A 57,671-nucleotide genomic window follows, 5' to 3' on the forward strand; every position below is an offset into this window, starting at 1 on the left:
AGCATTAATTATTAATGGCATTTCGGGTCGAATATAATGCGACCATGTCACATTCAGCGCTTTAATTTTATCATCAAAGGCGAAGGCTGCATTGTTTGAAGCAGCACGCTCCGCCTGATTTACATCAACATAATACAACTTATACAAAATTCTATTTTTATTTTATATAATTCATAACCTTATTGTATATAGATAAGCCCAATTATAACTAATTGAGCTTTTTAGTTGATATTTCACGTTCCACGCTTCATTTTGGTATACTTTTAGATAAATTTATTGAGTTTAGATAATCAATTTTTTATCTTGAATTAAATTAGCTGCGCCAAAAACTTCTTAATTGCCACCTGCGCAATCTCAGCGTCCTCAAATGATTTCACACCTGATACACCCATCGCACCTACCAGTTGCCCTTGATACAGAATCGGTTCGCCACCTTCCAGCATTCCCGAGAAACTTTCCATAGTCAGAAAGCCCATCTGCCCGCCTTTGATAATATCTTCAAACAGCTTGGATGGACGACGACTCATCGCCGAGCATCTGGCTTTTTCAATGGCCAGATTTGCAGTCATCGGTGCTGCACCATCCATACGTTTCATCGCAAGCAAATTGCCCGTTTCATCGACTACGGCAATACTGACATTGAAGCTGTTCTGAATTGCATATTGATGGGTGTGATCCAATAGAAATTCCGCATCACTTAGAGTCAAATAATGTTTGGTTTGCATGAATGAATATCCATAATTTTAGCATTTAATCTCCCCTAACCCTGAGCCAGATATGGCACAAGGAAAAGATGGGAAATTTATTATTTGTACAGATAAAATTCCCTCCTTTGAAAAGTGAAAAGCACCGCTTCGCAAGAGGGAGGATTTTTAAAAAATTAAAATTTAAGCTTTCATCTCAGCAAAAGTCTCGATCGCAGCCTGAATGGTAAATTCAATATCTTCATCGCTGTGTGCAGCCGAGAAGAAGCCAGCTTCGAATGCAGAAGGTGCTAAATTCACCCCCCGATTCAACATGCCATGGAAAAATTTACGAAAAGCATCGATATCACATTTCAACATCGAATCAAAGCTGGTGATGTCTTCCTGATCGGTGAAGTACAGACCAAACATCCCACCGACCTGTTGGGTTTTAAAGGGTACGCCCGCCTCGTCTGCTGCTGCTTGTAAACCTGCAAGAAGTTTTGACAACTGCGCAGATAGGTTTTCATAGAAACCTTCAGCACGAAGATGCTTGAACATCTCAATCCCGGCACGCATTGCCAATGGATTACCCGACAATGTTCCTGCTTGATACACTTTACCCAGTGGCGCAATGCATTCCATCACTTCACGTTTACCGCCAAAGGCACCGACTGGCAGACCTGCACCAATAATTTTACCCAATGTGGTTAAATCCGGAGTTACGCCATAATGTGCCTGCGCACCGCCTAAGCCAACACGGAAACCGGTCATCACTTCATCGATGATAAAGACTGAACCATGCTCATCACAAACATCACGAATCGCTTGCAGAAAACCGTCAATTGGTTTCACCAGATTCATGTTGCCTGCCACAGGCTCCACAATCACGCCGGCAATTTCAGCACCAAACTTGGCAAAGCATTCTTTTAAAGTCGCAATGTCATTGTATGGAAGCGTGATGGTATGCTTGGCAAAATCAGCTGGAACACCCGCAGACGTTGCTTCGCCCTCACCTTTAGTTAATAAGCCCGAACCTGCTTTTACAAGAAGCGAGTCTGAGTGACCATGGTAGCAGCCTTCAAATTTTACAATCTTGTCACGGCCGGTATAACCGCGCGCTAAACGAATCGCTGTCATGGTGGCTTCCGTGCCCGAGTTGGTCATACGTACCAATTCAATCGACGGCATGATCTCGCAAATAATATCGGCAAGCGTGGTTTCATGAACTGTTGGCGCACCAAAGCTTAAACCATCTACTGCTGCCTCTTGAACGGCTTGAATAATCGCAGGATGGGCGTGACCCAGAATCATCGGTCCCCATGAACCGACATAGTCCACATAACGTTTTCCGTCTACATCATACAAATATGCGCCTTGGGCTTTTTCGATAAAGACCGGTGTACCACCGACGCCGTTAAATGCGCGTACAGGTGAATTGACGCCACCCGGAATATGTTTATTGGCTTGTTTGAACAATTGTTCTTGCTTTGGAGATAAGCTCATGAAGGCACTCGACTCAAAATTAAATCAATCAAAAAATTTTATGCTGTAGCTTGAAAAAGCGCAGACCATTCATCTAAACGTTCAGGAATGGCATTCATCGGTAAGCCCAATATATCACTAATCACGGCGCAATAATCCGCACCTGACTCAATGACTTCTTTGGAATTTTCAACCGTTAAACCGCCAATGGCACATAAAGGCACGTTCAATTTCTCTTTGGCCAGTTTTAAGGTTTCCAAGCCAATATTACCGGCTTCAGGTTTACTGTCGGTGGCATAGATGGCACCAAATGCCACATAGTTTGCACCATCGGCAATGGCCCGTTCAGCCAGCTCAAGCGAGTTATTACAGCTACGACCAATCAAGACATTTTTCGGCAAGCGTGCAACTGCCTCGACAATAGACCCGTCATCCTGACCCAAATGCACACCCACCCCGTATTTAACGGCCATTTCAAGATCATCATTAATCACAAAAAGCACACCATATTCAGCACACATGGCTTTCATATACTCGATTTCGTAAATTTGATCTTGTTTGGCGACTTTTTTACGGCGATATTGCAATACTGCAATGCCGCCATTGGCCATTGCGCCTTCCAGTTTTGCCAATAAAAGTTCTACGGGATCATCATTGGTAATTAAATATAAACCGCGCATCTTGCTCGCCACTTGCTAGGATGGCTCTATTATAGGCATAACTCGGTTTAATTGCCGCAGTCCTGCTGTTTCCGCGACCGGGTAGCAACAGATTTGCAGTTTTTTAGCGCAATTTTCCAGTTAAATCTAAAATATCACCATTTTCAGGGATATACCGACTATAAAATATGGGTTTTAATCGCTTTATAACAAAAATAATAAAGTGTTAATGCTTACGCCCTCCGACAAACGCTTTTAGGATTTTGCAGATAACTTGGTGGAGAAGTTGCAAAATTCTAAGAGCGGTTTTTTTTGCCTTTAAATTTTCAATATTGTTAAGCCTCTTTAAGATTAAACTCAAAAAGATTAAAAAATACCCAATTTCAGGGATGGCCCAATTAGCGCGAAAAGACTTAAATAGCGTTAGACACAGAAAATAACCAGAAAAATAAATACCTGTGTTGGTGACACCCGATCCTTTCTAGTTTTGAATAATACGTTTGTGGGGAGACGTTTCAAAGCTAGAAAGGATCATTTTCTTTATGTATGATCCGCATGACTTGTTCTATGAATATTTACGCAATAATGGCAACGAAGTCAGTAAATTTATTTAAAAAATAGAGATATAAAAAAAGCCCGGAGAAGGTCGCTCCAGGCTTGGAAAACTGTTTTATTCAGTAAACTATAACTTTTGATCAAATTCCATCAAACTGAATAAGCAATAACACAATTAATAGAATAATAAATGGCGACTTGCAAGTCTTTTATCGAAAGATCATGTTCCCTAGCCACACAATCCGATGAAAGTTACCTGAGTTTAACTTGAAATCTTATCGTATTTGCGATCAAGCAGACTGAGACGACCACGCAGGACATCCGCAAACATACGCCAGTCTGAAATAAAGCTATACACCGGCTGTTTAAAACTGGCCGGTTTATTGCGTTCAAAGATAAAATGGCCAATCCAGGCACAGGCATAACCCGAAAGCAAACCATAAGCAAAATATCGTGGTTTGCCTTGACGAATGGCTTGAGTAAAACAATATAGGCCGATACTGCTACCTGCGACATGTAAACGGCGACTGACCATATGCCGGTGTTCGGTCAAATAAAAGCGGTAAAACTCATGATAATTGCCAATCGGCATCTGGGGTTGATGCGCGATCACATGGGTATTCTCTGGCTGTACTTGTACATTCATTTCTCATCGTCCTGATGTTTTCTTTTACCTTAGCGTATATTTTGGCCAATTAACAGTCTCTTGATTTGCTCGAATATTCTTAGATATTTTCCAAGCAAAGCCGCAATTCCTCTCGCTTTGCAACCCTATTAACAGCTCAAAGCCAATATTTAAATTCCTGTTCAATATTTTTATATGCAGGTCAAGTCTTACATGCATTTTGATTTTGGTTACAATCTGCCACGCATACATCTAAAAATATAATTGCGGCGATTGCCCGCCGAATTTTCAGCATCTCATTAAAGCGAAAAATATCAGTACATGCTGGCGTGTACTAAACAGATAGGAAAATCATTATGGTTGAAGTTGAACTCAAGTTCCAGATTCCTGCGGCACGACGCACTGCGCTGCTCAAGGCACTTGATCCGAAAAAGTCTCAACAGATCCAGCTTCAAGCCAAATATTATGATACTGCCGACCGTCAACTGGCCCAGCACGGGGTAGCACTACGTCAGCGTCTGGAAGGTACGCGCTGGGTGCAAACCCTGAAAGCTGCCGGTAAAAGCCATATTGAACGCTTTGAACATAATCATGATCTGGGGGAATTAACTGAATCTCCTGAACTGGATTTAAGTATTTATACCCAGTTCCCAGAAGCACAGGCGATTCTGAGCCATGCGCTCGGCAATCAGTCTGATCAGCTACAACTGCAATTCGAAACCGATATTGCCCGCACCTTGCGTGTAATTGAATACCAAGACACACAAATCGAAGTCAGTCTGGATATTGGGCAGATCCGTACCCGAAATGCTGAACAAGAGGTACATGAAGTCGAGTTTGAGCTAAAAAGTGGGTTGATACACAATTTATTGGCATTCAGTTTTGAATGGGTCAAGAAATATCAGCTCTGGCTCGATGTACGCAGCAAGGCAGAAATTGGTAATTTATTGGCCACCTCACAACGCGTGAGCCCGGCCACCTTCGCCAAAGAGTTCCAGATCAGTAAAAAAGACAGCGCTGGTAAAACCCTATGCAGTCTGATTGCGCAGCAGATGCAACATTTATTGCCAAATATCGCCGCGATTTCAGCTCAGGTTGCACAGCAGGAACATATTCAGCAGGCTCAACTGGCACTGGATCAGCTATATCTCACTTTGCTGCTGTTTAAAGACTGGCATCCGCAGCTTTCGGACAAATGGGCACATCAAATGGCTGCCTTTAAGCAGCAGTTCGAGCATTTACAACATTTGCAGCATATGCAAAACAGCTTGGCCAGCTTCCTGCAAAATCCGACCACTGCGGAAAATCTGAGTAAAGATATTCTGTATGCTCAGGAAAAACTGGGCAACCTGGTCAAATCAACGCAAAATGTGCATCATTATCTGGAGTTATTAACCTTTAGTTTAACTGAAGATGAACATGCTGCTCTGGATTTAAAAACTGCGGCACAAACCACGCTGCAACAGCAGTATAAAGCGCTGCAAGAACAGATGAACCAGACTGAAATTAACAATTTTGAAAGTCTGGATCAATTGGCAAGCCGGATTCAGGAACTTAAATTCAGCTTTCCGATCTTAACCACAATCTATGACGTCAAAAACTTGCAGAAGTACAGCAAAGCGCTGAATGATGCACAACTTGCAGCCGGTGAATATCAAACTTTAGCTTCTTCGGCAGTGTATATTCAGCAAACTGAACTGGAGGCGAGTGACTGGTTTGTATTAGGCTGGCTGGCTGCTAAACAGGAAGTCTATGCCCAGAAACTGCTTGAGGCGACAGAACAGTTTCTGGTGAGCCGTAAATTCCTCAAATAAATATCTTTAAGAACATTTTAAAGCACGCTCCCTCTACGGCGTGCTTTTTTTGTTGCAGAAGCACATCACACCATGGCTAATCTTTGAGCTATATTGATCTGTATAACCTACATCGAGAAGGAATGACCCGATGGCAGAAATAGAGCTTAAATTCCAGATTCCGTCACAGTCACGTGCACAATTTGAACAGGACTTCCAGAAGCTTCAGCCGACTCGGCATCGTTTATGTGCGCGCTACTTCGATACTGAAGCACAACAACTCCAACAAAATCAAATCGCCTTGCGACAACGTCTAGAAGACCAGCAATGGATTCAAACCCTGAAAGCACCTACTGAGCAGCAATTTGAACGTTTTGAACTTGAACATACATTAAAAAGCCCACCTGAAAGCTGTGATTTTCAGTTATATCGCAAACACAAACCGGCAAAAAAAATCCTGAAACAGGCGCTTGGCGATTTGGATATACCGCTTATTCTGCAATTTGAAACAGATGTCGCGCGTTATGTGCTGACCGAAACACATCAAAATAGCCAGATTGAGATTGCCTTTGATGTAGGGGAAATTCGCCATAAGGATCAAGCCATTGATATTTATGAAGTCGAATTTGAGCTAAAATCCGGTCAATTGAGCGAATTGATTGATTTCATTCGGCCATGGATTCAACGTTATGATTTATGGCTGGATACGCGGAGTAAATCGGAACGCGGTTATGCCCTATTACAGGGTGAAGAAAGTCTGCCTGTGCAGCATCAGCTGCCATTAGAACTTGAGCAGAAAGATCAGATTGCTACTATTTTAAAGAAAATCGTAGCCAACTGTCTGGCTCATCTTTTTCCGAATGCAACTGCGATTGCCGCTGATCATTATAACAGCGATCATGTGCATCAGGCACGTGTCGCGATCCGGCGCTTACGCAGTGCCTTTAAAATTTTCCAGTCTGTGACTGAACATGTACAGCCAGAATGGCCGGAACAGCTGCGAGATATTTTTCAGCAACTGGGTTCTACCCGAGATCGCGATGCCCTTGCAGAAAGTCTGATTCCGCAACTGGAAAAAGCCGGCTCACCCTTATTAAAATTACCACCACATCGACAAAAACAGCCAGATATTAGCGCGCTGTTCAGACATTCAGCTACAGTGGACTTGATACTGCAACTACTCAGCTTTAGTCAGGAAAAAATGCATAGCAAAGCCAAATCTTCGCATAAAATTTTGTGTAAAGGTTTGAGCAAGTTACATCAGCAAATTTGTCAGGATGCCGAAAACTATCAGGAACTGGATATTGAATCGCGGCATCGCACGCGTAAACGGGTGAAACGCTTGCGCTATAACGTAGAATTTTTACAGAGCTTATTTCCTGAAAAGGATGTGAAAACTTATCTGAAAGCCCTAAAACCCTTACAGGAAAGCTTGGGGCATTATAACGACCTGTTTGTGGCAGACGAACTGTTTAGATCGTATGTCAAGCAAAATAGCAAAGCCTGGTTTGTGCTGGGTTGGATAAGCGCGGAACAGCAGCGTTTGTCGAGTGAAGCAGCCGAGCGTTTACAGCAGTTTGCTGAAAATACCAAACCCTTCTGGTAAAACCGGGCTAGCGATATTTACCAAACACTTTCCAGGTATTATTATCGGCCAGAGGGTCATTATAACTATCACTGCGTTGCTTACGTGGTTTATCACGGGCATCGATCAGCTCAAAATGTGGCTCGACACTCAGCACGATACCATTCACATAAAAACGGGTACGTGTATATTCACTTTGACCATGCTGAAACACATAAGTACGTAAGTCTACAAATTCGCGGTGTGCCACCAAAGCCGCGGTATCGTCACTGTCGAGCCAGTGTCGCATGGCTGCGATCTGTTCGGGTTCAAACTGCCCGCATTTTTCAATCAGGCTGGCCACACCACGAAAAGTTTTAGATTCTTTGGCCCGGGTTTTATTTAGCCTGATTCGGTCAACATGAAAATAAAACAGCGGCAAGTTTAAATGACTGGGAAGATGGATAGCATCTAGGGTTTCATCGTCCATGAAAGGTTGGAACAGATCCTGCGCCCTTTCAATCAGACCAAGCCACTGGGTGTAATATTCTTCGACCTGCGATTTGGTTCCATAATAAATCGGCAGACCTTCGACATTGGCCAGATTTGCCGGTGGCCAGATATTCTGGCGCAATAAGGCAATATCACTTTTCAGACTTTGTACCGCAATCGCATCCTGCATGGCATTCACTTTTATATGCTTAGGCTATTTTTAGATTAAGGCAAAGGTTTAGTTTCTGCAAGGCTTTGCCTATAATTAGCCATTAAGATTTTATGATGGTCAGGAAAAATTCATGGTTCAAAAGATTGAAGCAACCGATGTAACCGAAGAAGAAGCGTTAAATGCGGCATTCTTTGAACGTGCTGATGAATTTATTCAACAAGCCAACGAGTTTTGTCGCGTAGAAAAAGGCTCGCAGGAGAAACCGAGTGATAAGCGCGGTCAAGTCAGTGCAGCCATGTTATTTGGTACTGCCCGTTTTAATACCTGGGTGGCAGCGAATAACTTTAAAGATGGCAACGAAATGCGCGATGCCAAAGATCAGGTGATGTCTTATATTATGCAGCAATTCCAAATGATGCTGGAAGATAACTATGATGAATACTGTGAACAGTTCGAAAACTATTTACGTTTCCGTCACAATGAAGAGTTTCATGCCAACAAGCATAACCATGATCACAAGCACGATCATTGATTAAAATATGAAAAGCCCCGCGGGGCTTTTTTATTTGCCTTAATTTATCATCTTGACTTCGAACTGATTTTAGCCCCATATAAATTGAATAATAAATACACTAAAACAAGGCATAGCATGCAGCAACTTCCCTTCCCGATCATTGACCCACATATTCACCAATGGGATCCGTACAACACCCCACACGCGGCAGCATTTGCCGTAAAACTGTTTGGCAAATATCCTAAATTACTGGACAAAATGGTGCGGCTGCTCAAACCTAAAGATGTGATTGAGACCATTGGCCTGACCGAGCATCTGACCGCCCCTTATCTGCCTGCGAACTACAACAAAGATCTAGGGCATTATGAAGTCGAACAAATTGTGCATGTTGAAGCCAGCTGGCATGATCAGAAAGGTACAGGCGTGGTTGATGAAACCCGTTTTGTGGCCGGACTTCCTTTTGATCAGCATAATATCCAGCTCGGTGGCATTATCGCTACGGCGGATCCGCGGCAGAAAAACTTTAAACAGTTGATTCAATTGCATCAGGAAGCTTCTCCCAAATTTCGCGGCATCCGTAAAATGGCTGCGGTACATCCAGACAAAGGCATTCATGCCTGGACCGATGAGCCGCATCTCTATCGCAACAAAGATTTCCTGAAGGGCTTTGAGGAACTGGCCCAGCAAGACTTAAGTTTTGATGCCTGGGTCTATTCGAGCCAGATTGCTGATGTGACTGCACTGGCTAAAGCCTTTCCTAAAACACCCATCGCACTAGATCACCTCGGTACGCCTGTCGGCTTATTTGGCAAGGTGGGCAAAGCTACAGGCAAGACCGAACAAGATCGCGCCCTGATATTTTCAAGTTGGCAAGATCAACTGGCTGAACTGTCCGAGTGCAGAAATGTATCGACTAAAATGTCTGGCCTGTTTATGCCCGTTCTAGGTCATGATTTTCATCAGCAGAAACGGTTAGCCAATAAACAGGAATTATTGGAACGTGCAGCTCCCCTGATTCAGCATGCTTTAGATTGCTTTGGTTCTGAACGCCTGATGTTTGCCTCCAACTTTCCAATGGACAGTGTCAGCAGCTCACTCGTGAATATCATTGATGCTTTTAGCGATATTGTGCAGGACTATGATGAAAACGCGTTAAAGCCAGTTTTTTATGAGAATGCCAAAGCATTTTATAAATTATAAGAAGCGTCTGGATTTTTAAAGAAAGAAGGAAAATACATATGCTCTGGGAGGAAATAATCGCGAGTCCCCGATCAGATAGGCTTTTCTATACTTGCTGAGCAATCTTTTCTAGTTTAATCCCATCATATTATTACCAACATATTATTCACTTCGCTTTTAAGAAAGATATCGCTGTTGGAGCAATATTAGTATCAGCTGGGATTTTCCTGTTTCTTTTTGCCACTTTCTGGTGGAGCTTACCCAGTGTTGTGCTATCTGGCGTTTTAGGTGGAATCCTGCTTACCAGAAAAGCGACTTAAATTAGAGCTTCTAATAACAATGAGAAGTAAAAAGTCCCCCTATTAGAGGAGGACTTTTTTTAATGTAGATCAATTCTATGATTTTTTGATTTCTTTCCCATATTGATCGGCCATCACTTCGACCAACTGATCCAGCTTGATGTATTTTTTAATCACGGCATCAATGTCGGCTTTTGTCAGTTGGGCAATCGCCTGATCACGTTTTTCACGGTAAATCAGCTTACGATCTTTTTCCAGTTGAGGAACCAACATACTGTGAATACGGCGATCATCTTCCAGTGCATTGACACGTTTTTTCAAAATGCTGGCTTTGGCCGCTTCCACTTCCTGTTCAGTTACGCCACGTGTTAGCAGCTCATTGAGTACCTGATGCACCGTTTGAGAAACCTGTGCAGATTTACCTGCGGTATAATTGGCACCCAGTGCCAAAGCACCTGAATCGGCCCATTCATTAAACTGAACATGGGCACTAAAACCGTAGACCAGCGCATTTTTTTCACGTAATTCCTGAGCCAAACGGGAAGACAGTTGAGAGTCACCCAGAATATGACGGAAGACTTGTAAAGCAGGTACATCTGCATGGTCTGCCCCCACCGGGAAGGTTAGCAATGCCTGATAACTACCGAACTCACGTTGTTCAGACAAGGTATGAATTTTTTGGGCTGGATAGCTTCGATATTCTGATTTCAGGCGTTCATAAGGCTGTGCCGCTTTCCAGTCCGCGAAACTATTTTTCAGCATTTTCTGTATAGATTTTGGCTGAAATTCCCCAGTCACTGCAATGTGTGCATGATGCGTTTTAAAGAATTGCTGATACAAAGCGACCACTTGCTCACGAGTGGCTGCTTTAAACTGCCTGGTGGCCAGTTCAGGTTCAAAATGGAAACGAATGTCACCGGGTTGATAAACTTCAATGGTTCGCGCCATAGTCAGGCTCGACACTGTATCTGGCTCGGTATAAGGACGATCCAGACTGGATAAGGTCTGACCCTTGATCAAATCAAACTGGCTTTGCTCAAATGCAGGGTTTTTTAGTACATCAACCACATATTGGAAAAACTCTGCAAACTTCTCTTTTTTGGCACTGATCTGTATGTTCAGGCCATTACTCGATGGGCTGGCAGTCGCTGAACCGCCTACTTCGATAATTTTGTCAGCAATCTGCTGCAAGCTCTGGCTTTCCGATGAGCGCAGCATTAAATACGCGGTCAGATCCAGAATCTCGCCTTTATTCATCAGGCTTTGCGCAGTCCCAAAATCCAGAGAAATTGTGGCATACACCTTGTCATCGCGAATATTGGTTGGGAACAGCGCGTATTTAATGCCATTTTTTAACTTACCACGCTGAATCTGCTTGTCCTTGGCAGATAAATACTGCTTGGATTGCGCTACATACTGCTTCACTTCCGCCTGATAAACACTGACATCCTTTAAAGGCCCTTCTGTCTCAGCCTGTTGGTCCAGTGTTTTTTTCGGTGCTTCCGTCTGTGTCACTTCCTGCGCTTTTTTCTGATCTTCAGGTGTTGGCAGGATATTGCCAGAAATACGATATTCAGGTTTTAGAAAGCCTTTATAAACCTGATTGACCTGACTCACATTCAGGTTTTCAATCGCATTCAGATCTTTAAAATACTGGCTCCAGTCACCCGAATAAGCCACGGCATAATCACTTAAACGTGAACCTAAAGCAGTCGCGCTATTTTTAATATTATCAGCCTGATTGCGGGTCAGGTTTTTAACTCGGTTTAATTCGGCCTCGGTAAATGGCTGGCTTTGCTCTACGCCTTGAATCAAGCTCTGTTCCACAGTTTTTGGCTGATGATTGGGTGCATAGATCGCGCCCATAAACACCAGATTAAAGTCTTTATCTAACCAGGTACTGGATTGCACCATGGTCGACTTTCCACTTTCCACCATGCTCTGATATAAATGCCCGCTCGGTTGCAAGGTATAGAGCGTCGGTGAAACAGCCAAAGCAGTCTTGATCTTTTCATCCGGGCCATTCAGGTAAATATTGAATTTGGCCAGATCACTGCCCTTTTGCACAGTAAATTCACGCTGTTGAATCTGCTCAGGTTTTAAAGCCGGAACTTTCACTTGCGCCGGTACACTTCGCGATTGAATCGGACTGAAATGGCTATCAATCTGCTTTAATACTTCTGCCTTATCAAACTTGCCTGAAATCACCATAAAGGCATTATTCGGTGCATACCAGCTCCGGTAAAACTGGTTCAATTCCTGCATATTGATGGATTGCAGCTCATTCAGATCACCAATCGGTAAACGGCCCAAATACTGATTGCCATAAGCCGACTTAAACACCTGATCCATGAGTACTGAAAATGGCTGATCCAGACGAATTTCGCGTTCGCGCTTTACAATATCAATTTCGGTCGGTACATATTTTTCCTGAAGAACCAGCTGATCCATACGCTCGGCTTCAAGGAAAATTACTTCACTTAGCGCCGTTTTTTCAGGACGAATGACATTGGTATATTTGGTTGAATAATAATCGGTACTGGCATTGGTCATTAAGGTATATTGATCGAGCCGACGCTGAAATTCATCACCTTTGACATTTTTAGTGCCTTTAAAAGCCAAGTGTTCCAGCAGATGCGCCAGACCACCTTTTCCTTTAGGATCATTCAGTGAACCGGTCAAATACACCGTATTCATAAAAATTTTATTTTCTTTATCATTCGGTGCCAGGATAATTCGTAAACCATTATCAAGACGATATTCCTCCACATTCTGTTCAGTTTTCACCAAAACAGGTTGTGCAAAACTCAGCGCACTACAACCCGACAACAAAATCGCCAAGCTTAAATTCTTATAACGTACCAACATTATTCATCCAGATTTTCAATGTAAATTTTTATTCGCGCTCATTTTAGAGAATGATTCTTATTCTGAATAGTCTTTTCTAAATTGAATCATTAAAATAACATGCCGCCTTGCCTGACGACATGCATATCTATGTAATCAGAGATTAAAGATAAAGTTCAGCCTGCATATATAATTTGCCATAACCCGAAATTTCAATTCGTTCCTGATCTTGCAAAGCACAATAAAGTACACCACCGCGCGCTGATGCCTGATAAGCGACCAGTTCATTTTTACCCAGTTTGTCTGCCCAAAGTGGCGCAATTCCGGTGTGAATAGACCCTGTGACCGGGTCTTCATTGATTCCGTTACTCGGTGCAAAATAACGTGAAATACAATCATATTGTGTATCTTGCGAGGTAATCGCGACATCTAAAAAGCTATTCTGAGCAGTAATCGCGGTACGCTTGCCATTTAATTGTTTTAATAATTCAAAATCAGGTGATTCATCTAGCACATCCTGTACTGACTCATATTCGACAATATAACCTTGTGCATTCAGATAAACCTGCTTAAACGGTTTGCTCAATGCCTGTCTTAAGGCTTCAGGATATTCTGTGACGGCTACTGCGCGGCGAATTGGAAAGTTCATTCTGATCTTGCCATCTGTATCCTGATCAACCACAAAGATCCCCAGATCTTTCACATGAAACTGGATCGTTTTTGCCGTACCAAATTGATTGAATAATACAAAGCTGCTGGCCAAGGTTGCATGACCACAAAAATCCACCTCCTTGGTCGGGGTAAACCAGCGAATAGCATAATTTTCTGCATCAATTATTTTCACAAAAGCTGTTTCAGACAGATTATTTTCCAAGGCGATATTTTGCATCAGTTCATCTTCGAGCCAGTCCTCCAGCACAATCACCGCAGCTGGATTTCCTTTAAACAGTTCCGTGGTAAACGCATCGACCTGGTACATTTTCATTTTCTGAAGTCCTCAATATCACAATCTCTAGTTTAAAAGCTTTTTGCAAGAGTGAACTTGAATATGCTAATAATCTAACTAATCTAGCCACTTAAATACACCAATATAGTGAATGATGCGGTATGACCAACCCCCATCTTCAAAGTGTTCTCCTAGAAAAATCCTATCGGCTGGGTAGGCTGAGCCTGCATGATGTACCTGAAAAATTAGCACCATCTGGCCTAAGGTTATTTAAATTCTTTGGTTTTGATATTTCTCTGGGCAAGGCTGTGCTGCATAAATACTCTGCGAGCTGATTCCCGGGCCGTATAACCAGCAAATGCATGATCTGTTTATTGGCAAGCTGATTGCAGCCGATGCCAATGATCAGTCTTCCGCGACAGTCACTGACATTATCATGTAGTGAGTGAAGAATGGAAAAGTACTCATCATGTGACTGGTGGACAATTTTATAGCATTGGCAAGGCGGTAAGCGTTGATGATTCGGACGTATAATTTTTTAAATGGGACATAAACAAAAATTATCCCGGATGAGCAGATAATATCTGCAAGCCCAGAGCATCTGAAATTATGCTACTTTATTCTCAATCTTCATTTGGTTTGATGCGCTATGATGCCTTTTAAAATTCACTGTATTGATGTCCAGAACTCGCTGCAAAATTATATCTGGTTGCTGGAACATACGGCTTCTCATCAGGTCGCAGTCATTGACCCGACCGAAGCAGGATTGGTGCAAGATTATTGTGCCGAACACGGTTTAACCTTAAGTCAAATCTGGTTAACGCACTGGCATAAAGACCATATTGGCGGTGTGCCCGGCTTAATTCAGGGACAAAATCTGCCTGTTTATGGCCCGCGTGCAGAACTCAGTAAAATTCCGTTTATCACGCATCCACTTGAGCATGAAGAACAGTTCAGCTTTCATGGGGCAGATGTTCAAGTGATCGCAGTACCAGGCCATACATTAGGCCATATCGTTTACTTCATTGATGCGATTGATGTGCTGTTCTGTGGCGATACTTTATTTGCCATGGGCTGTGGCCGGGTTTTTGAAGGTACTTATTCACAGATGTATCATTCACTGTCACGTCTGGCAGCCTTACCGCCGCGTACGCAGGTCTATTGCACGCATGAATATACCCTGTCGAATGCCCAGTTTGCCAAACACGTCGAACCGGACAATCAGGCAATTCTGGAACGCTTCGAGCATATCGAACGCTTGCGTATGTTAGGCCAGTGCACGCTGCCAAGCAGCATTGAAGATGAATTACAAACCAATCCTTTCCTGCGTGCGGATAGTGTGGAAGAGTTTCAGCGCTTGAGAACCCTGAAAGATCAGTTCTAGAGTTAAAGATCCATGTTAAAGAATCTGGTGACTTTGCGCATAAGCATCCAGTTCGTCTTGAGTGACGACACGCACTGCCTGCATTTCGTCAACACGTACCAGCAGCAAACCAGCTAAGGCCGGTTGATAACGACGTGCACTACCAAACGGCGTATAGGCTACTTTCGATTGCACTGTAAAATTCAACCAGTCCTCATGTCCCAGCATCACAGCAACCGGATCTAAGCCCTGTTGCTGCATCCATTCAATTTGCTGATTCACATTGTGTTCAATCGTCAGTTCAGTCATGGCAATCGTATTTAATTCAAGAATTACATTTTTGATAGTATAGCGTATGCATCTCAAACGATAGCTCAGAAAACCAGCAGCTGCTAATGATCCGATTAAATAATCAATGCAACTTTAATATGCCGATGCTTCGGCATTCCCTATTCTTACATTTTATGGTGTTGATAAAGTTCAAATTTAGATCAATAGCAAAATAAGCCTTTGAAATTAAACTATAATTAAATTTATTTACATGCTATAAAAACTTAATATTTAGTTACAACCTATTCAATATTATAAAAATCATTTACTTAAGTCATAAACTGCTTCTTTAGCGAGCATACGATGTTCACTAAACATTCAAATTAGATTAAATTAATTAAATATGGGAATTTGCCCTTTAAAACAAAATTTCTCACCCTTATTTAAGATAGAACAATGATGAAGGAGTGATCTCGTGAAAAAAGTGGTTAAAGCTAAAAATCTGATTGCATTTCGACTATGGTTAGAAAAATTAGGATATTCCGTTCGCACCCTGGCTGATGATCGTGGTTTCAGTTTCAGTTTCAAAAAAGAATACGGTCTGGTCACCTGTGATCTGGCCGGCAATGCACTCGCGATCCAGCTGGGTGAGGAATTTGAAGATCATTTAAAAGCCTGATGCAGGTTATTTTCAATCAAAAAAATAAATAAATTATTCCACTGATTCAGCAACTCTATTCTCCAATCTTTAGTCCGTTTCGACGGGCTTTTCTTTTTATCTTGATTAAATAAATTTCAGGCAATAAAAAAGCAAGGCATCAGCCTTGCTTTAATATAATGGTGGGGACGGAGAGACTCGAACTCTCACACCTCGCGGCGCTGGAACCTAAATCCAGTGCGTCTACCAATTTCGCCACGTCCCCATCGGGGTACCAACTTAGCGTTGGATTTTTTCAAACTTTGGCAGAGGATCAAGGACTCGAACCTTGACGAACGGTTTTGGAGACCGTCATGCTACCATTACACCAATCCTCTACTCGGCCAGTTTACTCAATTGCTCAAGTAAATTGGTGGGGACGGAGAGACTCGAACTCTCACACCTCGCGGCGCTGGAACCTAAATCCAGTGCGTCTACCAATTTCGCCACGTCCCCGATGGCTGTGTATATTATAGAGATAGACCGTCATTGACAAGCGATTTTACAAGCAATCACATTCTATTCCGCTAGAAATTAAACAGTTAATTATATTTTTTTACTTTTGATAAAATTTATCAAGACAATTTGACTCTTTGAAGACGAAACCACAAATTCAGTATTTTAAAAGGTCTCAGCTTTATTTTGTGTCATAAAACCAAAATGTATAAAAAACAAACTACAGATCAAGCCTTATATTTTATGGCCTCGGCATTCAAAATAATGCAACCATGCTTTTTATATAACTTCCGTCACACACGTTCTATCAAGCAAAATAAGGATTTAAGAATAAGATCAATGAAAATTGCTGTATAAAATTTCAGGCAATAAAAAAGCAAGGCATTAGCCTTGCTTCAATATAATGGTGGGGATAGAGAGACTCGAACTCTCACGCCCAGAAGGCGCTGCGACCTGAACACAGTGCGTCTACCAATTCCGCCATATCCCCATGGCTGTGTATATTATAGCGATCAGACCCGATTCACAAGCAATTCTGTAGCAGGAAAATACTTTTATATCAAAATTTAAGCAATTAATTCAGTATTGCGCAAATACTGACCTATTTGCACTGTTGTCGCCTAGTTTCATCGAGACAGATCAAATCAATACGCACCACAGGAGAATCACATATTCAAATTTAGACTTTAGCTGACTTGGATAATATCAATTATTGCATCTAATAAAACAAAGTTTCCTAAAGTTCTGCCCTTTCCTGAGCATTGACCCGTTTTCTAACGTTCTTTAACAGACTAAACCTATGCGTAAAAGACAGCAAAATTTTACAGCTTAAAAAAGCTGGTATAAATTTCAGGCAATAAAAAAGCAAGGCACCAGCCTTGCTTTAATATGATGGTGGGGACGGAGAGACTCGAACTCTCACACCTCGCGGCGCTGGAACCTAAATCCAGTGCGTCTACCAATTTCGCCACGTCCCCATCGGGGTACCAACTTAGCGTTGGATTTTTCAAACTTTGGCAGAGGATCAAGGACTCGAACCTTGACGAACGGTTTTGGAGACCGTCATGCTACCATTACACCAATCCTCTACTCGGCCAGTTTACTCAATTACTCAAGTAAATTGGTGGGGACGGAGAGACTCGAACTCTCACACCTCGCGGCGCTGGAACCTAAATCCAGTGCGTCTACCAATTTCGCCACGTCCCCAATGGCTGTGTATAATATAGAGATCATTTCCAGCTGACAAGCCGTTTATAAGAAAAAAACACTCGTTTGATTAAATAAGAAACAATCCCGATTTTATTGTATTTTTCTCATTCGATTTCAGTCACTAAGTAGTGTTTAACCGCTTTAAAATCTGCCAACCGATGCTGTTTTTGCTTGCCTAGCATCAGCGCTAACAACTTTTCAAAAATCTGAATTTGTTCAGGCAACTCAACTTTTAGGCGCTGACAATGTAAAAACGCCCAATCCAGATAGTCAGTTGCCTGCAAGCGCTGTCCACTCAGCCATTCATAAAAAATCACGCCCAAAGCATAAACTTCGCTCTGCAAGCTTTTGGCTTTTCCTTGGAATAATTCCGGTGCCATATAACGTGGTGTGGCATTCAGCTCATCCACTTTCTGATCCAGAGCTTGCACTTGTTCAAAATCAAGCAGACATACCCTGCCCTGAGCATCAACAAAATGCTCCCGCTTTAAATCCGCATGTAAATAGCCCAGCTGTTGCAGGCAGAGTAAAGGTTCTACCGCTTGCAGCAAATGTTGTCGAATCTGCGTTACAGAAAGTTGATCTGGCATGATCTGAAAATGTGCTGGTGCATCGACCAGAATCAAAGCCTGTTCAAATTGTTCATGTTGAATGGTGAATGGCTGTTGAATAATTTGATGGGGAAGGAAAAAATTCAGATCACTCGAACGGCTATGCGTTTGATAAAAATTCAGCTCCTGCTGCCAGCCCAGCTCTGCATGCGGAGATGATATTGAGCTGTCAGATTTAGTCGACACTTGAGTTTTTAGCCAGAATGCGGGCTGACCCGCAGCATAATACAGGCGTCGGCCAAAACCCAGACTGCGGGTTTTGGTTCTTGGTTGAAAATCGAAAGTATCAAGATGATCTAAATTAAGTGGTTGCAATATATTCAGGCTTTGGATCAGCAGTATATTGATAATTTAGCAGTTCCAGACAATGCTGAATAGTTTTCCCCACCCGTTCCTGAGTCTCGATTAAGGAAATTTTTGGCCAAGTGGCCCGTTCGCCTTCGCGCTGCAAGATTTTAAAGAGATAGGGCCGTGGATTTTGCAGCATATAGCTATAGTGGCGCAGGCTATATTTACCGACAATATTCACATCGCCATAATAACGCTGATCGACCACCCCATAGCCGTGATCGAGTATGCGGCGTACAGGTGGCAAGCTTCCGGCATGTTCCCGGGCAAAATCCATTACCCCTTTGGTAATCACTGCGCCCTGCCGGCGTACAATGCGTTGTGGCCAGCTTAAAGTACCTTTACGGAAACGTGAAATATCATCTTGCATAAAGGGCACGATGTGCGGATTTACCTGACTGGCGATGGTGTAATTGATATTGTACAGCCGGGACATTTTCTCCTGAGGAAAATCACTGCGCACACTGCCATCCACCCAGCGGGTTGCCCCCATATAAGGGGTATATTGACCATCATAACGTTTACTGGTCAGACGTACCGGTGGAAATAAAATAGGAACGGCACAGGAAGCCAATACCGCACTCCAGACCAATACATCTGGAGAGGTATAGGCATTTAAAATACGGGCATCCTGTGCTGAATCATAAGGTGCAACCGCAATATTGATATGCAGACCCGAGGTTTTTAGTGCTTCTTCAAAAGTTAGATCGCCTAAATTTTCGACCAGAAACTTTTTCAGGTATTTGACATCTGCCAGACCGCCATTACCTTTCAGCAATTCACCCATGGTCCGGAAATGAAAGGCCTCATGAAAGAAATTATGCCCTTTCAAGAGATCGACATACTGCGAAGGCTTGGATACACCCAGCATGGCAGTCATGATGGCACCAGCACTGGAGCCCGACATCACCTTCGGCAACAAATCCTGCTCCATGAGGGCCTTGCAGACGCCAGTATGAAACAATCCCAAGGTCGAGCCACCTGAAAACATCAGGGCTGGCTGACCATAAGCACGCTGACAGCCTTTAAAAAATTCGATTTTTTCTTCAATATTCAAACAAACACAATCTGTCGAAGCAATATGGGCCAAACCTTGGCTCACTTGCTCCACATAATCTTCAATAATTGTTTTGGTACCAACATAGGCTTCGGTGAACAATAAAGGATGGGCAATATTGGCAATATCGTAACTCAAGCCTTCACGCAGGATATACATCAGGTCGCGGGTACGTTTTTGTTGTCTGTAGCGTCTTAATTTACCCAAACGATGCGCAATCACCTCTGCATCAAAATAAGGAGAGCTATTGTCGAATTTCCACTCCTGTGCCCCGGATTCCTCATCTATTTTTAGCGCAATATATTTCCATTCCTCATAAGATTCAGCCTGTTGCAGCTGCTGCTTGAGCTTTTTAATACGATAGGCCTGATGTGGATTAATGTCCTGAGTAAAATCTTTAAACAGCATCTGCCTTCTTCCCTATATTGTATTTTTCATTCATCTTGCACGGAGTAGAAAATATGCACCGATCTGTTCTTGACAACAATAGCGAAAATTCTCTGCTTTAAGCAAATTATCACACTTTTCAGGCTTTGACTGTGAATTTTAGGGTGATAGTATTCTAGACATAATTTTAAATCTGTAATGCTGAGATCATGGCGAAAATTGAGTTAGCTGACAATATCTTGAATACCCTTTCGACTGTTCTGTTGCAACTTCAGCAAAGTCTGCCCGAGCTAAAACATGCTCCTGATTTTTCTGCCCATGCCTATAAATGGCAAAATGGCGAACTCAAACCGATTCATCAGCTTAGACAGATGGAACTGGCCGATTTAAAAGGGATTGAGCGACAAAAAGAAAAAGTCATCCAGAATACTTTGCAGTTCTTAAATGGCTTGCCTGCCAATGATGTCTTGCTGACTGGTTCGCGTGGCACCGGTAAATCCTCTATCGTTCGTGCCCTGCTGACCGAATACGCAGCGCAAGGTTTACGCCTGATTGAGATTGAACGCGATGACTTGTCAGAACTTCCGGAAATTCAAAAACTGATTGCAGACCGTCCTGAAAAGTTTATTGTCTATTGTGATGATCTGGCCTTTAATGCAGAAGATGAAAATTATCGCAGTTTAAAAAGTGTATTAGATGGTTCATTGCAATCGGGTTCGAGTAATTTTGTGATTTATGCGACCAGTAACCGCCGCCATTTACTGCCAGAATTTATGCATGAAAATACGCCTGTCACCCGGGTCGATGTTCCGCAATATACTGAGCTACATCCTCAGGAAGCAATTGAAGAGAAGATTTCGCTATCTGACCGTTTCGGCTTATGGCTGTCTTTTTATCCAATGGATCAGAATTTATATCTGGAAATTGTAGAGCATTATCTTAAAAAGGCTGAGATGGAATTGACCCCGGAAACCCGAGCCGAAGCCTTGCGCTGGTGTCAGGCACGCGGTCAACGTTCGGGACGTGCCGCGTATCAGTTTTCCAAGCACTGGATTGGGTCGCAGCAGTTAAAAATCCTATAATCCCGTACAATTTCGCTATCAATTCACAACTATTGATAGCGTCTTTTCTTATTCTTAAAACAACTAAAACGATGACAACAATGTTCAATAAAATATTTATAAGCCTATTTTCTGATTTCAACTACCGCAATCTATGCGCAAACGAATGGGTCGGTTCAAAAAGCATCCGACTGTCAATCCGATCTTTTTAATGGAAACTTTTGCTCAAAAACAAATATTGCCCAATATCGACATGCTTTAAAAACATCAAAAGCAAATTTTAATTATCAATATATTCTATTAAATGGTGGCATTAGACACTCGAACAGGTCTTGCATATCCACTCACTTATCAGTTTACTGGCTGGGACGATGATAAAGACAATATCATCAAAAAGCCTAGTTACACTTACTCATTGAAAGATTCAAAAGTATGTATCATGGGTTCACAGTACGATGGTGATGTTGGCACACATGAAACTTATAGCAATATACGTAATTGCTTCCATCTGATCAAAGAAGGCAAACACACCTCTTTCCAATCAACCTATATAAATAAAGTTCAGTATAAATATGATGTCAAAACAAAAACATGGCAGCCTGATCAACTCTGACCTCATCCGTAACTAAGCAAATAAAAAAAGAGGCCTAAGCCTCTTTCTGTCAAGCTGAATTTATACTTCCGCAGGATTGGTTAATTCCGTCATTGGCCAACGTGGTGTCGTCGTCACCGCCAAGCCATCCTGTTGCCCTGCTTTTAAACGCTGATAACCGGCAAAGGCAATCATCGCGCCATTATCAGTACAGAGTGCCGGTTCTGCATAATAAACAGTCGCTTTAATTTTGGCTAAATCTGCTTCTAAACGCTCACGTAAGCGTTTGTTGGCACTGACACCACCGGCAATCACTAAGCGCTTCAAGCCCGTCTGTTTCAATGCTTTGACTGACTTTTTCACCAAGGTATCGACAATGGCTTCCTGAAAACTTGCTGCAATATCTGCATCACGGTTTTCATCACCCAGTTTTTTCATTTGTACAGATACAGCAGTTTTTAAACCGCTAAATGAGAATTCCAGCCCTTGATGGAGCATTGGACGTGGGAAAGCAAAAGCAGCAGGATTGCCTTGTTCAGCCAGTTTGGAAATGTTTGGCCCACCTGGATAGGGCAGACCCATCATTTTCGCCACTTTATCGAATGCTTCTCCGGCTGCATCATCAATCGATTCACCCAGCAATTCATACTGGCCAATGCCATAGGCTGCCATCAGCTGTGAATGCCCACCAGAGACCAACAGCGCCACAAATGGAAATTCTGGCGCTGTTTCAGACAATAATGGTGCAAGCATATGCCCTTCCATATGATGAACACCAATTGCCGGTTTGTTCAGTGCAAAGGCCAAAGTTCGACCAAACAACGCACCTGTCATTAATGCGCCCATTAAACCTGGCCCACGCGTATATGCAATGGCATCAATTTCCGATTTTTTGACGTCAGTTTGCTCCAATAATTCATTCATTAATGGAATTAGTTTACGCACATGATCACGTGACGCCAGCTCTGGAACCACACCGCCATATTCTGCATGCAGTTTAATCTGGCTATAAAGCACCTGCCCGCGTAAACCCAACTCGCTGTCATACAGCGCAAGTCCTGTTTCATCACACGACGTTTCCAAGCCTAAAACGATCATTAAACTGCCTATAACCTGTATCAATTCTATTGCAGTCACTATTATATGCTTGTGGTATGAGATGTAAATGAGTAAAATACTGACCTTCACTTGTGATCACAGGCATTCGGCCTGCGATCTTATCCATAACTTTATGAGGATTCTTCATGCCACAAGTTAAATTGAAAGAAGGCGAACCAGTAGACGTAGCTATCCGTCGTTTCAAACGTTCATGCGAAAAAGCGGGTGTTCTAGCTGACGTACGTAAGCGTGAATTCTACGAGAAACCAACTCAAGAACGTAAGCGCAAAAAAGCTGCTGCTGTTAAACGCTACCAAAAGAAATTGGCACGTGAATCAGTACGTACGACTCGCCTTTACTAAGATTAATTTGTGATTGACTGCCTGGATTAAATAATGACGACTTTAAAAGACCAAATCACGGATGTTTTGAAAGCAACAATGCGTGCAAAAGAAATGTCCAAGCTGACGGTCATACGTGGTCTACAGGCGGCAATTAAGCAAATAGAAGTCGATGAGCGCAAAGAACTTGACGACGCTCAAGTTCTTGCGGTCATTGAAAAACAAATTAAACAACGTAAAGAATCGATCAAGGCCTTTGATGGTGCTGGTCGAGAAGATTTAGCTAGTAAGGAACAAGCCGAGGTTGAGGTGTTATCTCAATTTCTACCAGAAGCTATGACTGAGGAAGAACTTGATTCCATCATTGCGCAAACGATTGCAGCGCAAGAAGCTACTAGCATGAAAGATATGGGTAAGGTGATGAATTCTCTGCGTCCGCTCATAGCCGGGCGCGCCGATCCTGCACAAGTTTCAGCTAAAATTAAAGCGAAACTTGCTTAATCCCACTTCTCTAATATTCGATCTTTAACGTTGAACTGACTTTTTATAAAAGACAGTTCTTAACGTATTCTTATTGCAAATAACAGTCAACCTGATAACGTTTCAGCAATTGCATCTCTTTTGAAGATTTCACTTCTATAATCACATCCTGTTTAGTTATCTTCTGAAACTGACGATCCAGATAAGCACGATTTTGGTCAGCCGCCTGATATAAGCGATCGGCATAACGTTGCACAATACTACAAAAATGTGAATTCTGTGCTGCGCTAAAACCTTGTTGCTGCGGATTCAAACCACCCAAGAATTGACGCGATTCCTTTTTATAGTCAGTATTAATACGCTCTACCGCATCTACATACTCAACAGCACTCGCAGCAAATACCGCATAATTCCACCCCAATAGACAGATGCCCAATAATATTTTCTTCATAGCATGCTTCAGATTTAATCGCACTGATCATTAAAAAAAGATTGTAGCCCGATTCAGTATATCCTGACCATATCATCCTGATATAAAAAGCTTAAAACCTGACTAAGGCTTAAATTTTATATTGACGTGCCTGCTGCATCTGTTTCAGGCGTTGGTTAATGGTTGCAGATAAAGATTGATTATTTTTCGCTGTACGCTGTGCATGTAATAATGACTTGATGGCAGTTTCCTCATAACCGGACCAGTATTCTACTTCTGCACGATAACGCAGCACATTGGCGGCCTTGATTGCCGATGCAGGCTCTGCATTGGTCGCCAGTTGCATCAGTCGCCAGCCGCTCACATCGCGGGAATTGGCATTCAAAAATTTTTGTACAATCTGTTTAGCTTGATCTGGTTGCTGGGCACGAATCAAGACTTCTGCATATTTATAATTGAGCGCGCGGTTTTCCGGCATGATTCGCGCTGCTGAAGCCACACTTTTCAGCGCTGCATTCAACTGGTTCTGACCTAAGTAAATATCAGTCTGAAACAAGACCAATAAAGGATGCATCTGGTTATGCTTTTTCGCCTGATCTAAAGCAGCCTGTGCGGCCTGAAAATCACTTTGCTGTATCTGGTAGGCAGCCAAAGCAAGCTGACCGGCAAAATTATTCTGCCGATTCATCAAACTGAGCTGCTCCTCACTGGTCTGGCGAGACAGCACCCTGCTATACCATTTGATAATCTCAAAGTCCTGATCATTCAGCTTAGGTTTGACCGCAGGCAGCTGATTGGCACGTAAACGTGCTTCACTCATACGCTCAGTCGTCAATGGATGAGTAAACCAGAAATCCGGCAGGAAGCTTAAGCGACTGGTCGAGCGATGCATGACTTCGAAGAAGTCTGCCATACTATGCGGGTTATAGCCGGAACGATACATGTATTGCATGCCAATTCGGTCTGCTTCACGCTCCTGATTACGACTATAAGTCAGCTGTTTATCCATCAACGCGGCTTGCGAACCCATCATCACCGCAGCACCCGCATCACCATCCGCCTGAGAGGCCACCAATGCCCCGACCAGAATTCCGGCCAATGCCAGCAAACCCTGCCCCTTAAAAGCATCTTGAGAGCGACTGTAATGACGTTGTGTGACATGTGCAATTTCATGCGCCATCACCCCCGCCACTTCATCCATATTTCGGGCTGAATTGATTAAACCAGCATTAAGAGCAAACAGCCCTCCCGGCACAGCAAAAGCATTAATTTGTGGATCATTAATCACCAGCAAACCAATGGGCTGTTGTAACTGAGTCTGACTGAGAATATGAGAAAATACCGACAGCAGCTGGTCTTCCAGCCATGGATTCTGCATGACTGGCATTTGCTTATGCACTTCGCGATAGACTTTTTCACCGATCATTCTTTCTTTTTGCTGATCGAGTAAACCCACGCCTGTACCAATATCAGGCACAGAAAAGTGTGCAGTCGCTTGATTAAAATCATGGCTAGAGCTATGCCCTGTCACCATGCACATCGTTAAGCCACACGCCAACGCCAATCGTTTCAATGAAAAATCTCTAAATCTATTGTTCTAAGCTGCCTTGAATATAGCATTGAAAAATGGGCATATACGCAAGAAAATGTTATTTAATATTATTGAAACTCAGGATTAACCACATAGCGTGGCACTCGCCCTTCTAAAGCATCCACCAGATTCTGATAGGCCAATTCGGCCATTTTTTTACGGGTTGCAGCCGTCGCAGAACCCACATGTGGCAATGTAACCACATTGTCCAACTGAAATAATTCAGATTCTTTTAAAGGTTCTTTCTGATAGACATCGAGACCGGCAGCAAAAATCTGCTTGGCTTTTAAAGCGTCAATTAAAGCCTGCTCATCAATGACTGAGCCACGTGAAATATTCACCAATACCGCATGTGGTTGCATTTTTTCCAACTCAGCCGCTGCAATCAGCGCTTTAGAATCAGCATTTAAGTCAACCGCAATAACGACAAAGTCGGAACGCTGTAATAGTTCATCTAAGTCAGAATACTGTGCATTCAGGCCTTGGGCCAATTCTGGTTTTTCACGGCGATTATGGTACAGAATATTCATATTGAAACCATAAAAACCACGACGTGCAACTGCAGCTCCAATATGACCCAGACCGATAATACCTAAAGTTTTTCCAAAAATATCCAGACCAAATTGTGCTTCACCGACAGTACGCTGCCATTGTCCTTGTTTGGTCCAGTGATCCAGATAAGCCACTTTACGTGCCGCAGACATCAACAATGTAAAAGCCAGATCTGCCGTGGTTTCAGTCAGTACATGCGGGGTATGGCTGAGATAGATATTTTTTTCATTTAAATAATCAAGTTCATAGTTGTCATAACCGACACTGACACTAGAAATGACTTTAAGCCGGGTGGCAGTCGCCAGATTGTCACGATTCAGCAATCGACCTGCACCAATCATGCCATCGGCATCCTGAACCTCCTGCAAAAGCTGCCGGTTCACATCGCCTAACTTGGGTTGTATATAAGCGACATCATAATGTTGTTCAAGTTTATTTTGAATATCAGCATCGATCTGACTAAATACAACCACTTTTTGTTTCATATTTTTTATTCCAAACTCATATTATTTCAAGCTGGCAGACCTATTTTGCATAAACTGCCATAAACGTTTTTTCAGAATTGGCTGATCTAGCATTTCCTGTAAAGAAGCCAACTGGATTATTTTACTATTTGAAATATAAGGTACAGTTCCCAAAAAAATAATATTTTTCTCGGCACTCATCCCATCGAGAAAACCCTGAATATAAGAGTCCACACCGCGCCCATCCTGAACATTGGCCCAAGGAAATGGCCAGTTCAGCTCACAAAACTCGCTGACCACTGCACGCTGGATATTCGTCCATAAATTCTGGGTTTCTTCAGTCATTGCAGTCGCATCAATCACAATACTGCAATGGGCCAGACTTAAAATCTGCAAACTAAATGGCAGAATTTGTATGATTTCACGCTGTTCCTGAACCAGTACTGGCGTGGGCACTGATACCACAGGCATGACTTCAGCTTCGGGCTGAATAACCGGCTCAGGAATTGATAGATCTGTAAATACCTCGGGCTGCTTGGACTGAGGCAAGACAATGTCACTGTGAAATTCTGGTGCAGCCTGATCACGCCAGATCGAGACCTGATGTGGCTGACATGCGCTGTCCCTAGGAATCCAGAGATCAATTCCTAATGTTGCCAGTATGTCACGCTGATGCCCTATCATCTTTTCATCATCACCAATTTCAGGCTGAACATTTTAGCCGGATTGCCTCTACTTTGCCGAACTTTTTCCGCTTTTCTTTTTTATCCTGATGGATTCTAATACAAAGTCGATCTGCCTGCTAAAAACTGTACTTTTAATACTCAATTAAATCACTGCCTCTGTTATAACAGATGCAGTTTCAAACTGTGAATTGTTGTCTTCTTTTTTACATAATGGTTAAACTGTTTTTCTTCAACATTTGTTGAATAATCTGCTCTGCCTCAAAACCCAAGCGCCAATAAAGCAGTTCCATCACATCCAGTTCGTCCTGAGTCACAATACGGTCGCTCCACAAACAGGCTTCTGCGATACCCAAAATCCCGAGACGTTCACGCAGTAAAAGTCCCGCAATATCATTCAGAATTTCCGCCAGATCAATCGGCTCATCAGAAATTTCATTGTATAAGTCCAATTCTCGAGCCGACAAAATCCGGTTTAAAATGCGTTCGCGAACCTCAAGCTGGTTTCCGCTATTAATCTGCTGCACATGCAACAAGGCATCAATCAGACGCACAATCTGGGGCTTAACTTCATCCAAAGCTGTTGGAATATGTGCGGGCAATAGATTCAGCTCATATTTGACACATTCCAGCAATAAGGCATCGAGCAAGCCAATTTCACCATCTTCCTGAATAATTCGTGCCAGTTTCATCAAAAACTGACGTGCAACTGTGGTGGGCATCCCGCCAATATTCTTGCAGGCTTGCTGGAAAATCGAAATATGCACCCGCCCATCCAGATTCAGCAGTGAATCTACAATGGCGCGGCTCACCTCAGCCTCAGTCGGAATAAATTCACGATATTGACGAATCATCAAAATGGCAACCATGACTTCACGCGAGCCGGTCGCCGTCTGCAATGCACGTTCAAGCAACTCCGGACGCGGCATACTCAGCCGCAGCTCTGGATTCAGTGGCTTGATCGCATCTTTAATTGCAAAGCTGATTGGAGATAGACGCAACAACGGCAGAGGCTGTGGCGAACTCCAGCTCATCGCAGTCTCGGGCACCACTTCTTCCAGAGAACGAAATAAACTGAATAAAGGCTGATTCTTGAGTTTCTTCAAGTTCTCGAGCTGCAAATCCTGAATCAGGGCAGGATTTAATTCATAAATTCGTTGATTAATATTTGGGTGAATATTCAACCAGTTTTGCGGACTCAAGGAATTGGCAAAACACATATGTGAAATGGATTCGGCATATTCACTATAGATTTGCGAACCGGAATGATGCACATGAATTCTGAGTAAAGTCTGGATATTGGCATCATTTTGAATCAGGCGGCGAGTTTTCTGGTCATTCTTAAAAGTGCGTCCACCCAGTGAAATATATTTAATAAAGCGTGTGATCAATACCCCCAAACTGCCAATCAGCCAGATTACTGCGCCAATTGCGACATAAAAGGTTTCAAACTTATTTTCACGTCGAATATCAGTTCGATAGAAACCAGATTTGGCAATTTTGCTGCCCCACTGGCTAAAGGTGGTTAAACTGCTATACAAAATTTTTAAGCGGGTATTTTCCGCAGTTTCACCCGACAGAATTTTATTAAATTCGTGACTGAGTAAACCATACAGCTCGACTTTATCCAGAGTTTGTACCGCACCCCAAGTCAGAATAATCGCGGTATCTCGCGGGCTAAAACCCGCCGTCAGCGTATTAACTCCAACTTCATCGGGCAGTACATACACCGCCGGAGGTTCAATTAAAAAGGTATCGGCCAGCTGCTGGGTAATTTGCAGTGCCGCACTTTCCTCAGGAATACTTTCCATCGGGCTGAGACGGCGCGCACCCATCTGTTTTGCCAGCGAATAACCGCCATTCCGGAAAAGATAAAATTCATAGATGACCGAGATCAGCATCACACATAACAGCAACGCAATCAGATAAGGACTGAGCATATGCCAGAAAATAGACTGGGTAGAATCAACATAAAAAACGAATAGACCAACAACGGTATTGATAATAAAAATAGTTAACAGCACAGCAATCAAGCAGAAGCTTACAGGCAATACGATATTCTTGTTTTTTATAAAATCATATCCTACGTTGCGCAATGTAGAACCCTAGTTAAGATTATTTTCAATGGGTTCATCATAAAACAAAAAAGCGGGAAATTCCCGCTTTTTCATGATGATTTTAAGCGCTTAGACTTCACGTACGCCAGTTAAATCCACAGAAGCTGCATCGATATTCACATCGATGTAATTCCCTTCTTTCATGGCACTGTCACTACGTTTTTGCTGTAGATCATCCAGATACTGCGCATCAATACCACCCGCGACATAAACGCCGTCAAATACCGAACAGTCAAAATCTTTCAGATCTGGCACTTTGGTGGTTCGAACTGCATCTTTTAAATCTTCCAGATCCTGGAACACCAAACGGTCTGCACCAATAATTTCACGAATTTCTTCAACGCTACGATCTGAGGCAATTAGCTCTGATTTTGCCGGCATATCGATACCGTACACGTTTGGATATTTCACCATCGGTGCTGCGGAAGCAAAGAAGACTTTTTTCGCACCAGAATCACGTGCCATCTGGATAATTTCATTACAGGTCGTACCACGCACAATCGAGTCATCGACCAATAGTACGTTTTTACCCTTAAATTCAAGCTCAACCGGGTTCAGTTTTTGACGTACCGATTTTTTACGTAGTTGCTGACCTGGCATAATAAAAGTACGACCGATATAACGGTTTTTCATGAAACCTTCACGGAATTTCACACCCAGCATATTGGCAAGTTCCAATGCAGAAGTACGTGAAGTATCCGGAATCGGAATCACCACATCGATATCATGCTCTTCACCCCACTCGCGCAGAATTTTTTGCGCCAGCTTCTCACCCATTTTCAGACGTGCTTTATACACCGAGATTCCATCAATAATGGCATCCGGACGGGCAAAATACACATATTCAAAAATACATGGACGATATTCAGGATTGCTCGCACATTGCTTGGTAAAGAAATTACCTTGTAAATCGATAAATACCGCTTCACCTGGCTGAATATCACGCTCAACTTTGAAGCCCAGCGCAGTAATCGCAACCGATTCAGAAGCTATGATATATTCCATGCCCTGTTCAGTTTCACGTGAACCGTAAATCAGTGGACGGATACCATTCGGATCACGGAAGCCCACCAGACCTTGTCCGGTAATCATTGCTACCACACCATAAGCGCCTTTACAACGCTCATGCACACGTGTTACCGCATGGAAAATATCTTCCGAAGTCGGCACCAATTTGCCATGTTTTTGCAATTCATGCGCTAGCACGTTTAGCAGCACTTCTGAATCAGAATCCGTGTTCATATGACGTAAGTCAGTTTTGAACAGGTCATCGTGAATTTCTTCGGCATTGGTCAAATTACCGTTATGCGCCAAGGTAATTCCATACGGCGAGTTCACATAAAATGGCTGTGCTTCTGCACTGCTCGATGAACCGGCTGTTGGATAACGCACATGACCAATCCCGTAATTTCCTTTCAAGGCACGCATATGACGGGTATGAAATACATCACGCACCATCCCATTGTCTTTACGAAGGAACAGACGCCCTTCATCACATGTCACGATCCCAGCTGCATCTTGTCCACGATGTTGTAACATCGTTAATGCATCAAACAACATTTGGTTAACGGGTGATTTACCAGCTATACCAACTACTCCACACATAGCAACCTCGCAGACAAGCTAGGATTAATAAAAAGGATTATTTGTAGACTCATCTGCAGCTCCAGATTTGGACGATGTTTCAGATGATACAGCTGAAGGTTTCGATGTCCCTTCAGGCTTGATATGTTGTAGTGCACCATTCGCGGCGTCTTTCGACATTTGAGTCGCCCAAGGCGCATAAGGCAATAAGGCTTGAATAAACTTGGACTGTTTCCAGTGCGGTGAGCTTTCTACCCACGGGCCAATGCCTTGCATGGTAATCAGCACAATCAGCAAGCCTTTCAGGCTACCAAAGACACCACCTGCCAGACGGTTAAGCGGACCCAGTTTAAGACTCTTTAAAATACGGTTTAAAAGCGCAGTGACGATCCAGGTCAGAACCACAATTAACAGGACGATAAAGGCGAAGGCTGCTATCTTTTGTACGACTGGATCTGTACTCAGAGCAACCATAGACGGCGCAAGTAGCGTTGAATATTTTGCCGCAACAATCAGGGCAAAGATCCATCCCACTAAGTTCGCAAAGGCTTTAATAAATCCTTGACGCAAACCGTTGAGCCCTCCAATGAGCAAGATAATCAGCAGAAAGATATCAATGGCATTCATAGGATTTAAAGTGCGTCTACACAATCTTTTACAAGTTCAGGTCCAGTATAGATGAGGCCACTATAAACTTGTACAAGGCTGGCACCTGCCTGTTTCTTGGCAACAGCATCTGCGCCTGAAAGAATACCACCCACACCAATCAAGGGAATTTGTCCTTTTAACACCTGAGCAAATGCAGCCAGACATGCGGTACTTTTCTCAAAGACTGGCGCGCCAGATAGACCACCTGCCTCCTCTGCATGCGCCAGACCTTCCACCCCTTCACGTGACAGTGTGGTATTGGTCACGATCAGGCCATCGATCTTGAATTGCAATAACTGTTTGGCAATAAAGGCAATATCGCTGTTATCCAGATCAGGCGCCACTTTGAGTACCAAAGGTACATAATGCTGGTATTCCTGCGCCAATTCAAGCTGACGGTTTTTCAATGTTTCAAGCAGTTCGGTCAGTGCATCACCACTTTGTAAACTGCGCAGATTTTTGGTATTGGGAGAAGAAATATTGACGGTAATGTAAGACGCATAATTATAGACTTTTTCTAAACAGATAAGGTAATCATCTACTGCTTTTTCTACCGGAGTATCAGCGTTTTTACCGATATTGATGCCGAGAATGCCTTTAAATTTGGCAGCTTTGACATTTTCCACCAGCTGATCTACACCCTCATTATTAAAACCCATACGGTTAATAATGGCTTTAGCCTGTGGCAAACGGAATAACCGCGGATGGGGATTGCCAGCTTGCGGTCGCGGGGTAATGGTGCCAATTTCAATAAAACCAAAACCTTGACCAGCAAGGGCGTCAATATAAGCACCATTTTTGTCTAAACCTGCCGCAAGACCTACTGGATTGGGAAATTCGATTCCCATACAAGTCACAGGTTTCGCAGCAACATTTTGACGCATCAAGCCCATTTTATGGGATGATTTTAATAGTGATAGTGTCAGCTCATGTGCACGCTCTGGTGCTAAAGAAAACAACAAAGGGCGGGCTAGAGAATACAACATATCTAGAAAAGTCTACTGCTTTTTAAGTCGGCATATTATAGGCATAGGCTGACAAAAAAACCATGCTTTGCAAATCTTTATTTTTACCGTTTATTGCACGGTCGCGGTTAATTTAATCTGTCCTGCTTCATTATTTAGTTCCATTTTCTCAACACTTAGACCCATTTGTGCCAGTTGAGTCAGGAAGTTTGCCAAAACTGCATAATTTTCATGCATGACCGCCAATTGAATTTTCCCATCTATTTGCTGCGATGCAACCGAAAGACCTTGTTGCTGTGCCACCCGCTGTACTTTCTCTGCAGCATCCAGCTGCATGTCTCCAGCAGGTTTCATGGTGACTGCATTACTTTGCATCCAGACAATGGTATCTTTCAGCTGATTTAAACGTTTCTGCTGGGTGTCTGCTGCCTGATGCATATACCAGAGTGCTGAACTGACCGCAGCCACAACTACAAAAATAGTGGTAAAAATCACCAATACCCGTTCACGTGCCGAGAGACTGTCCAGATAATCCCTCAGTTTTTCAAAAGATTGATCCATGCGATTTTGTAGCGCTTCGATGGCTTTCATTATTGCACCCTCACCAGCCCAATGGCACCTGTTCCGCTGGCCTGAATATTCCCCAGCTCCACTTTAAAGCCTTGCTGACTCAATTGCTTGGTCAATGCATTTAGCATATCTGATGAATTGGCTTTAAGCTCCATACTCAACACAGACGCATCATAATTGATCCGTTGTGCCACAATCTGGTTCTGCATCAAGACTGGTCCAATCCGACTAATCAGCTGTAATGCCTGTGTATCGGCGATCTGGCTTTGACGTAACTGCCCTTCAAACTGGCTTTTGATATTCTGCTCAGTGACCGGATAATTTTGCCCAAACCAGTACTTGAACTGATCAACGGCCTGTACAGCGGTCTGATTTGCCACTTTTTTATATTGATACCAGCGCACCGCATCATAACTAAACTGTAAGACTAATATGCCCAGAAATACAGCTGCGCATGCTTTCCAGTAACCGGAAATGGCACCTTCAGATTTGGCTTTGGGCAATACATTAAACGCATGCTGTTTAGGTTTTTTCAATACCGGAAGGACATACTGAAAAGATTCTAACTGCTCCTGTGTGACCAATGCTTCTAGGCTACTTAACTGATCCTGATTCAGACTACTGACTTTATAATGCAAATCTTTGGGCTGATAATCCAGATACAGACTCAGATCATCCAATGACTGGCCGATATATTCTGCCTCTCGTACCAACAAGCGCCCACCAATTTGGGTAATCACCCGCTGATTGGCTTCAGGAACCGGCAGCACCAAAAAGTCTGGCAGCAAAGCCGCCAGCTTGACGGGAATCAGGTTGAGAGAATACTGCAAGGTCTCGAGGGTAGAATTCGCAATCCCCATAATACTGACCTGATCAGGCTGCTGAAAATGATGCAGCACTTTCATGGCATCGACGGGCAGCACCACATATTCTTCAAGCAGATACTTGATGCCCTCATTGCCCATTTTTTTATATTGGCTCTTGGGCAAAGTCTGCTGCAAAATTTGCACATGACGGCTCGGGAAAAACACTACTGCTTCTTCGCCATGATGAGCCTGAATCTCCTGAATCAACTGCTCAAGTGTGGCCGCAGTGTTCCAGAATTCCCCAGTTGACCATTGCCAAACCCCATTGGCCTCAGGCATCCATAAATACAACATCGATTGTGTACTACCGTTTTAATTGGTTTTATAATGTAGGAATAAAACTTTTAACTGTTGTCGACAAACCCGCGGCAATGACTGGCTGCGCATAGATACGTGCTTCTGCCAATGCATAGGGATGAAAAGACTCCGCCAGCAAAATAGAAGAAATGTGTGCCACCACATTCATATGACACACCACGGCAATCGATTCATAAGGCAGTTGCGACAACCATTCAACCGCGACCTTGGCATCATCATCGGGTTTAATCGCATTACAGATCACCACGGGTACATCTTGAAAATACTGCTGCAGATGAGCCAGGGTCTCTTGTGCACGCAATAAGGGACTGACCACAAACACTTCAGGTTTAATCATATTTTTTAAGAACTGTGCAGTTTGCTCAGCCTGCTGATGACCACGCTCCGTCAATGGACGCTTGCTATCATTGCCATTGACTGGTGGAGCAGCCTCACCATGTCGCACTAAAGTCAGTTGCATTGGATTTCCTTATTTTCTTTTGCCTGCATGATAACTGGCCAATATGACAATTCACATACAGTCCCTTTGTGTTATAGATCAGACTTGATGATGTGGCAAGACAAATTCCACATCACTGCGATGACCATTTTTCATCAATGACAAGGCAATATTGAGTGGTGGTGCACCTTCAAAAATCACATCATACAAGGCAGAAGTAATTGGCATATAGACATCCAGTTCTTCGGAACGCGCCTTGACCTGTACGATGGTATTGATCCCTTCTGCAGTTTGACCCAGTTCAGTAGTAGCCTGCTCCAAAGTCTTGCCTTTGCCCAAGGCAAAACCAACCTGATAATTACGACTCAGCGGACTGCTACAAGTCGCAAATAAATCACCCACACCGGAAAGCCCGAGGAAAGTCAGCGGATTCGCGCCCAATTTTACCGCAAAACGGCTCATTTCGGCCAGTGCACGGGTCAGGATCATACTCTTGGTATTTTCACCCACGTTATACGCGGCTGCCATCCCCATCGCGACGGCATAAATATTTTTTAAGGCACCACCGAGTTCTACACCATGTACATCATCACTGGCAAAAACACGGAACAAGGCACTATGTAAGGCTTGCTGTACGGCATAACGTACCAGCTCAGATTCGCTGGCAATCACGGTTCCTGCCGGCTGACCTGCCACAATTTCCTTGGCGAGATTCGGCCCGGACAACACTCCATAAGGCACTTCTGGCAATACTTCCCGAATAATATCACTCATGAAGCTAAAAGTTTTGGCTTCAATCCCTTTGGTGAGTGAAATCACGGCTTGTGAGGTGATAAAAGGCTTGATTTGTTGCAGGACATCCCGAAAAGAATGACTTGGAATCGCGACTAAAATAATATCGCGATCACGCACAGCCAGTTCCAGATCCGACACAGCCAGTAAGTTTTCTTCTAGCTGGAAATCTGGCAAATAACGTTTATTGATATGCGTGGCATTGATATCTGCCGCAACAGCTTCATCACGAATCCAGATCATGGTATTACAACCATTACGCACTGCGGTATTGGCCATTGCGGTACCAAAACTGCCCCCACCCAACACCGTGACTCTTAAAGCGGTCTTATGATCGACTGCAACCGGCTCGACCAGTGCTGAAAAATTTAATTCTGACATGTTATTTTTTAATACCCTGTTATACCGTGCAAATTAACCGTTCTGATTCCAATAACTTACAAAATTACTGGTCTGAATCTCTGCGCGTGCTGGAATTGCTTTTGCTGCAGTGCCAATATAAATAATACCCGAGACCAGATCGTCTTTTGAAATTCCTAATGCCTGCTTAAACAGGCCAGATTCGACTACAGCACCACTGCGCCACATGGTCGAGAAACCCTGAACCTGGAGTGATAACAGAAAATTCTGTATGGCGGCACCTGAACTGAGAATCTGTTCAAAATGTGGAACTTTAGGATGATCTTGCAAACGCGTTAAAGCCAGCACCAATAGTGGCGCACGGAATGGATGATTCTTGACCCGTTCAATCTGTGCCGTTTCAGTTTCACCCAGATCGACCAGTGCCTGAGACAACAGCTCCCCAAATGCTTCACGCTGTGCATCAGGTATCACCACAAAGGTGGTGGGTTTCAACCGATGATGATCCGGTGCTGTCAATGCCGCCTGAAAAGCCAGCTCCAGCTGTTCTGCATTCGGTGCCGGTGCCAGCAAATGTCCTATTGATTGACGTTGGCGAATATTTTGATGAACGATGTCGACCACGGATTCCGTCATTGCTTTGTAGATCTATACTTAAAAACTGTTTTCAAGATTAGCATATTCCCGCTGTAATACTCTATAAACTTCACCGCGACTTAGCCGCAAAAATTACTCAAGTAACATTACAATATTTTTATTTTAATCAATGAAATGCTCAGTTGAATTACTTTTTTAGCATAGAGTCACACTAAAAATTTCCAAACTTATACAACAGCTCCAAACTCTGCGCGCTTTGCTATGCTCAAATAAACTTAATTCTGTTTTCACCCGAGATTTTATCATGAAAAAAACAATTGCGATCAGCGGATTAGCAGCTTCAGCTCTACTTTTAACTGCCTGTGCTTCCAACCCAACCTCACTGGCAATTCAGAAAGAAAATAATCAGTTTGAGGTCACTGGATTAGGTAAAAATCAATTAACTGCCAAAAATAATGCCATTAATGCTGCCAGCAAAACCTGTGGTTCGAAAGCTACTGCGATTATTATCGATGAAAAGACGGGTTATAACGGGGCATTAAAAGGTGTCGTTGATGATCAGACTGGACAGATGATTCAGGCAGCAGCTACCGTTCTAGGGAATATCGCAGGCACCAATACCGGTTTAAACCAGAATGATGACTATCAAACCATTTTGACTTTCCGTTGTCAGGCCAAATAAATCCAGACCACATGGTCATAAAAAAACCGCTCTTCAAGAGCGGTTTTTTTAATCTGGATTAGCAATAACCTTCCAGACGGGTCAAAGGCAATTTCTGTCCAATCGCCTTCTCAATTTCTGGTAGATAGAACGCATCATCTTCGGCAAGGAAACTAATACTCACACCACGTGTTCCCGCACGGCCAGTACGTCCAATACGATGTACATAATCATCTGACTGTTCAGGTAAAGTGAAGTTCACCACATGTGAAACACCATCCACATGAATACCACGACCCGCAACATCTGTTGCAATCATAATGTTGTGCTTACCATTTTTGAACTGGTCTAGCATTTTTAGACGCTTGTCTTGAGCAATCTCACCAGACAGCATGACCACCTTATAACCATCACGTTTTAAATGATCATAAAGCTTACGCACCTGATCACGACGGTTGGCGAAAATCATCACCTTTTCAATCGGCTCATCACGCAAGATTTCTTGCAACAGTTTATATTTATCGGCCTTAGCCACCATATACACCCGTTGCTCGACATCGGCATTGGTTTTCTTTTCCGGTTCAATTTCAACTGTGACCGGTTCAAATAACCATTGCTGTGCCAAATTTAGTACATCATAGCTAAATGTTGCAGAGAACATTAAAGTCTGACGTTGCTCCTTACGCGGCGAAAAACGCACAATGCGTTTCACTGAAGGAATAAAGCCCATATCGAGTAGACGATCCGCTTCATCAATGACCAGAAATTCAATCTGATCCAGCCAGACTTCTTTTTGCTCGACAAAATCGATCAAACGACCGGGTGTCGCGACCATAATATCGACAGGTGCTTTATTTAGTTGATTCTTTTGCTTGTCAAAATCTACACCACCCAGCAAAGTCACGACATTGAGACCGGCATATTTGGCCAGATCCTGTGCATCGCTTTCAATTTGCAGTGCCAGTTCACGGGTCGGTGCCAAAATCAGGGCGCGCGGTTCACCACGATAACGCTGTTCCTGAATCGGATTATTTAATAGATCATTCATGATACTAATTAAAAAGGCCGCAGTTTTACCGGTACCTGTCTGTGCACGGCCAATGGCATCATGTCCTGCCAGCGTGAATTTTAAAACCTTCTGCTGGATAGGCGTCATGGTGGTAAAGCCTAAAGCATCAATCGCTTTTTTTAGATTGGGATGTAAATTTAAGGTTTCAAAACCAGATGACATAAAGCGGTGCTCTACTTGGGTAATCACTAAGATGGGGATAGTATAAACAAAAAACGCCCCAAGTTATATTGGAGCGTTTTCTTTTTAGCTTAATCCGAAGATTAGTCTAATGGTTGAACTTCTTCAGCTTGAAAGCCTTTTTGACCTTTAACAACACTGAATTCAACGCGTTGACCATCACGAAGTGAACGGTGGCCGTCACCTTGGATAGCACGGAAATGAACAAATACGTCATCACCGCCGTTACGTTGAATAAAGCCGAAGCCTTTAGTATCGTTAAACCACTTAACTACGCCTTGTTCGCGAGCAGCTGTCATAAGTTAATCCTCATTGAAACTAAAAGAAGGACCACCCGGTGTTGCAAACAGCAGAGCAAACAAGTTTGAAAATATTATTTTTAAGCTTGTAATCATTCTGTAAAACTATCAACAAAATCCCGGTTACATCCATTTATGTAATAGGGTGAAAAACAATCACTTTGTTTATTCAAAGTCCCAAATACGCAACGAGCTTAACATGGGTTTATCACAATTAATAGATTTTTTTTAGCATGTTCTGTTTGATTTAGTTATTTTTTTCATGAAAATTGTCAAAAGACTTTATATCTTCTTTTAGATCCTGATTTTTATTAAAGCAGTTTGGTTCTATACGCTTCTTTGTTACTATTTATTGTCATTTTTTTGCTATATGAATGAAACCCTAATGTCGCAAAATCCAGAGCAGTATTGTCTTATCGATGCCATGGGAAAACCCTGCCCGATGCCGCTTTTAATGTTAAAACGGGCACTAAAGGCCGGTAATCAGAAAACTTTCTTGCTCAAATCCTCTGATCCACATAGTCAGACGGATATCAGCCGTTATTGCCAGATTCATCAACTCAAGCTTGAATCAAGAAAAATTTCTGATTCAGAGTTTCACTACTTGATTGAATCTTAAAAATTTTCAATTAAACTGTTTATCTTAGTTTCGTATACTTTTTTACATTTCTCTACCCAAATATCCATTATTTGCGGAGAGATTGGATTAAGATAAAACCTATGTTTAGGGTTATCCCGCACTTCAAGGAGAACACATGAGTGACAGCCGCAATCAGTTGATGCCCCTGTCATTATCGGCGCCAGGGGTCAACCTCGGTGCTTATATCAGCACTGTCAATCAGATTCCGATTTTAACGGCCGAACAAGAAAAAGAGTTGGCTGAACGCTATTACTATGACCAAGATTTAGATGCAGCAAAAATGCTGGTCATGTCACATTTGCGTTTTGTGGTGCATATTGCACGCAGTTATGCAGGTTATGGTCTGCCACAAGGCGACCTGATTCAGGAAGGCAACCTGGGTCTGATGAAAGCTGTAAAACGTTTTGACCCGAATATGGGCGTACGTTTGGTGTCATTTGCTGTGCACTGGATTAAGGCGGAAATTCATGAATATGTGATCCGTAACTGGCGTATTGTTAAAATCGCCACCACCAAAGCGCAACGTAAACTATTTTTTAATCTGCGTAGCCTGAAAAAATCATCGAAAAAGTTGACCCTCGCAGAAGCACAGTCGATTGCCAATGATTTAAATGTCACACCAGAACAAGTTCTGGAGATGGAAGGCCGTTTGACGGCATATGATGCTGCTTTTGATGCTTCCGGCGATGACGATGATGAAGGTTCAACTTATGTTGCACCGGCTTTATATCTTGAAGATAACCGTTATGATCCGGCCCGTCTGATTGAAAATGAGGATTATGAGGAACAAAGTACCTCTGCCCTGCACGAAGCCATGGATCAGCTCGATGATCGTTCACGTAATATCTTGCAGCGCCGCTGGCTAGATGACGAGAAATCAACCCTGCATGAGCTGGCCGCCGAATATAACGTTTCCGCGGAACGTATTCGTCAGCTGGAAAAAAATGCCATGGAAAAAATTAAAGTGGCAATGTCCTCCAATTAATACCAAATTCTGTTATTGATTTAATCTGAAAAAGCCTTCTTTGATGAAGGCTTTTTTATGTCCGAATTTTGAATTTATGCTAAGGTTGAGCGCAAACTTTATCAGGAAGATCAATTCAAATGTGGATTGCGATTTCAGCACTCAACTTGGCGCTTGCCGTGATGCTCGGTGCCTTTGGTGCACATGGTTTAAAAGCGCGCGCGACTGAAGCCCAGCTCGGCTGGTGGCAAACGGCAACGGATTATTTTTTCTATCATGCCTTAGGTTTGCTTATTCTGGCCTTGCTCGCGAAAGTCATTCCGACACTCCCGATTCAATGGAGTTTTTGGCTAATTCAGGTCGGTATTTTATTATTTTCTGGTTCACTGTATATCATGGCCTTGGGTTTACCACGTGGATTAGGCGCAATTACGCCAATTGGTGGTGCTTTAATGATTGCAGGATGGTTAATTCTGGCTTGGAATGCTTTAAAATACGCCAGATAAGTCTGAAAATCACTTAATCATGGAGGGTAGCTAGAATGATGATTTATATCAATGGCGAACAACAGGAAACTCACTGCAAGAATCTGCTGGAACTGATTCAGAGTATGGCGCTTGAGGGTAAGCGTTTTGCAGTTGAAGTCAATGAAATGATTATTCCTAAAAGCAGATTAGGCGATACGCCGATTTGCGATACAGACAAAATAGAAATTATTCACGCGGTCGGTGGCGGCTAATACTCGGGACGATTATGCAAGATTTATTACAGATTGGTTCACGCCAATTCCAGTCTCGCCTTTTGGTAGGCACAGGCAAATATAAAGATTTAAATGAAACTCAGCAAGCCATTGAAACCAGTGGCGCAGAGATTGTTACTGTCGCGATTCGTCGGGTCAATATTGGACAGCATCCAGATCAGCCGAATCTGCTGTCAGTCATTCCTCCGGAAAAATATACCATTTTGCCGAATACCGCAGGTTGTTTCGATGCCAATAGTGCCGTTCGCACCTGTATGCTGGCACGCGAACTCCTTGATGGCCATAATCTGGTCAAGCTTGAAGTTTTAGGCGATGAAAAGACCTTATATCCGAATGTGACTGAAACCTTGAAAGCTGCACGTACCTTGATTGACGATGGCTTTGAGATCATGGTCTATACTTCGGATGATCCAATCGTGGCGCAAGAACTGGAAAGCATGGGCTGTGTGGCAATTATGCCTTTGGGCAGCCTGATTGGTTCGGGCTTGGGAATTCTCAATCCACATACCCTGTCGATTATTAAAGAAAATGCCAAAGTGCCTGTACTGGTCGATGCTGGTGTCGGTACCGCAAGTGATGCCGCAATTGCGATGGAACTGGGCTGTGATGGTGTACTGATGAATACGGCGATTGCGGCTGCACAGAATCCGGTACTCATGGCCTCAGCCATGAAAAAAGCAGTCGAAGCTGGCCGTGAAGCTTTTCTGGCCGGCCGTATGCCACGCAAACGTATGGCCAATGCCAGCTCGCCGGAAACTGGTTATTTCTTTAAATAATATTTAAAGTCTTGGATCATTTTTCAAATAAGGATTCTCAGGAGTCCTTATTTTTTTGACTAAAATTCATGCGCACAATTTAAGCTTAAATCATTCAGCTATTTGATCGAGCTTTTATAATAATGAACACTCGATAATAAAAATAAGGATGTACGCTGGCGCTACTCAACTGCAACGCGATGATCGACGTTCAAGTCTCATCAGCGATTTCATTTAAAGAATATTGATTTTGTTAATTTCTATTCACACTTTAATGATGAAGACTGACAAATAAAAACCGCTTTCAATAAAGCGGTTTTTTTAAGCCTGATGATGAATACTCATTTATGGAATTAGACCTTCATCTCGCATTGCAATCTGTACAGACTGACGCTCTGCGACTTTATTGCGGATATGAATAATATTCTTATACGGACTTAAATCATGCTCAATATGATTCGACCAATTGGTCAACACAAACAGATAAGCATCGGCTGGGCCAAAGTTATCATCAACCAGATAGTCATTGTCTGATTCAGCAATCGCTTTGTCGATATAGCTTAATAGACGATCGACTTCTGCATAGGCTTTTTTCTTTTCATCATCGGATAACTTGCCACCAAAGAACACCGCATAAGCATCATGCAATTCTGAATTGAGATAACCCAGCCATTCCAGAACTTTGGCACGTCCCATACCAGATGGCGGAATCAGATCTTGTTTTGGATCGTGTTGAGCCAGAAAAGGTAAAATGGCTACGTTTTCTGTCAGGATCAGACCAGGATTAATTTCTAAGGCTGGTACATAGCCTTTAGGATTAATTTCGTAATAATCCGTACCTTTCTCTGTTTTATGTGTTTTTAAATCAACACGTTCCAAATCAAAATCGACATTAATTTCATTTAAAATAATATGAGCTGCCAGTGAGCATGCACCCGGCGAATAGTAAAGCTTCATTTCTGATCCTTGTTATACACTTCTCTATGTTTTAAATCGCTTCTGTCAAACTTTCAAGTGATCAAACCTGTAAATTGCAAAAAAGCGTAACTGCCCCTCAGGACATTTACTCATTCAATATTCAGGAAATTAACGGCTTTTTCAAGCCCATCTCTGTAGATTTTTGACCGCATCTGTTTAAGATACCCAGGTTTTCCAAATTTAGATGATATTTCGTGATTAGCCTTAAAAAAGAAGAATGGTTTTCCAATGTCCGGACGGATGTACTCGCAGGTTTGGTGGTTGGACTGGCCTTGATTCCCGAGTCGATTGCCTTCTCTGCAATTGCTGGCGTCGATCCGCAGGTCGGTCTCTATGCTTCGTTTTGTATTGCTGTGACGATTGCTTTTTTTGGCGGCCGCCCTGCCATGATCTCAGCGGCTACGGGTGCGATGGCACTGCTGATGATTACGCTGGTAAAAGACCATGGACTGCAATATCTGCTGGTAGCGACTATTCTGACCGGAATTATTCAGGTCATTGCCGGTTATTTTAAAGTGGCCAAGTTGATGCGCTTTGTTTCGCAAGCTGTGGTGTATGGATTTTTGAATGCATTGGCAATTCTGATTTTTGTCGCACAGCTTCCCGAGATGCAAAAAATGGATGGGATGGGCTATCTGTTTATTGCCATGGGTCTGGCGATTATCTATCTATTTCCTTATCTGCCTAAAATTGGTAAAGCCATTCCTTCTCCGCTAATTTGCATCATCGTGCTGAGTGGACTGGCGCTGTTCTTGGGTACAGATATGCGAACCGTGAGTGATCTGGGGCAATTTCCGGACACCTTACCAATGTTCCTGCTGCCAGAGATTCCGCTCAATCTGGAAACCCTACAAATTGTACTGCCTTATTCATTGACGCTGGCGACTGTCGGTTTGCTGGAAAGCATGATGACCACGACTGTAATTGATGAAGTCACCGGAACTGAAGGTGACCGTCATCAGGAATGTCGTGGTCAGGGTATGGCCAATATTGTCAGTGGTTTTATGGGTGGCATGGCCGGTTGTGCCATGATCGGTCAATCGATTATTAATGTGTCTTCCGGTGCACGAACCCGTTTATCGACGCTGATTGCCGGTGTATTTTTGCTGTGCCTGGTGGTGTTTCTGAAAGACTGGCTGGCTTATATTCCGATGGCGGCTTTGGTGGCGATTATGGTGATGGTCGCCTTTACCACTTTCCAGTGGGGTTCAGTCAAACAATTCAATAAACATCCGCTGGAATTTAATGTGGTTATGATTGCGGTGGTGCTGGTGGTTTTAGCCACCCATAATCTGGCACTGGGTGTATTTGTTGGCGTGCTACTTTCTGCCCTGTTCTTTATTAATAAACTGGAAAGAACCGTGCATGTATCTACCCATTTAAATTCAGCTCACTCCCGCAGCTATATTATTTCCGGACAGATTTTTTTCAGTAGTTCAGAAAAATTCTATCAGTTCTTTGACTTTAAAGAAAAGCTTGCACATGTCGAGCTGGATCTGACCCATGCACATATCTGGGATGTGACTTCAGTCAATATGCTGAATAACGTCATCCAGAAATTTAAAGCTCAAGGTATAGAGGTGACCGTGATTGGTTTAAATGAAGCCAGCAGCACCTTGATTGACCGTTTTAGGAGCTGAGGCATGATGATTAATAAAAGAGCCTCGCTTGGCTCTTTTATTATATCTGGAAGATCTTGCCGATTTTTATGGAGAAATACCGAGAAAAGTTTGACTTGCTCGGCTCAGGACTTAAAATACCGCATTCTGAATTTTTAGATTTGCCAAAGTTATGTCGAACGATCAATTAGACCAGCAAGTCGTGGAGCTGGACAATTTAAGCGAGCACCGTGAAATCGTGACGTTTATGCGCCGCTCAATGCCGCTGAACACCTCTCAACGTACTGCGCTTGAACAATATGGTCACTTAATTTTGGAATATCCGGTGGGCGATTTACGTCAACACTTTGAACATCCTGAGCGTCCTTTAACGGTAGAAATCGGTTTTGGTATGGGCCGTTCTCTGGTGCTGATGGCCAAGGCCAATCCCGAGCGTAACTTTGTCGGGATTGAAGTTCATGTACCAGGCATTGCGCAGTGTATCTATGAAGCAGGTATGGCCGGCGTAACCAACTTACGTGTACTGGATGCTGATGCGATTCAAGTGCTGCGTGAAATGCCGGACAATAGTATCAATACGGTTCAGCTTTACTTCCCTGATCCATGGCAGAAAAAACGTCATTTTAAACGTCGTTTTGTTTCACATGAACGTATGCCACTGGTTGAGCAAAAGCTGGAGCTGGGCGGCACCTTCCATGCTGCAACGGATTGGGAACCATATGCAGAATGGATGCTTGAAGTTCTGGAAGAACGTCCACGTCTGGAAAACCTCGCAGGTAAAGGCAACAGCTATCCTCGTCCTGACTGGCGTCCACAAACCAAGTTTGAGCGTCGCGGCATTGAAGCCGGTCACAAGATTAATGACTTTATCTTCAAGAAAATTTCTTAATCTAGGTCTAAAAAAGCGCTGAAATGTCAGCGCTTTTTATAGAAAAAATTTGTCGTTAAGCCAAAATATGACAGCAAAAACGATACCTATGGTAGAGCTTAAAAAGAAAAACAGCCCTTCATCTTTATGCCATGTCCATTTTTTATTATTTTTTTCGTCTTTTATCCAGATTGAAAAATTCAGCACATTTATTTTTGGTGATGTTCTAAAATCTGCTGGCTCAACAACTGATAGACATTTTGTAAATCTGCTCGCTGCCGATTCGCCAGCATCTGCTGATGCATATTCAGGATATTTTGATCACCACGCATGGCGGGGCCAGTCTGCATTTGCCTTGGATCATTTTCTGTGGCTTTATGGGCAGTTTCTAGTATTAAGGGATACAGCAGACTGAAATCGACCTGCTCAGCATCTACAATCTGCTTCGCCATATCATAACAATAATTACTGAAATTACAGGCAAATACTGCGGCCAGATGCAAACTTAAGCGTTGTTCAGAGCTATAGTGATAGACTCTATTGCTTAGGCTATTTGCTAGATCATGCAGTTTTTCTTGATCTTCAGCATTATCCGCTTCAATAAATAAAGGCGTATTCGACCAGTCGATGTCACGCTCCAGACTAAAAGTCTGTAAAGGATAAAATACACCTGAACGTGGGTGAACATCCTGCAAAACGTTTAAGTGGGTACTGCCAGAAGTATGTACGATCAACACATCAGGAAGATAGGCATGTACCTGCTCGATGACAGATCGAATGGATTGGTCACTGACAGCAATGATTAAAAGATCAATTTCGGAATGCAGTAATTCAGGAGCGTTGATTGCCTGAGCCTTAAATTTAGATGCCAGCTGTTCTGCCTTGGCAAAACTACGGCTATAGATTTGTACAAGCTCATGCTGTCCATTTAAGCCTTGGGCAAGATGAAAGGCAACTCGACCTGCCCCAATAATACTAATCCGCATTTACTGATCTTCCAGAATAATTGCGCACAGCATGCCAATAAAAAAAGGACGAAGCAATTCGTCCTTTTTATGTGAATCAGATTTTAAAATTTACGTAGCGTTAAAATCTGCTCACTGCGGCCAAATGGCCCATGAAGATCATGTAAAATTCCACTGGTTAAACCAATGCCATCTTCACCATATTGCTGTAGCACTTCTAGTCCTAGCCATGTGCCTTTAGGTAAACGATGCAAATGAATCTGCAAGTCCAGATTTGGAAAGCCCCATCCCGCATTTGGATCCTGACGCGGCACCACGCCATTGGCTGTATCCACCATTCCCATCAAACGGCTAAAGTCGCTGGTCGTCTGACCTTCTACCATTTCCAAGGCATTGGATAACCAGACAATACCTTTGCCCGCACGATGATCGACATGGGCACGGGTATTAATACTTTGAATATAACCACCTGGCCAGCAGCGCATCCCTTCCCACACCGGCAGGTCTTCAGGGTGCTGAACCGGAAAATCTTCCAGACCGGCGATCGCACGGGTATCCGAAGTCATCATTTTCCAGGCACGTGCCACAATACAGGTTTTCCCGTTGGCACACATTTCTGCTTCAATAAGCTCGATGGTTTTACCCGGACGAATCATGCGCGTAGTAATGGAAAATTCACCAAAAGCAATCAGTCCAAAGATATCCAGACTCACCCGGCCAATGCGCATCTCTGCACGTGGCTGAAACTGTTCCAGTTCTGCACAAATAATGCCAGTCGCGGGCGCCATATGCTGCTCATGCGGATTCCATGCACCTTGCGCATGAATATTAGATTCATAATAAGCAGTGCTGCTGCCATCGGCATGCTGTTCGCGGTTGATGAAACGATAGTAGGCTGACATTGTTTTTACACTTCCTTGAATCTTATATTTAAATTTCTAGTTAACTGTTTCAGTTAGCTATGCTTATTTCTGTATAAAAAAAGCATAATAATTCATGATTTGACAGTAAATTTTGCTATGTTTAAATCCGACTTTGGTTAAAAGCGCTGCTAAATCTTGGGCAGAGATTAAATGAAAGTCCTGCTGTAACCGTTCAAGCATTTTTTCGCTTTGTTGAATACTGAGTCCTGTCTGCTGTGCCATTTTTTGCAAGATTTTTAATTCAGTTTTATTTTCAGGTTGCATCAAGTCATAGGTTAACAGGATTCCATCGGTCTTAAGACTATCGGATATATCCTGAAAAAATTCAGTTTTATTTTCTGATGGAATAAAATGTGCCACCAAAATTGCTAGAGCCGCATCGAACTGATTATCTTGATTTAAGCTTTGTGTATCTGTCTGAATAAAACGAATCCGCTGCGATCCCAGGTCTAACCCAATATTTTTCTGCGCCTGTTCCAGCATAGTCGCCGATGGATCAATTGCAGTAAATGTCCAGTTTGGGTGGCGTTGCAACAGATAAGATAGCTCATAGCCTGTCCCGCAACCAACCACCAATATATGGGCAATTTCGGGTAAATGAGTGGTTAGAATGGCATCAATTTGCTGATGTACCAGTTCATAGCCGGGAATCAGTTTACGGATGTGCTCATCATAATTAGCGACGACGAGTTCACTATGGAAGTTTTTTGCCATATTTTCACTTTACCTCACACCATTCAACAGACTAAAGAGCATTAGGTTTATCAGTTATTACAATATTGATAAAGATTCCATCTAAAGGTTTTAAATTTTCGACCATTATCCTAAATCTAATCACATGACAGGCGACATGAATGTCGCCATTTTGCTGAAGGAGATGGATGTCCCTTCAGCAAAATAAAGGGCTTTTGTTTATTTTGGCCCATCAAAAGTCAAAGCATGGCCTACACGTTAAAATCAAAATCTTTCTTTCTAAGTGAGGCTGTGCAGATCTTTCGCTTTTTCTTAATAGTTTCTCTTCAACTTTTTTTAATGATAAAAAAGTTGAAGAATTCACCAATCTCAAAAACTAAACAATACTTAAGCTATTTCCTTTAAGTTCAACTCTTCACGCATAAATTCACGCAATTTAAACTTCTGCGCCTTACCGGAAGCTGTCATCGGGAACTCATGGAAGAAACGCACATAGCGCGGCACTTTATTGTGTGAGATATGCTCGGCACAATACTGGCGAATAGTTTCTTCAGTACACGGATCGTTTTCATGCAAAATGATGCAGGCACAGAGTTCTTCACCATACTTATGATCTGGTACACCAATCACCTGAACATCTGAAACTGCAGGATGGGTATAAAGGAAGTCTTCAATTTCTTTGGGGAACAGGTTTTCACCGCCACGAATGACGACATCCTTGATTCGCCCCTTGATTTTGACAAAGCCTTCATCATCCATTTCAGCAATATCACCCGTATGCATCCAGCGCGCATTATCAATTACTTCTGCAGTTTTATCCTGATCTTCCCAATAACCAAGCATCACCGAATAACCACGCACACAGAGTTCACCGAGTTGTCCGCGCGGCACCACCTTGCCATCTTCATCGACAATTTTCACTTCCAGATGCGGATGTACCCGGCCGACTGTCGTAACACGCTGTTCAATGGAGTCTGCGGTAGAGCTTTGCGCACTGACCGGTGCGGTTTCAGTCATGCCATAACAGATGGTAATGTCTGACATATGCATCCGGTCAATCACACGTTGCATGATTTCCTGTGGACATGGACTGCCGGCCATAATGCCGGTACGTAAACTGCTCAGATTAAATTCATCAAACTGTTCATGCTCAAGAATGGCAATAAACATGGTCGGCACCCCATAAGCCGCCGTACATTTTTCTTGTTGAATGGCTTTGAGGGTTTCCAGAGGATTGAAAACGGCAGATGGATAAATCATGGCTGAACCATGGGTAATACAGGCCAGATTTCCCATCACCATACCAAAGCAGTGGAACAGTGGTACCGAAATACAAACCCGATCTTCTGGACTTAAATGAATGGCTTCACCGACAAAATAGCCATTATTTAAAATATTGTTATGGGTCAACATGGTACCTTTCGGATTCCCCGTTGTACCCGAGGTGAACTGAATATTGATGGTTTCATCAAACTGCAATTCACTCGAAACTTGCTGCAATTTTTCTAAGGCGTTTGCGCTCGGTTCCACCAATAAGTCCTGAAAACGATGTAGACCCGCATATTCCTGTTCATCAATTTTAATCACATGCTTCAAATGCGGCAGACGCTCTGCATTGAGTAATTTACTTTCAGTCTGCATTAGCTCAGGAGCAATTTTAGTCAGAATTTCCTGATAGTCAGTGGTTTTAAACTGCGCTGCAATCACCAGTCCCTTACAGGAGACCTTGTTTAAGACATATTCCAGTTCATTACTTTTATAAGCTGGATTCAAATTCACCAGAATAATCCCGGCCTTAAATGCAGCAAACTGGGTAATGGTCCATTCCACACAGTTCGGCGACCAGATGGCCAGACGGTCACCTTTTTCCAGGCCCAGTTTCTGCAAACTACAGGCAAAAGCATTCACTTGCTGCTGCAACTGCTGATAGCTCAGACGCACATTCTGGTGCAAGCTGACGATTGCATCAGAATATGCATACTGTTCGCATGCCTGATCAAATTTTTCGCCAATTGTCATGCCCAATAAGGGTTGGCTGCTTGTTCCGTAGGCATAGCTTAACCGTACTTGTGTCATTGAATCGATCTCCTTGATTCTTTGTAATTCTGATTTTCAACTCTATTAATTGTTTTTTGACCACGACAACCCTGTCTTCCTGCCTGTTTTTTTGTGTTTTATGCTCCTGCTACTCCCTCCTGTCGACGTACTGCGTTGACACAAAAATCGGCAATCTGTTTGACAAAGTGATCCTTATAATTTTGATCAAACCTGATATTCCGAGATGGATTCAAAGGTTCAATTACCACAAAGGTCATGGAACCAACCACACCCAGTGCTGCGGTATTTAAATCTTCAAATTCAAACTCGCCATTGACTTTTCCTTCAGCCAAAATTTCCTTAATGCTTTGCTTGATTAGCTGTTTACTGTGAAAACGCTCATGTTCCATTTCCGGATCGACCGGTTCAAACATCAACGAATACGCCAACTGGGGGCTGTTCATGGCTCGCTTCACAAAAGTTGTAACAGATTTTTGCAATTTCTGTTTTGGCGATAAATCCGAGGCAGCAATGTGATTTAAAATCTCAATTTCAAGCCGAATTGCTTCTGACAAAACCTGAATCAAAATCTGATTCTTGTTTTCGAAATATCGATACACCAAGCCTGTAGAAACGCCTGCACGTTCTGCAATCGCCTGAATCGACGCCTCTTTAAAGCCCCCTTGAGTAATCAGCTCACGAGCAGATTGCAAGATCGCCAAGCGATTTTGCTCCATTCGTTCCTGCATCAATGATGATCTTTTATAACTCATAAAATTAATCTCAACAAGATAAAATGAATTATAAATCATTTTGTGAATATTGATTCACTTTTTTAAATTTTCGATGTATGTTAAATAACAAGCACAACAAAAATGCTTTTTTGGATACAACAAATAGAACCACAGGATGGATGAACAATGAATTTACAAAGCTTGGATTTCGGTTTGGACGAAACACTTATTGCACTTCGTGATTCAGTGGCTGCATTTTGCGCCAAGGAAATTGCTCCAATTGCTCAACAAGTGGACCGTGACAATGAATTCCCTGCTCACCTTTGGAAAAAATTTGGCGAGATGGGCCTGCTCGGTCTGACGGTCAGTGAGGAATATGGCGGTTCAAATTTCGGTTATCTGGCACACATCATTGCCATGCAGGAAATTTCCCGCGCTTCAGCATCGATTGGTTTGTCCTATGGCGCACATTCTAACCTATGTGTAAACCAGATTAAGCGTAATGGCAGTGAAGAACAGAAACAGCGCTATCTGCCCAAACTGGTATCTGGTGATTATGTCGGTGCATTGGCCATGTCCGAACCCAATGCCGGATCCGATGTGGTCAGCATGAAACTCAAAGCTGAAGACAAAGGTGATCATTACCTGCTGAATGGTTCGAAAATGTGGATCACCAATGGCGGCGATGCCGATGTACTGGTGGTCTACGCAAAAACCGATTTACAAGCCGGGGCCAAAGGCATGACCGCTTTTCTGGTTGAAAAAAATATGCCGGGGTTTAGTCACGGTACGCACCTAGACAAACTCGGCATGCGTGGCTCAAACACTTATCCAATATTTTTTGACAATGTCGCAGTGCCCAAAGAAAACGTGCTCGGCGGTGTCGGCAATGGCACCAAAGTGCTGATGAGCGGTCTGGACTATGAACGTGCTGTTTTAAGTGCAGGCCCACTCGGCATTATGGATGCCTGTATGGATACCGTGATTCCGTATATTCATGATCGTAAACAGTTTGGTCAGGCGCTGGGTGAATTCCAGTTGATGCAGGGCAAAATTGCTGACATGTATTCCACCTGGCTGGCCTGTAAAGCCCTGGTCTATGCAGTTGGCGCAGAATGTGACAAGGCAGAGCATAGCCGTAGCCTGCGTAAAGATGCCGCCAGTGCGATTTTATATGCAGCTGAAAAAGCCACCTGGATGGCGGGCGAAACCATTCAAACCTTGGGTGGCAACGGTTATATCAACGAGTTTGCTGCGGGACGTCTATGGCGCGATGCCAAACTGTATGAAATTGGCGCAGGCACCTCAGAAATTCGCCGCATGCTGATTGGCCGCGAACTGTTTAATGAAACTGCCTAAAAAATAAATCACAAGAATAGACAAGGATGTTCGGCATGAATCAATTAAAGAGCAAAATTAATATTCGCAGCGACGAATTTAAAAACAACCAGACGGCGATGCAAAATCTGGTCGAAGACCTGAAACAGAAAGTCCAAAAAATTGCCTTGGGTGGGGGTGAAACTGCCCGTCAAAAACATTTGGATCGCGGTAAATTACTAGCCAGAGAACGTATTGATCATCTGATTGATCCTGGCACGGCATTTATTGAAATTGGACAACTGGCTGCCTATCAGGTCTATCAGGACGATGTGCCTGCTGCGGGCGTGGTCGCTGGCGTTGGTCAGGTCAATGGCGTAACCTGCATGATCATTGCCAATGATGCGACTGTTAAAGGGGGCACTTATTATCCACTGACCGTAAAAAAACATTTGCGTGCTCAGGAAATTGCCGAGCAGAATCATTTGACCTGTATTTATCTGGTCGATTCTGGCGGTGCCTATTTGCCGCTACAAGATGAAGTCTTCCCGGATCGTGATCACTTCGGACGTATTTTCTATAATCAGGCACGTATGTCGAGCCAAGGCATTGCCCAGATTGCTGTGGTGATGGGCAGTTGTACGGCGGGTGGTGCCTATGTGCCTGCCATGTCGGATGAAACTATTATTGTGCGCAATCAGGGAACCATTTTCCTCGGTGGCCCGCCACTGGTCAAAGCAGCAACCGGTGAAGTGGTTTCCAGTGAAGATCTTGGCGGTGGTGATGTGCATACCCGCCTCTCCGGTGTAGCCGATCATCTGGCTGAAAATGACCAGCATGCCCTGGAAATTGCCCGTAATATTGTGGCCAATTTAAATAAAAAACCAAATCCGTTGCCTGAACATGTGGAAGCGCCTTTGTTTGATGCTTCAGAGCTATACGGTATCGTGCCAACAGATTCGCGTAAACCTTTTGATGTCCGTGAAGTGATTGCCCGGATTGTCGATGGTTCGCGTTTTGATGAATTCAAGGCTCGATTTGGTACCACTCTGATTACCGGATTTGCCAGCCTATACGGTATGCCAGTCGGGATTATTGCCAATAACGGCATTCTGTTTTCCGAATCTGCACAAAAAGGTGCGCATTTTATTGAGCTGTGCTGTCAGCGCAATATTCCGCTGCTGTTTATTCAGAATATCACCGGCTTTATGGTTGGCCGCCAGTATGAAAATGAAGGCATTGCCAAAAATGGCGCCAAACTGGTGATGGCTGTGGCCAATGCCAATGTGCCTAAACTGACCATGGTGATTGGTGGTTCTTTTGGTGCCGGCAACTATGGTATGTGTGGCCGCGCGTACTCACCACGCTTTATGTGGACCTGGCCCAACTCACGTATTTCAGTGATGGGCGGTGAACAGGCCTCCAGCGTATTGTCGACCTTAAAACGTGATCAGATTGAAGCCAAAGGCGCTAACTGGTCTGCGGAAGAAGAAGACCAGTTTAAACAGCCAATTCGTGATCAGTACGAACGCCAAGGTCATCCTTATTATGCCTCTGCACGTTTATGGGATGACGGTGTCATTGACCCTGCCCAGTCTCGTGAAGTGTTAGGTCTTAGTTTAGCTGCGGCACTGAATGCGCCAATCCAGCCGACCAAGTTTGGCGTGTTCCGCATGTAAGAGGTGAAAAAAAATGACATATCAATTTTTACAGCTCGAACAGCAAAATCAAGTGGCAACAGTCTGGATTAATCGCGCTGAACTGCACAATGCCTTTAATACTCAGGTCATTGAAGAATTGTATCGCTGCTTCCAGTCTTTAAATAGCCGTGATGATGTGCGTGTGGTGATTCTGGCAGGGCGCGGCAAGAGCTTTTCGGCTGGTGCCGATTTGAACTGGATGAAACAGGCCGGTCAGGCTTCTCAAGCAGACAACGAAGCAGATGCATTAAAACTGGCGAAAATGCTGCAAAGCCTAGCGACTTTAAAGCAGCCAACCATCGCCCGGGTGCATGGCATTGCTTTTGGCGGTGGTATGGGTCTGGCATCAGCTTGTGATATTTGCGTGGCCAGCACCGATGCCAAGTTTGCCACCTCTGAAGTACGCCTAGGTCTGGCACCTTCGACCATCAGCCCGTATGTGATTCGTGCGATTGGTGCGCGTCAGGCTTCACGTTATTTCCTGACCGCCGAGCGAATTTCTGCGGAACAGGCCAAAACCATTGGACTGGCGCATGAAGTCACTCCACCGGAACAGCTCGACAGCAAAATTGATGAAATTGTGGAAGCCCTGTTACTCGGTGGCCCAGCAGCACAGAATTCCTCAAAACAACTGATTCAACTGGTCGACCAACAGGTTTTGACCGAAGATTTACTGCTAAAAACAGCACAGCATATTGCCCATATTCGCCAGGGAGATGAGGCGAAAAATGGACTGAATGCATTTTTAAACAAACAAAGCCCGGCCTGGATCAAGACCACGGCATAACAACAAGAAGGATGCTACGATGTTTGAAAAGATTTTAATTGCCAACCGTGGTGAAATTGCCTGCCGTGTGATTCGTACAGCAAAAAAACTCGGTATTGCCACCGTTGCCGTATACTCCGATGCCGATGCACAGGCACAGCATGTCAAACTGGCGGATGAAGCGATCTATATTGGTGAATCACCAGCAGCACAAAGCTATTTACAGATCGAACGTATTATTCAGGCGGCCAAAAACACCGGTGCGCAAGCAATTCACCCAGGTTATGGCTTTTTGTCGGAAAATGACCAGTTTGCCCTGGCCTGTCAGGACAATAATATTGTCTTTATTGGCCCGCCTGTCGATGCCATTTTGGCGATGGGTCTCAAAGCCACCTCTAAAGCGTTGATGGAAAAAGCTGGTGTGCCTTTAACCCCGGGCTATCACGGTAGCAATCAGGATGCCGACTTCCTGAAACAGCAGGCTGACAGCATCGGCTATCCGGTGCTAATCAAAGCCAGTGCTGGCGGTGGCGGTAAAGGCATGCGTCTGGTCGAGCGCAGTGAAGATTTTCTGAGTTCGCTGGCTTCATGTAAAAGCGAAGCGCGTTCCAGTTTTGGCAATGAAGATGTGCTAATTGAACGCTATGTGATTCAGCCACGTCATATTGAAGTACAGGTTTTTGGCGATACCCACGGCAATTATGTGCATTTATTTGAACGTGATTGCTCGGTACAACGTCGTCATCAAAAAGTCCTTGAAGAAGCGCCTGCACCAAAAATGCCAGAAGACAAACTTGAAGCGATGCGCCAGGCCGCGATTGATGCCGCACGTGCGGTCGATTATGTCGGTGCCGGTACGGTAGAGTTTATCGTCGAGCAAGATGGTACTGCCTATTTCATGGAAATGAATACCCGTTTGCAGGTTGAGCACCCGGTCACTGAAATGATTACAGGTCAGGATCTGGTGGAATGGCAACTGCGCGTAGCTTTTGGTGAGCCTTTACCCAAACAGCAGCATGAATTACAGATCCACGGGCATGCACTGGAAGCACGTGTCTATGCCGAAGAACCAGAGAAAGGCTTTATTCCTGCGATTGGCCAGATCAGCTATTTACACTATCCAGAGCAAAATGACTGTGTACGTGTGGATAGTGGCATTGTCGAAGGTGATGAAATCAGCACCTATTATGATCCGATGATTGCCAAACTGATTGTCTGGGGCAAAAACCGCGAAGCTGCTTTAACGCAAATGCATCATGCCCTGGGCCATTTCCATGTGGATGGTTTGGGCAATAATATTGCATTCCTCGACCGTTTGGTGCTGTGTGATTCGTTTAAAAATGCCCATCTGGATACCGGCCTGATTCAACGTGAAGAAGAGTTCTTATTAAAACCTTCGACTGAGATCAATGCTGAACTGATCGTTAGTGCTGCATTCATCGAATTATTATCACGCCAAGCTCAAAACCCGGTTGCGAATAACTCAGTCTGGCAACAACACGCTTTCTGGCGCCTGAATCAGCAAAATGCATATACAGTGCAATTACAACGCAATGGCATTATGCTTAAAGTTCAGTTCAGTACGCAAGAGCAAGGTTTTATCGCCACTTATAATGGTCAGCAGATTCAGCTACAAGGTCAGTTGATTGATGCACATACTTTAGCTTTGCAACTGGCAGGCAAACAGCAAAAACTGGCCTTTAGCCAGACTGAACATGGCATTACCCTGTTCCAGAATGGTCAGACACATAAATTCGAGTCTATCCAGCCGGATTATGATCAGCATGATGATCAAGGGACAGAAAACAACCTCACTGCACCAATGCCAGGTGTGATCACGCAAGTACTGGTCGCTGCCAATGACAAGGTCAAAAAAGACGATGTCTTGATGACGCTGGAAGCGATGAAAATTGAATACTCGATTCGTGCACCACATGACGGCATCATCGCCAGTTCATATTTCCAGAAAGGTGATCAGGTCAAAGCCGGTGATGAACTGATTGAGTTCCAGCCACTGACGGAGGATGTTGCATGACCGAATTTGTCAAAATTGTAGAAGTCGGGCCACGCGATGGCCTGCAAAATGAAAAAACGCCATTAACGCTGGATGACCGGAAAAATCTGATTCTGGATCTGATGAAAACCGGTTTACAGGCGATTGAAGTCGGTTCCTGTGTTTCAGCCAAATGGGTGCCACAAATGGCAGACAGCGATCAGCTGTTTGCCGGCTTGCCCAAAGACCCAAATATTCAGTTCAGTTTACTCACGCCAAACCTGAAGGGCTTTGAAGCAGCACTGGCGGTGGGTTGCAAGGAAGTTGCGGTCTTTACCGCAGCGTCCGAAAGTTTTACCCGAAAAAATATCAACTGCTCGATTGATGAAAGCTTTGAAAAGTTTGCCGATGTGATGGCAGCCGCCAAAGCCAATGATATTCGGGTACGCGGTTATGTGTCCTGTATGGTGGACTGTCCTTATGAAGGTGCGATTGATCCGAAACAGGTGGTCAAAGTCACGCAGCGTCTACTGGATATGGGCTGCTATGAAGTGTCATTGGGTGAAACCATTGGTACAGCCACACCGGATCGGGTGCAAAAAGTCTGGGATGCTTGCCTGGCTCAGATCGATACCAAGGTTTTGGCAGGTCATTTCCATAATACCTATGGCATGGCCATCGCCAATATTTACCAGTCGCTGTTACAAGGCATCCGGGTATTTGACTCCTCCATTGCTGGCCTGGGTGGCTGTCCTTATGCCAAGGGTGCTTCAGGCAATGTTTCAACTGAAGACCTGTATTACCTGCTCTCGAATATGGGCTTTGAAACCGGTATTCAACTGGATGCCCTGATGCAGGCCAGCCGTAATATCAGTGAGGTATTGCAGCGCAATAATCCCTCCAATTATGCCAATGCCTATTGGCAAAAAGCCTGTGCCTGACACTCAATAAAAGAAATACCCGGACACGATACAAGTCCTCAAGGATATAC

Annotated in this window: 54 protein-coding genes, 7 tRNA genes and 1 pseudogene; 23 read left to right on the top strand and 39 right to left on the bottom strand. The window is 43.5% G+C overall.

The genetic code is table 11. From position 1 onward, the window contains the following. Window positions 1-308: 308 nt before the first annotated feature. From FTV48_RS04800 to FTV48_RS04815, 4 genes are all read right to left on the bottom strand, one after another. A complete protein-coding gene (locus tag FTV48_RS04800; RefSeq protein WP_179999548.1) occupies window positions 309-725 on the bottom strand; it encodes a heme-binding protein in 417 nt (138 codons plus the stop codon). Between the two features lie 162 nt (window positions 726-887). After that, a complete protein-coding gene (gene hemL / locus FTV48_RS04805) occupies window positions 888-2,189 on the bottom strand; it encodes a glutamate-1-semialdehyde 2,1-aminomutase (RefSeq protein WP_179999550.1) in 1,302 nt (433 codons plus the stop codon). A 38-nt stretch (window positions 2,190-2,227) separates the two neighbouring features. Continuing rightward, window positions 2,228-2,848 (bottom strand): thiamine phosphate synthase, encoded by a 621-nt coding sequence (gene thiE / locus FTV48_RS04810; RefSeq protein ID WP_179999552.1) that lies wholly within the window; start codon window positions 2,846-2,848, stop codon window positions 2,228-2,230. Between the two features lie 796 nt (window positions 2,849-3,644). Beyond that, complete coding sequence (locus FTV48_RS04815) at window positions 3,645-4,028, bottom strand: DUF962 domain-containing protein (RefSeq protein ID WP_005171513.1); 384 nt, start codon at window positions 4,026-4,028, stop codon at window positions 3,645-3,647. Window positions 4,029-4,363: 335 nt separating this feature from the next. Here FTV48_RS04815 and FTV48_RS04820 point away from each other — a divergent pair, with 335 nt between their 5' ends. Together FTV48_RS04820 and FTV48_RS04825 are read left to right on the top strand one after the other, a co-directional pair. Beyond that, the gene (locus tag FTV48_RS04820; protein WP_159137919.1) at window positions 4,364-5,821 is read left to right on the top strand and encodes a CYTH domain-containing protein; all 1,458 of its coding nucleotides are present in this window, start codon (window positions 4,364-4,366) and stop codon (window positions 5,819-5,821) included. Window positions 5,822-5,951: 130 nt separating this feature from the next. Further along, window positions 5,952-7,406, top strand: a complete 1,455-nt coding sequence (locus FTV48_RS04825; RefSeq protein WP_179999554.1) for a CYTH and CHAD domain-containing protein — start codon at window positions 5,952-5,954, stop codon at window positions 7,404-7,406. Window positions 7,407-7,413: 7 nt separating this feature from the next. Here the strand turns inward: FTV48_RS04825 and FTV48_RS04830 are convergent, their stop codons facing one another. Then, window positions 7,414-8,046 (bottom strand): hypothetical protein, encoded by a 633-nt coding sequence (locus FTV48_RS04830; RefSeq protein WP_005096604.1) that lies wholly within the window; start codon window positions 8,044-8,046, stop codon window positions 7,414-7,416. Between the two features lie 112 nt (window positions 8,047-8,158). Here FTV48_RS04830 and FTV48_RS04835 point away from each other — a divergent pair, with 112 nt between their 5' ends. Beyond that, the gene (locus FTV48_RS04835) at window positions 8,159-8,560 is read left to right on the top strand and encodes a DUF3144 domain-containing protein (RefSeq protein WP_005096603.1); all 402 of its coding nucleotides are present in this window, start codon (window positions 8,159-8,161) and stop codon (window positions 8,558-8,560) included. A gap of 117 nt (window positions 8,561-8,677) precedes the next feature. Then, on the top strand, window positions 8,678-9,742 hold the full coding sequence (locus FTV48_RS04840) for an amidohydrolase (RefSeq protein WP_005171518.1): 1,065 nt from the start codon (window positions 8,678-8,680) through the stop codon (window positions 9,740-9,742). 374 nt (window positions 9,743-10,116) lie between these two features. On the opposite strand, the gene FTV48_RS04845 is transcribed toward FTV48_RS04840, so the two are convergent. Both FTV48_RS04845 and FTV48_RS04850 read right to left on the bottom strand, forming a co-directional pair. Continuing rightward, the gene (locus tag FTV48_RS04845; protein ID WP_179999556.1) at window positions 10,117-12,888 is read right to left on the bottom strand and encodes a pitrilysin family protein; all 2,772 of its coding nucleotides are present in this window, start codon (window positions 12,886-12,888) and stop codon (window positions 10,117-10,119) included. A gap of 142 nt (window positions 12,889-13,030) precedes the next feature. After that, window positions 13,031-13,852: a PhzF family phenazine biosynthesis protein gene (locus FTV48_RS04850; RefSeq protein ID WP_005096600.1), complete on the bottom strand. Its 822-nt coding sequence runs from the start codon at window positions 13,850-13,852 to the stop codon at window positions 13,031-13,033. 152 nt (window positions 13,853-14,004) lie between these two features. On the opposite strand from FTV48_RS04850, the pseudogene FTV48_RS15110 reads away from it, so the two are divergent. Together FTV48_RS15110 and gloB are read left to right on the top strand one after the other, a co-directional pair. Further along, window positions 14,005-14,347: pseudogene (locus FTV48_RS15110) on the top strand (flavin reductase); the annotation flags it as partial. Between the two features lie 115 nt (window positions 14,348-14,462). Continuing rightward, window positions 14,463-15,197: a hydroxyacylglutathione hydrolase gene (gloB, locus tag FTV48_RS04855; RefSeq protein ID WP_074382958.1), complete on the top strand. Its 735-nt coding sequence runs from the start codon at window positions 14,463-14,465 to the stop codon at window positions 15,195-15,197. Window positions 15,198-15,212: 15 nt separating this feature from the next. Here gloB and FTV48_RS04860 read toward each other — a convergent pair whose 3' ends face one another. After that, on the bottom strand, window positions 15,213-15,485 hold the full coding sequence (locus FTV48_RS04860) for a hypothetical protein (RefSeq protein WP_034609047.1): 273 nt from the start codon (window positions 15,483-15,485) through the stop codon (window positions 15,213-15,215). Between the two features lie 436 nt (window positions 15,486-15,921). On the opposite strand from FTV48_RS04860, the gene FTV48_RS04865 reads away from it, so the two are divergent. Further along, the gene (locus FTV48_RS04865) at window positions 15,922-16,125 is read left to right on the top strand and encodes a hypothetical protein (RefSeq protein WP_005096596.1); all 204 of its coding nucleotides are present in this window, start codon (window positions 15,922-15,924) and stop codon (window positions 16,123-16,125) included. A 159-nt stretch (window positions 16,126-16,284) separates the two neighbouring features. On the opposite strand, the gene FTV48_RS04870 is transcribed toward FTV48_RS04865, so the two are convergent. The 9 genes from FTV48_RS04870 to FTV48_RS04910 form a co-directional block, all read right to left on the bottom strand. Beyond that, window positions 16,285-16,369, bottom strand: a tRNA-Leu gene (locus tag FTV48_RS04870). A 38-nt stretch (window positions 16,370-16,407) separates the two neighbouring features. Further along, a tRNA-Trp gene (locus FTV48_RS04875) sits at window positions 16,408-16,481 on the bottom strand. A 33-nt stretch (window positions 16,482-16,514) separates the two neighbouring features. Beyond that, a tRNA-Leu gene (locus tag FTV48_RS04880) sits at window positions 16,515-16,599 on the bottom strand. A 404-nt stretch (window positions 16,600-17,003) separates the two neighbouring features. Next, window positions 17,004-17,089: transfer RNA gene (locus tag FTV48_RS04885), tRNA-Leu, on the bottom strand. A 402-nt stretch (window positions 17,090-17,491) separates the two neighbouring features. Next, a tRNA-Leu gene (locus FTV48_RS04890) sits at window positions 17,492-17,576 on the bottom strand. A gap of 37 nt (window positions 17,577-17,613) precedes the next feature. After that, window positions 17,614-17,687 (bottom strand) — tRNA-Trp (locus FTV48_RS04895). Window positions 17,688-17,720: 33 nt separating this feature from the next. After that, a tRNA-Leu gene (locus FTV48_RS04900) sits at window positions 17,721-17,805 on the bottom strand. Between the two features lie 107 nt (window positions 17,806-17,912). After that, window positions 17,913-18,734, bottom strand: coding sequence for a protein kinase (locus tag FTV48_RS04905; RefSeq protein ID WP_159515899.1), 822 nt, complete (start codon window positions 18,732-18,734; stop codon window positions 17,913-17,915). Beyond that, complete coding sequence (locus FTV48_RS04910; protein ID WP_179999558.1) at window positions 18,721-20,232, bottom strand: DUF3336 domain-containing protein; 1,512 nt, start codon at window positions 20,230-20,232, stop codon at window positions 18,721-18,723. The genes FTV48_RS04905 and FTV48_RS04910 overlap by 14 nt, the downstream gene beginning before the upstream one ends. Before the next feature lie 188 nt (window positions 20,233-20,420). Here FTV48_RS04910 and FTV48_RS04915 point away from each other — a divergent pair, with 188 nt between their 5' ends. Next, a complete protein-coding gene (locus FTV48_RS04915; RefSeq protein WP_179999560.1) occupies window positions 20,421-21,293 on the top strand; it encodes an ATP-binding protein in 873 nt (290 codons plus the stop codon). 652 nt (window positions 21,294-21,945) lie between these two features. Here the strand turns inward: FTV48_RS04915 and tsaD are convergent. Next, entirely contained in the window at window positions 21,946-22,962 is a 1,017-nt protein-coding gene (gene tsaD, locus FTV48_RS04920) for a tRNA (adenosine(37)-N6)-threonylcarbamoyltransferase complex transferase subunit TsaD (RefSeq protein WP_005171546.1), read from the bottom strand. 146 nt (window positions 22,963-23,108) lie between these two features. On the opposite strand from tsaD, the gene rpsU reads away from it, so the two are divergent. Together rpsU and FTV48_RS04930 are read left to right on the top strand one after the other, a co-directional pair. After that, complete coding sequence (rpsU, locus tag FTV48_RS04925; protein WP_001136722.1) at window positions 23,109-23,324, top strand: 30S ribosomal protein S21; 216 nt, start codon at window positions 23,109-23,111, stop codon at window positions 23,322-23,324. A gap of 33 nt (window positions 23,325-23,357) precedes the next feature. After that, entirely contained in the window at window positions 23,358-23,804 is a 447-nt protein-coding gene (locus tag FTV48_RS04930; protein ID WP_004729943.1) for a GatB/YqeY domain-containing protein, read from the top strand. Between the two features lie 70 nt (window positions 23,805-23,874). Here the strand turns inward: FTV48_RS04930 and FTV48_RS04935 are convergent, their stop codons facing one another. From FTV48_RS04935 to FTV48_RS04995, 13 genes are all read right to left on the bottom strand, one after another. Beyond that, a complete protein-coding gene (locus FTV48_RS04935) occupies window positions 23,875-24,234 on the bottom strand; it encodes a hypothetical protein (protein WP_004729945.1) in 360 nt (119 codons plus the stop codon). 109 nt (window positions 24,235-24,343) lie between these two features. Further along, a complete protein-coding gene (locus tag FTV48_RS04940; RefSeq protein ID WP_218944592.1) occupies window positions 24,344-25,786 on the bottom strand; it encodes a M48 family metalloprotease in 1,443 nt (480 codons plus the stop codon). Window positions 25,787-25,872: 86 nt separating this feature from the next. Then, entirely contained in the window at window positions 25,873-26,841 is a 969-nt protein-coding gene (locus tag FTV48_RS04945; protein ID WP_005096586.1) for a D-glycerate dehydrogenase, read from the bottom strand. A 21-nt stretch (window positions 26,842-26,862) separates the two neighbouring features. Then, entirely contained in the window at window positions 26,863-27,504 is a 642-nt protein-coding gene (locus FTV48_RS04950) for a hypothetical protein (protein ID WP_100329781.1), read from the bottom strand. A 205-nt stretch (window positions 27,505-27,709) separates the two neighbouring features. Then, on the bottom strand, window positions 27,710-29,599 hold the full coding sequence (locus tag FTV48_RS04955) for a M48 family metalloprotease (RefSeq protein WP_100358068.1): 1,890 nt from the start codon (window positions 29,597-29,599) through the stop codon (window positions 27,710-27,712). Window positions 29,600-29,689: 90 nt separating this feature from the next. Next, window positions 29,690-31,225 carry an amidophosphoribosyltransferase gene (gene purF, locus FTV48_RS04960; RefSeq protein WP_005096582.1) on the bottom strand — a complete coding sequence of 512 codons (1,536 nt, stop codon included), beginning with the start codon at window positions 31,223-31,225 and terminating at the stop codon, window positions 29,690-29,692. Between the two features lie 24 nt (window positions 31,226-31,249). Beyond that, window positions 31,250-31,831, bottom strand: coding sequence for a CvpA family protein (locus FTV48_RS04965; RefSeq protein WP_005096581.1), 582 nt, complete (start codon window positions 31,829-31,831; stop codon window positions 31,250-31,252). Window positions 31,832-31,836: 5 nt separating this feature from the next. Beyond that, entirely contained in the window at window positions 31,837-32,838 is a 1,002-nt protein-coding gene (locus FTV48_RS04970; RefSeq protein ID WP_179999562.1) for a quinone-dependent dihydroorotate dehydrogenase, read from the bottom strand. A gap of 90 nt (window positions 32,839-32,928) precedes the next feature. Beyond that, the gene (gspM, locus tag FTV48_RS04975; protein ID WP_005096579.1) at window positions 32,929-33,408 is read right to left on the bottom strand and encodes a type II secretion system protein GspM; all 480 of its coding nucleotides are present in this window, start codon (window positions 33,406-33,408) and stop codon (window positions 32,929-32,931) included. Further along, the gene (gene gspL, locus FTV48_RS04980) at window positions 33,408-34,547 is read right to left on the bottom strand and encodes a type II secretion system protein GspL (protein WP_179999564.1); all 1,140 of its coding nucleotides are present in this window, start codon (window positions 34,545-34,547) and stop codon (window positions 33,408-33,410) included. Before gspL ends, gspM begins: the two co-directional genes overlap by 1 nt. A 28-nt stretch (window positions 34,548-34,575) precedes the next feature. After that, window positions 34,576-35,031 (bottom strand): phosphohistidine phosphatase SixA, encoded by a 456-nt coding sequence (gene sixA / locus FTV48_RS04985; protein ID WP_005096577.1) that lies wholly within the window; start codon window positions 35,029-35,031, stop codon window positions 34,576-34,578. A gap of 78 nt (window positions 35,032-35,109) precedes the next feature. Next, window positions 35,110-36,183: an NAD(P)H-dependent glycerol-3-phosphate dehydrogenase gene (locus tag FTV48_RS04990; protein ID WP_005096576.1), complete on the bottom strand. Its 1,074-nt coding sequence runs from the start codon at window positions 36,181-36,183 to the stop codon at window positions 35,110-35,112. A gap of 33 nt (window positions 36,184-36,216) precedes the next feature. Next, a complete protein-coding gene (locus FTV48_RS04995; RefSeq protein WP_179999566.1) occupies window positions 36,217-36,798 on the bottom strand; it encodes a nitroreductase family protein in 582 nt (193 codons plus the stop codon). Window positions 36,799-37,063: 265 nt separating this feature from the next. Here FTV48_RS04995 and FTV48_RS05000 point away from each other — a divergent pair, with 265 nt between their 5' ends. Further along, complete coding sequence (locus tag FTV48_RS05000; protein ID WP_005171568.1) at window positions 37,064-37,441, top strand: hypothetical protein; 378 nt, start codon at window positions 37,064-37,066, stop codon at window positions 37,439-37,441. 58 nt (window positions 37,442-37,499) lie between these two features. Here the strand turns inward: FTV48_RS05000 and rhlB are convergent, their stop codons facing one another. Next, window positions 37,500-38,651 carry an ATP-dependent RNA helicase RhlB gene (rhlB, locus tag FTV48_RS05005; RefSeq protein ID WP_005096570.1) on the bottom strand — a complete coding sequence of 384 codons (1,152 nt, stop codon included), beginning with the start codon at window positions 38,649-38,651 and terminating at the stop codon, window positions 37,500-37,502. A gap of 101 nt (window positions 38,652-38,752) precedes the next feature. After that, window positions 38,753-38,968 (bottom strand): cold-shock protein, encoded by a 216-nt coding sequence (locus tag FTV48_RS05010; RefSeq protein ID WP_004280099.1) that lies wholly within the window; start codon window positions 38,966-38,968, stop codon window positions 38,753-38,755. A 385-nt stretch (window positions 38,969-39,353) separates the two neighbouring features. Here FTV48_RS05010 and FTV48_RS05015 point away from each other — a divergent pair, with 385 nt between their 5' ends. From FTV48_RS05015 to FTV48_RS05035, 5 genes are all read left to right on the top strand, one after another. Continuing rightward, window positions 39,354-39,587 (top strand): sulfurtransferase TusA family protein, encoded by a 234-nt coding sequence (locus FTV48_RS05015; RefSeq protein WP_253602646.1) that lies wholly within the window; start codon window positions 39,354-39,356, stop codon window positions 39,585-39,587. A gap of 136 nt (window positions 39,588-39,723) precedes the next feature. Then, a complete protein-coding gene (rpoH, locus tag FTV48_RS05020; protein ID WP_005096567.1) occupies window positions 39,724-40,593 on the top strand; it encodes an RNA polymerase sigma factor RpoH in 870 nt (289 codons plus the stop codon). Between the two features lie 119 nt (window positions 40,594-40,712). Next, complete coding sequence (locus FTV48_RS05025) at window positions 40,713-41,078, top strand: DUF423 domain-containing protein (RefSeq protein WP_005096565.1); 366 nt, start codon at window positions 40,713-40,715, stop codon at window positions 41,076-41,078. Window positions 41,079-41,113: 35 nt separating this feature from the next. Then, window positions 41,114-41,311: a sulfur carrier protein ThiS gene (gene thiS / locus FTV48_RS05030; protein WP_004280105.1), complete on the top strand. Its 198-nt coding sequence runs from the start codon at window positions 41,114-41,116 to the stop codon at window positions 41,309-41,311. 14 nt (window positions 41,312-41,325) lie between these two features. Next, window positions 41,326-42,108 (top strand): thiazole synthase, encoded by a 783-nt coding sequence (locus FTV48_RS05035; RefSeq protein ID WP_005096562.1) that lies wholly within the window; start codon window positions 41,326-41,328, stop codon window positions 42,106-42,108. A 324-nt stretch (window positions 42,109-42,432) separates the two neighbouring features. On the opposite strand, the gene FTV48_RS05040 is transcribed toward FTV48_RS05035, so the two are convergent. Beyond that, window positions 42,433-43,044: a glutathione binding-like protein gene (locus FTV48_RS05040; RefSeq protein WP_005171574.1), complete on the bottom strand. Its 612-nt coding sequence runs from the start codon at window positions 43,042-43,044 to the stop codon at window positions 42,433-42,435. Window positions 43,045-43,259: 215 nt separating this feature from the next. Here FTV48_RS05040 and FTV48_RS05045 point away from each other — a divergent pair, with 215 nt between their 5' ends. Both FTV48_RS05045 and trmB read left to right on the top strand, forming a co-directional pair. Beyond that, on the top strand, window positions 43,260-44,705 hold the full coding sequence (locus tag FTV48_RS05045; RefSeq protein WP_179999570.1) for a SulP family inorganic anion transporter: 1,446 nt from the start codon (window positions 43,260-43,262) through the stop codon (window positions 44,703-44,705). A gap of 151 nt (window positions 44,706-44,856) precedes the next feature. Then, a complete protein-coding gene (gene trmB / locus FTV48_RS05050) occupies window positions 44,857-45,573 on the top strand; it encodes a tRNA (guanosine(46)-N7)-methyltransferase TrmB (protein WP_005096556.1) in 717 nt (238 codons plus the stop codon). A gap of 188 nt (window positions 45,574-45,761) precedes the next feature. On the opposite strand, the gene FTV48_RS05055 is transcribed toward trmB, so the two are convergent. The 5 genes from FTV48_RS05055 to FTV48_RS05075 all read right to left on the bottom strand — a co-directional run bounded on the left by FTV48_RS05055 (window position 45,762) and on the right by FTV48_RS05075 (window position 50,943). Next, entirely contained in the window at window positions 45,762-46,538 is a 777-nt protein-coding gene (locus FTV48_RS05055) for a Rossmann-like and DUF2520 domain-containing protein (RefSeq protein ID WP_005171577.1), read from the bottom strand. Between the two features lie 83 nt (window positions 46,539-46,621). Beyond that, complete coding sequence (locus tag FTV48_RS05060) at window positions 46,622-47,419, bottom strand: thioesterase family protein (RefSeq protein WP_005096553.1); 798 nt, start codon at window positions 47,417-47,419, stop codon at window positions 46,622-46,624. Window positions 47,420-47,482: 63 nt separating this feature from the next. Further along, window positions 47,483-48,154 carry a class I SAM-dependent methyltransferase gene (locus tag FTV48_RS05065; RefSeq protein ID WP_005171579.1) on the bottom strand — a complete coding sequence of 224 codons (672 nt, stop codon included), beginning with the start codon at window positions 48,152-48,154 and terminating at the stop codon, window positions 47,483-47,485. 366 nt (window positions 48,155-48,520) lie between these two features. Beyond that, window positions 48,521-50,209 carry an AMP-binding protein gene (locus FTV48_RS05070; RefSeq protein WP_179999572.1) on the bottom strand — a complete coding sequence of 563 codons (1,689 nt, stop codon included), beginning with the start codon at window positions 50,207-50,209 and terminating at the stop codon, window positions 48,521-48,523. Window positions 50,210-50,307: 98 nt separating this feature from the next. Further along, the gene (locus FTV48_RS05075; RefSeq protein WP_035337915.1) at window positions 50,308-50,943 is read right to left on the bottom strand and encodes a TetR/AcrR family transcriptional regulator; all 636 of its coding nucleotides are present in this window, start codon (window positions 50,941-50,943) and stop codon (window positions 50,308-50,310) included. A 147-nt stretch (window positions 50,944-51,090) separates the two neighbouring features. Between FTV48_RS05075 and FTV48_RS05080 the strand changes: the two genes are divergently transcribed. The 5 genes from FTV48_RS05080 to FTV48_RS05100 are packed head-to-tail and all read left to right on the top strand — an operon-like array spanning window position 51,091 to window position 57,621. Beyond that, entirely contained in the window at window positions 51,091-52,263 is a 1,173-nt protein-coding gene (locus tag FTV48_RS05080; protein ID WP_179999574.1) for an isovaleryl-CoA dehydrogenase, read from the top strand. A gap of 35 nt (window positions 52,264-52,298) precedes the next feature. After that, window positions 52,299-53,900, top strand: coding sequence for a carboxyl transferase domain-containing protein (locus FTV48_RS05085; RefSeq protein WP_179999576.1), 1,602 nt, complete (start codon window positions 52,299-52,301; stop codon window positions 53,898-53,900). A gap of 13 nt (window positions 53,901-53,913) precedes the next feature. Next, on the top strand, window positions 53,914-54,708 hold the full coding sequence (locus tag FTV48_RS05090; protein WP_074382975.1) for an enoyl-CoA hydratase/isomerase family protein: 795 nt from the start codon (window positions 53,914-53,916) through the stop codon (window positions 54,706-54,708). Between the two features lie 19 nt (window positions 54,709-54,727). Next, window positions 54,728-56,722, top strand: a complete 1,995-nt coding sequence (locus FTV48_RS05095; RefSeq protein WP_074382976.1) for an acetyl/propionyl/methylcrotonyl-CoA carboxylase subunit alpha — start codon at window positions 54,728-54,730, stop codon at window positions 56,720-56,722. Further along, window positions 56,719-57,621, top strand: coding sequence for a hydroxymethylglutaryl-CoA lyase (locus FTV48_RS05100; protein WP_100329795.1), 903 nt, complete (start codon window positions 56,719-56,721; stop codon window positions 57,619-57,621). The genes FTV48_RS05095 and FTV48_RS05100 overlap by 4 nt, the downstream gene beginning before the upstream one ends. Window positions 57,622-57,671 lie beyond the last annotated feature (50 nt).

The sequence above is a fragment of the Acinetobacter sp. YH18001 genome (genome assembly GCF_013416975.1).
GTDB classification, from domain to species: Bacteria; Pseudomonadota; Gammaproteobacteria; order Pseudomonadales; family Moraxellaceae; genus Acinetobacter; species Acinetobacter pseudolwoffii.

Coding starts and splice junctions, on each gene's coding strand:
- FTV48_RS04800 (WP_179999548.1), bottom strand. CDS start 725: ATGCAAACCAAACATTATTTGACTCTAAGTGATGCGGAATTTCTATTG.
- hemL (WP_179999550.1), bottom strand. CDS start 2,189: ATGAGCTTATCTCCAAAGCAAGAACAATTGTTCAAACAAGCCAATAAA.
- thiE (WP_179999552.1), bottom strand. CDS start 2,848: ATGCGCGGTTTATATTTAATTACCAATGATGATCCCGTAGAACTTTTA.
- FTV48_RS04815 (WP_005171513.1), bottom strand. CDS start 4,028: ATGAATGTACAAGTACAGCCAGAGAATACCCATGTGATCGCGCATCAA.
- FTV48_RS04820 (WP_159137919.1), top strand. CDS start 4,364: ATGGTTGAAGTTGAACTCAAGTTCCAGATTCCTGCGGCACGACGCACT.
- FTV48_RS04825 (WP_179999554.1), top strand. CDS start 5,952: ATGGCAGAAATAGAGCTTAAATTCCAGATTCCGTCACAGTCACGTGCA.
- FTV48_RS04830 (WP_005096604.1), bottom strand. CDS start 8,046: ATGCAGGATGCGATTGCGGTACAAAGTCTGAAAAGTGATATTGCCTTA.
- FTV48_RS04835 (WP_005096603.1), top strand. CDS start 8,159: ATGGTTCAAAAGATTGAAGCAACCGATGTAACCGAAGAAGAAGCGTTA.
- FTV48_RS04840 (WP_005171518.1), top strand. CDS start 8,678: ATGCAGCAACTTCCCTTCCCGATCATTGACCCACATATTCACCAATGG.
- FTV48_RS04845 (WP_179999556.1), bottom strand. CDS start 12,888: ATGTTGGTACGTTATAAGAATTTAAGCTTGGCGATTTTGTTGTCGGGT.
- FTV48_RS04850 (WP_005096600.1), bottom strand. CDS start 13,852: ATGAAAATGTACCAGGTCGATGCGTTTACCACGGAACTGTTTAAAGGA.
- gloB (WP_074382958.1), top strand. CDS start 14,463: ATGATGCCTTTTAAAATTCACTGTATTGATGTCCAGAACTCGCTGCAA.
- FTV48_RS04860 (WP_034609047.1), bottom strand. CDS start 15,485: ATGACTGAACTGACGATTGAACACAATGTGAATCAGCAAATTGAATGG.
- FTV48_RS04910 (WP_179999558.1), bottom strand. CDS start 20,232: ATGCTGTTTAAAGATTTTACTCAGGACATTAATCCACATCAGGCCTAT.
- FTV48_RS04915 (WP_179999560.1), top strand. CDS start 20,421: ATGGCGAAAATTGAGTTAGCTGACAATATCTTGAATACCCTTTCGACT.
- tsaD (WP_005171546.1), bottom strand. CDS start 22,962: ATGATCGTTTTAGGCTTGGAAACGTCGTGTGATGAAACAGGACTTGCG.
- rpsU (WP_001136722.1), top strand. CDS start 23,109: ATGCCACAAGTTAAATTGAAAGAAGGCGAACCAGTAGACGTAGCTATC.
- FTV48_RS04930 (WP_004729943.1), top strand. CDS start 23,358: ATGACGACTTTAAAAGACCAAATCACGGATGTTTTGAAAGCAACAATG.
- FTV48_RS04935 (WP_004729945.1), bottom strand. CDS start 24,234: ATGAAGAAAATATTATTGGGCATCTGTCTATTGGGGTGGAATTATGCG.
- FTV48_RS04945 (WP_005096586.1), bottom strand. CDS start 26,841: ATGAAACAAAAAGTGGTTGTATTTAGTCAGATCGATGCTGATATTCAA.
- FTV48_RS04950 (WP_100329781.1), bottom strand. CDS start 27,504: ATGATAGGGCATCAGCGTGACATACTGGCAACATTAGGAATTGATCTC.
- purF (WP_005096582.1), bottom strand. CDS start 31,225: ATGTGTGGAGTAGTTGGTATAGCTGGTAAATCACCCGTTAACCAAATG.
- FTV48_RS04965 (WP_005096581.1), bottom strand. CDS start 31,831: ATGAATGCCATTGATATCTTTCTGCTGATTATCTTGCTCATTGGAGGG.
- FTV48_RS04970 (WP_179999562.1), bottom strand. CDS start 32,838: ATGTTGTATTCTCTAGCCCGCCCTTTGTTGTTTTCTTTAGCACCAGAG.
- gspM (WP_005096579.1), bottom strand. CDS start 33,408: ATGAAAGCCATCGAAGCGCTACAAAATCGCATGGATCAATCTTTTGAA.
- gspL (WP_179999564.1), bottom strand. CDS start 34,547: ATGTTGTATTTATGGATGCCTGAGGCCAATGGGGTTTGGCAATGGTCA.
- sixA (WP_005096577.1), bottom strand. CDS start 35,031: ATGCAACTGACTTTAGTGCGACATGGTGAGGCTGCTCCACCAGTCAAT.
- FTV48_RS04990 (WP_005096576.1), bottom strand. CDS start 36,183: ATGTCAGAATTAAATTTTTCAGCACTGGTCGAGCCGGTTGCAGTCGAT.
- FTV48_RS04995 (WP_179999566.1), bottom strand. CDS start 36,798: ATGACGGAATCCGTGGTCGACATCGTTCATCAAAATATTCGCCAACGT.
- FTV48_RS05000 (WP_005171568.1), top strand. CDS start 37,064: ATGAAAAAAACAATTGCGATCAGCGGATTAGCAGCTTCAGCTCTACTT.
- rhlB (WP_005096570.1), bottom strand. CDS start 38,651: ATGTCATCTGGTTTTGAAACCTTAAATTTACATCCCAATCTAAAAAAA.
- FTV48_RS05010 (WP_004280099.1), bottom strand. CDS start 38,968: ATGACAGCTGCTCGCGAACAAGGCGTAGTTAAGTGGTTTAACGATACT.
- FTV48_RS05015 (WP_253602646.1), top strand. CDS start 39,354: ATGTCGCAAAATCCAGAGCAGTATTGTCTTATCGATGCCATGGGAAAA.
- rpoH (WP_005096567.1), top strand. CDS start 39,724: ATGAGTGACAGCCGCAATCAGTTGATGCCCCTGTCATTATCGGCGCCA.
- FTV48_RS05025 (WP_005096565.1), top strand. CDS start 40,713: ATGTGGATTGCGATTTCAGCACTCAACTTGGCGCTTGCCGTGATGCTC.
- thiS (WP_004280105.1), top strand. CDS start 41,114: ATGATGATTTATATCAATGGCGAACAACAGGAAACTCACTGCAAGAAT.
- FTV48_RS05035 (WP_005096562.1), top strand. CDS start 41,326: ATGCAAGATTTATTACAGATTGGTTCACGCCAATTCCAGTCTCGCCTT.
- FTV48_RS05040 (WP_005171574.1), bottom strand. CDS start 43,044: ATGAAGCTTTACTATTCGCCGGGTGCATGCTCACTGGCAGCTCATATT.
- trmB (WP_005096556.1), top strand. CDS start 44,857: ATGTCGAACGATCAATTAGACCAGCAAGTCGTGGAGCTGGACAATTTA.
- FTV48_RS05055 (WP_005171577.1), bottom strand. CDS start 46,538: ATGCGGATTAGTATTATTGGGGCAGGTCGAGTTGCCTTTCATCTTGCC.
- FTV48_RS05060 (WP_005096553.1), bottom strand. CDS start 47,419: ATGTCAGCCTACTATCGTTTCATCAACCGCGAACAGCATGCCGATGGC.
- FTV48_RS05065 (WP_005171579.1), bottom strand. CDS start 48,154: ATGGCAAAAAACTTCCATAGTGAACTCGTCGTCGCTAATTATGATGAG.
- FTV48_RS05070 (WP_179999572.1), bottom strand. CDS start 50,209: ATGACACAAGTACGGTTAAGCTATGCCTACGGAACAAGCAGCCAACCC.
- FTV48_RS05075 (WP_035337915.1), bottom strand. CDS start 50,943: ATGAGTTATAAAAGATCATCATTGATGCAGGAACGAATGGAGCAAAAT.
- FTV48_RS05080 (WP_179999574.1), top strand. CDS start 51,091: ATGAATTTACAAAGCTTGGATTTCGGTTTGGACGAAACACTTATTGCA.
- FTV48_RS05085 (WP_179999576.1), top strand. CDS start 52,299: ATGAATCAATTAAAGAGCAAAATTAATATTCGCAGCGACGAATTTAAA.
- FTV48_RS05090 (WP_074382975.1), top strand. CDS start 53,914: ATGACATATCAATTTTTACAGCTCGAACAGCAAAATCAAGTGGCAACA.
- FTV48_RS05095 (WP_074382976.1), top strand. CDS start 54,728: ATGTTTGAAAAGATTTTAATTGCCAACCGTGGTGAAATTGCCTGCCGT.
- FTV48_RS05100 (WP_100329795.1), top strand. CDS start 56,719: ATGACCGAATTTGTCAAAATTGTAGAAGTCGGGCCACGCGATGGCCTG.